Genomic DNA, 57477 nt, shown 5'->3' on the forward strand with positions numbered 1-57477 from the left:
CTGGGGCAAGACCACCCAGCTCGGCTACGGCCTCGGCATCGCCATGGGCGCCAAGCTTGCATGCCCGGACAAGCTCTGCATCAATGTCTGGGGCGACGCGGCGATCGGCTTTACCGGCATGGATATCGAAACCGCAGCGCGCGAGGGGATCCCGATCCTCTCGATCCTGCTCAATAACGGCGGCATGGCCACCGAGCTAAATAGCATCCCTAATGCGATCCGCCTCTACGCGGCCAACCGCATCACCGGCAATTACTGCGACATGGCGCGCGCCTTCGGCGCCTATGCCGAGCGCATCACCGACCCGGCCGAGATCCGCGGCGCGATTGAGCGCGGCATCGCCAAAACCAAGGAAGGCCAGCCGGTCCTGCTCGAATTCATCACGGCGCAGGAAACGGCGATGTCCAAGGCCTGAGGCCATGGCGCTCTCGCGCTGCTTCAACATCGAGGACGTGCGGCGCGTTGCGGCGCGCCGCCTCCCGAAGGGCCTGTTCAACTTCGTCGACCGGGCGACCGAGGACGATCTGGCGCGCGACCGGAACCGCCAGGCCTTTCGCGACCTGACCTTCCTGCCGCGCACGCTCGTCGATGTCGCCGCGCGCTCGACCGAGACCGAGCTGTTCGGCAAGCGCCACGCCATGCCGCTCGCGGTTGCGCCGGCAGGGCCTGCCGGCCTGTTCTGGTATCGTGGCGAGCTGGAGCTGGCGAAGGCCGCAGCGCGCGCTAACGTGCCCTTCACGCTCTCGACCTACTCGACCACCACCATGGCCGATATCGCCGCCACCGGCGCGACCGTGTGGCAGCAGCTCTATTTCTGGAAGGATCGCGCGCTGACCTACGGCATCGTCGATCGAGCGCGCGAACTCGGCTTCGGCGTGCTCGTCGTCACGGTCGACACGGCCGTGCTCGGCCAGCGCGAATATCTCCAGCGCGACCGGCTGATGCCGCCCTGGGGACCGACGCTGGCCTCCTGCGCTGAGATGCTGCTGCATCCGCAATGGCTGGCCGGCGTGGCACTGCGCTATCTCGCGACAGGTGGGCTGCCGCGCGTCGTCAACATGCCGCAGCCGGGCCAGGACCTCACCGCGGAGGAGATCGCCTCGCGCACCTCGCTCTGCCAGTCCGTCACATGGGACGACATCGCCCGATTGCGTGAGCGCTGGCCCCACAAGCTGCTGCTGAAGGGCATCATGCGCGAGGAGGAGGCCGAGCGCGCCTTCGCGCTCGGCTGCGACGGTGTCGTCGTCTCGAACCATGGCGGGCGCAATCTCGACAGCGCAGCCAGCACGCTCGACGCTCTGCCCCGCATTGTCGCCGCCGCGGGCGGCAAGGGCTCCGTCCTGCTCGACAGCGGCATCCGCCGCGGCAGCGACATCGCCAAGGCGCTCGCGCTCGGTGCTCATGCGGTTCTGGCCGGCCGCGCGCCGCTCTATGGCGTCGCCGCCGGAGGCGAAGCCGGCGCCTATCACGTGCTGAGCCTGCTGCAATCCGAACTCGACCGCACCATGGCGCTGACCGGCTGCCGCTCCGTGGCCGAATTGACACGGGACTTGATCGCCGAAGGGCGAACGGAGACAGACCATGGCGCGTGAGAAAGATGCCGACGTCATTGTCGTCGGCGGTGGCGCGGCGGGCGCTTGCGCCTTCCTCGAAGCCGCGACGGCGGGAGCCAGGGTCATTGGCCTCGACGCGGCCGATGGCTTCGGCGGGACGGCCCGGCTTGCCGGCGGCGGCATGTGCGTGCCGGGCACGGCCTTGCAGGCCGAACGCGGCATCTCCGATTCACCCGAACTCGCCTTCGCCGATCTGGCGGCCGGCGGGCATGATTTCGACCGCGACTGGGCCCGAACCTATTTCGAGCGCGGCCACACCGACCTGATCGACTGGCTCACCGGGCTCGGCATGACCTTCCCCGACATCAGGCATTTCGAAGGCGAGAGCGTCCCGCGTTTCCATCGCCCGCTGAACGGCGGCGCGGGCCTGATGGCGATCCTGTGGGAGCGCTTCAAGGAACGGAACCTCCAATCAGCCTGGCGTTTTGGCTGGCGGCTCACCGATCTCATCGTCGAGGACGGCAAGGTCGGCGGTGTCGTCTGCCGCGACGCCGAGGGCCGCGAGCAACGGCTCTATGCCCCGGCGGTGGTGATCGCCATCGGCGGCTTCGCCGGCAGCCTGGAGATGATCCGCCGCCATGCCCGCCGCCTCGAAGGCGTGCCGCAGATTTTGGCGGGCGGCGGCCCCGGCGCCAAGGGCGAGGCCATCGCGCTCCTGCAGCGCCACCGCGTGCGCTTCGGCTATCTCGATGATCTCTATTGCTACGCCACCGGCGTGCCCGATTATCGCGATCCGACCGGCGAGCGCGGCATCGTCTTCCGCGGCAAGACGGGCTGGCTCTGGCTCAACCGCAACGGCGAGCGCTTCCACGACGAAAGCCAGTCGACCAGCGGCAATCTCTCGGTTCCGCGCCTGCTCGCACAGCCTGAGGCAACGGGCTGGGCGATCTTCGACGAGGCGATGTTGCCTGGCATAGGGGTCGACGACCACCACGTCCCGCCGGGCTCGGAAACCGGCAACGAGGCGGCCAGGCGCCATATCGCCCACTCCTCCTGGGTCTCACGAGCCGACACGCTCGACGAGCTCTTCCGTAGCGCCGGCATCGACGCAGAGGGCGCCGCACGCACCGTCGCGCAATGGAACGGCTGGCTTGCCAGCGGGCTGGCGCGCGACCCCGTCACCGACCGCCCCCTCGCCGGTCTTCCGCCATTAGCCAAACCACCCTTCTACGCGGTCCGCTTCGTCCCGATCGGCCGCAAGTCGATGGGCGGCGTGCAGACCGACCGGGACTGCCGCGTCCTGCTGGAAACGGGCGATACCCTGCCCGGCCTCTACGCGGCCGGCGAGGTCGCGGGCATGGCCGGCGGCCATATCGGCGGCATCAAGCCGCTCGAGGGCATGATGGTCGGGCCGAGCTGCTTCAGCGGCCGCATTGCCGGACGCGAAGCAGCGGGTTTCGCCGTGACTGCCTGACGGTCCACTCTTCCCCGGTAATCGTCGCCTTTCGCCCGCGGCGAACCCTTCCTCCGCCTCCGGAGACCAGCATGACCGGCCATCGCTTCATTGAGCTCTACAGCGACACCAAATCGCTCCCGACCGAGGCGATGCGCCGCTTCATGATGGCGGCGCCCCTCGGCGACGAGCAAAAGGACGAGGACAAGACCACGCTTTCCCTGTGCGAGCGCGTCGCCGCGATGCTCGGCCAGGAGGCCGCCGTCTTCCTGCCTTCCGGCACGATGTGCAACGAGATCGCGATCGCCGTGCATTGCCGCCCCGGCGAGGAGGTGATCTGCGACGCCACCGCGCATATCGTGAATTTCGAAACGGGCGGGCCCAGCGCACTCTCCGGCGTGATGATCCGCACGCTCGACGGCGAGCGCGGCATCTTCACGGCCGATGCGTTGCGCCAGGCCATCCGCCCGGAGAGTCGTTACGCGCCGCGCTCGCGCCTCGTCTGCGTCGAGCAGACCGCCAATCTCGGTGGCGGCGCGGTCTGGCCGCTCTCCGTCATTCGCGAAGTGGCGGAGACCGCCCGGCAGGCCGGCCTCTCGCTCCATCTCGACGGCGCACGCCTGCTCAACGCGGTGGTGGAGAGCAAGGTGTCAGCGGCGGCCCATGCCAGCCCCTTCGACTCCGCCTGGCTGGACCTGACCAAGGGGCTGGGCTGCCCGGTCGGTGCGGTGCTGGCCGGATCGCGTGACTTCATCCGTGAGGCCTGGCGCCTGAAGCAGCGCTGGGGCGGGGCTATGCGTCAGTCGGGCATCCTCGCTGCCGCCGGTCTCTACGCCCTCGACCACCATGTCGAGAGGCTGGCAGAGGACCATGCCAATGCCCACCGGCTCGGCGCCGGGCTTGCCGCGATTCCGGGCATCCGCCTCGAACACGAACGCATCGAGACGAACATCCTCTATTTCGACATCGCCGGAACCGGCGTCACTGCCGAGGCCCTGGTCGGGGCACTGAAGGTGGCCGGTGTCGGCATGGGCGCCTTCGGCACGCATCGTATCCGGGCGGTGACGCATATCGGGGTCACGACGGCCGACATCGATGCGTGCCTCAACATCTTTCGCAATGTGCTGTCCGAGCTGTCCATGAAGCGCGCCGGCTGACATCCCGACCCGAAACGTGCAGAGCGGTTTCCGGAACGAACTGACGCAAACTCGAAAAGTCGTCGCCTGATGCCTGCAAAGCCTTCCACCCCCGCGACGGCGCCGATCCCGGCTCCTGCGGACCCGCGCTCACTGCGTCGCTTCGAGGATGAGCGCTTCCTGACGGGGCAGGGCCGCTATCTGGGTGATGACGAGGTCCGTGGCGCGCTGCATGCCATGGTGCTGCGCTCACCCCATGCCCATGCCGAGATCCTGTCGATCGATGCCGCGGCCGCACGAAACCTGCCGGGCGTTCACGCCGTCTATGCCGCAGCCGATATTGCCGAGCTCGGCCCCCTGCCCTGCTCGCTGGCGGTGATCGGCGAGGCGCCGCTGATCGTGCCGCCCCGCTTGCCGCTCGCCGATGAGCGCGTGCGCCATGTCGGCGACCCCGTCGCCTTCGTCGTGGCCGACAGCGTCGATCTTGCCCGCGAGGCCTGCGAGCTGATCGCCGTCGACTACGACATCCTGCCCTCGGTCACCGAGCTCGCCGCAGCAGTGGAACCCGGCGCGCCGGAAATCTGGTCGCAGGCGCCCGGTAACCTCGCCCTGCGCTATCGGCTCGGCGACGAGGCGGCCGTTGCCGCGGCCTTCGAGCAGGCCGCCCATATCGTGAGCTGCCGGGTCGTCAACAACCGAATCGTGGCGGCCGCGCTCGAGCCGCGGGTGGCGCTCGGGCGTTTCGACAAGGCGAGCGGCCGCTACCGCCTGTCCTTGAGCGGAGCCTCGGTGCACGACATCCGCCGCGAACTGGCGGCAGTGCTGCATATCGCCTCCGAGCGGATCGACGTCGCCTGTCCCGATGTCGGCGGCGGCTTCGGCATGAAGAACGTCACCTATCCGGAATATGCGCTGGTGCTCGTCGCCGCCCAGCGCCTCGGCCGGCCAGTGCGTTGGCTCGCCGAGCGCATCGAGGATTTTTCCAGCGGCGTCCACGCCCGCGACAACCTGACGACCGGCCGGCTCGCGCTGGATGCGAAGGGCCGTTTCCTGGCTCTAAAGGTCGAAACCGTCGCCAATCTCGGCGCCTATGTCTCCTCGCTGGGACCGGGCAGTGCCACCACGGCGCCGACGCCCGCTTTCGGGGGCCTCTACGACATCCCCACGATGACGGTCGATGTCCGTTGCGTCTTCACCAATACCGTGCCGATCGACGCCTATCGCGGCGCCGGCAAGCCGGAGGCGAACTACCTGATCGAGAGGCTGGTGGACGAAGCCGCTCATCGCCTGCGGATTGACCCCGCGACCCTGCGCAAGCGCAATTTCATCCGCCGCTTTCCCTATCAGAAGCCCTTCGGGGCCGTGCTCGATTGTGGGACCTTCGGTCCCAACCTCGACCGTGTCCTGGCCGAGGTCGACCGTGCCGGATTCCGCCAGCGGCGGGCGCAGTCGCGCCGGCGCGGCAAGCTGCGCGGCTTCGGCATCGGCTGCTTCCTGGAAACCTCTCGCGGGTCTCCGAACGAGGACGCGTGGCTGACGGCTCACGCTGATGGCGCCATCGCCATGGCGGTGGGCACCCAGTCGAACGGACAAGGTCACGAAACGAGCTTCGCGCAGCTCCTGTCGAGCGAGCTCGGGCTGCCCGTGGAGCGCTTCCGCCTGGTCCAGGGCGATACGGCGCTCGTCCCCAGCGGCGGCGGCCATGGCGGCGCCCGCTCGCTGCATCTGGGCGGCGGCGCTCTCGTCCTGGCGGCGCGGGCGCTGGTCGCGACTGCCAAGCCGGTCGCGGCCGAGCTCCTTCAAAGCCAGCCGGAGGCCGTCACGTTCCGTGACGGTCGCTTCCACGCTCCCGGCGCGGGCGAGGTCGACCTCGCGACCGTCGCGCGCCATGTCGCGGACACGACCGGCAAGCCGCTCGCGAGCCATGGCGCCCGTCGGAACGTGCCCTACACCTTCCCGAACGGTGCGCAGGCCGCCGAGGTCGAGGTCGATCCGGAAACCGGCGAAGTAAGCCTGCTGCGCTACGTCGCCGTCGACGACTACGGCTCGCTGGTGAACCCGTTGCTGACCGAGGCGCAGGTCCATGGCGGGCTGGCGCAAGGCATCGGCCAGGCGCTGATGGAGGAAGCCCGCTACGACCCCGATGGCGGCCAGCTGCTGAGCGCGACCTTCATGGACTACGCGATGCCGCGCGCCATGGATCTGCCGACCTTCGAGATCTCGATGGTCGAGCTGCCGACGCAGGCCAACCCGCTCGGTGCCAAGGGCGTGGGCCAGGCCGGCTGTATCGGCGCGCCCCAGACCGTGATCCACGCCATCCTCGATGCGCTACGCCCGCTCGGCGTCACGCATCTCGACATGCCCGCCACACCCTCCCGCGTCTGGCATGCGATCCGGGAGGCACAGAAGGCTCAGAGGAAGGATTGAGGGGCCAGCGCTAGAACGCGCCGGCTTTCAGGACATCAGAGCGACGCCAGCTATGCCTGCGGCTGGCTCATCAGCGCATCGCGGAGCCGAAGCAATTCCTCGCAGACCGCTTCGAGCGGCATTGTCACGGGAACCGCGACGAGCCAGGATTTGGCCCTGAGCAAAGCCGACTTACGCGGCGGCCGTCGCGTTTTGCCACTGCTGCGCGGCCGCGGCTCGAAAGAGGCGCAGCGTTGCTCGGGAGATCAGATGGCGCTCGAGGTTGAAGAGATTGTGGACGGCGCATGGACGGGCTGCGCCGACATCGGCGACTTGAAGCGCTGCATCTTGCGCTCTTGTCGTAGGATCACCTGGTGTGAGTTCTCAGCCCGACTGTTGCGGCGCAGGCCCTGCTCTTGGCGCGCCGAGAGCCCCAGCTCGCGCCGTGCCGCGCCGTAGGATCGCAACTTGTCCGTCACCAGAACCTTGGGAGCAAAGCCATGCTTTTTGAGCAGTTTGCGCATCAGCCGTAAGGCAGCACCCTTGTCCCGTCTCGATTGCACCAGCATGTCGAGGATCTCGCCCTCGCTGTCGACGCTCGCCATAGATACAGGTGCCGGACCTGAATGCGGATCACCATCTCGTCGAGGTGCCAGGTGTCTGCCGGCCGCGGCCGCAGCCGGCGCAGGTTGCGGGCATAGCTGCAGCCAAATTTGAGGACCCATCGCCGGATCGTCTTGTACGAAATGTCGAGGCCGCGCTCCGCCAGCAACTCCTCGACATCGCGGTATGAACCGCAGATGGAGCCCCACGGCGTGCCGATAATCTCAGGCGGGAACTGTGACGGGCGTAAGAAATCGGCTGCATGCCCCCTGCCCTAATTGGCCAGGTTCAAATCGCCCATTCCCGTGACAATGCCCTCCGAGCGCCCGCAGGCCCGGGCAACAGGTCTCTCTCTGTCGGGAGAATTGCCTTCAATGCCGGATCAAGACAAGTATCTGGGTAAAGGGCAAGCCCATGCGGGAGGCAAAGATGGGTCGGGGCGGCGAATGGCCACGGTGAAATTCGCCGCACGGTACCGATGCCCCGAAGCTAGCGGTGGCAGCGCCGACCAAACAAGTCGGCTCTCGCCTCGAACCCTTCTAGTTGGGGAAACCCGCTTCCACCTCTTTGGGTCTTCGTGACCGGGTTGATGACGTAAAGTCAACAACTGTGCCCGAACCTGAAGACGTTCGAGGGACCCGAGTGGTCACAACGACCCGCTAACCGCGAAATCCTTGGGGTAGAAGATGAGAAAGCCCGATATTGCCGCCCCTACACCGACATTGCTCTTGCGGCGGGCCGTATCTTGGTGGCTTACACAGGTGAAGCACGCGCTTCCGCCGACGATATTCTTCCTCTTCGGCTTCAATCTGATCCTATGGACCAAACGTCTAATCCTGCAGGAGCACGGCGTCGAGTTCAGTGGCTTCTTCACCGCGATATTTGCGGCGTTGCTGGTCGGAAAAGCCGTTTTGGTAACCGACAACCTGCCGTTTATGCGCCGTTTCGACGGTGCGCCAATGATCCAGCCCATCTTGTTCAAGAGCGCGATATACTGGGTGTGCGTACTGATCGTGCGACTGGCCGAGGAGGTCGTCCATTTCGTCGCTGCAGGGGGCGCAATCACCGCTTTCGGTGACCATTTCGTGAATCACTTTTCGCTGCCGCGCTTTTTGTCAATTCAGATATGGCTGATGGTCCTTTTCCTCGCCTACGTCACGATTCACGAACTTAACCAGCTCATCGGCGACGGTGAACTATATCGCCTGTTCTTCCGCTGGCGCTCGTCCGAAGCCAAACTCACCCGCCGTCAACGCATTCGCCTGCTTACACGTCTCAACCGGCTCACTGAAGCAAATCCAATCGAGGCGTTCAGTGATCGGACTTCGCCTGTTCACACTGAGCTAGTCACCATACTCCACGAACTCGCTTCGCCGCCCGCTCCTTCGGCGAGGCACGCGTGACTGCGGCACGGCTGGCGGGCAAAACAGAACCGGCTTCGGCATTGTCACGGGAACCTCGACGAGCCGGATTTCGCCCTGTGCTACGCCGTGCTTACGCAGGGGCGGTCGTGTTTTGCCACTGCTGCGACCGCAACTCGAAAGAGGAGCAGCGTCGCTCGAAAGATCAGATTGCGCTCGAGGTTGAAGAGATTGTGGACGGCGGCATGTACGGAGAGAAAGCGCTGCGCCGACATCGGCGACTTGAAGCGCTGCATCTTGCGCTCTCGTCGTCGGATCACCTGGTGTGAGTTCTCAGCCCGATTGTTGCGACGCATGCCCTGCTCATGGCGCGCCGAGAGCCCCAGCTCTCGCCGGGCCGCGCCGTAGGATCGCAGCTTGTCTGTCACCAGAACCTTGGGAGCAAAGCCAAGCTTTTTGAGCAGTTTGCGCATCAGCCGTAAGGCAGCACCCTTATCCCGTCGCGATTGTACCAGCATGTCGAGGATCTCGCCCTCGCTGTCGACGGCTCGCCATAGATACAGGTGCCGGCCCTGAATGCGGATCACCATTTCGTCGAGGTGCCAGGTGTCTGCCGGTTGCGGCCGCAGCCGGCGCAGGTTGCGGGCATAGCTGCAGCCAAATTTGAGCACCCATCGCCGGATCGTCTCGTACGAGATGTCGAGGCCGCGCTTCGCCAGAAGCTCCTCGACATCGCGATAGCTTAAGGTGAACCGCAGGTAGAGCCACACGGCGTGCCCGATCATCTCGGGCGGGAACTGGTGACGGGCGTAGGAAATCGGCTGCATGCCACTATCCTACCGTGGCAGGCTCAGATCGCCATTCCCGTGACAATGCCCATCGCGCTCCTTGTCAGCGCGTCCGACCCGCCCCGGTGTTCAAGCCCCAAGCACGCCTGAAATTGTCGCGCTGCGCTTCAGCTTCACGCCCCGTCGGCCTCTGGCGCACAATTCCCCCGACTAGTCGGACTGCTGGGCGATCACTGACATTCTCCGCTCCATGATTAACCAGTGTCCCAGCGCCTTGGTTAGAAGATCCTCGCAGCGGGCGACCGTGTGCGGGGTGGTCGTCTGGAAGGGAAACTGGCCATCCTCGTCAAAGCGGTAGACCAAGATGCAGGAGTGCGCCCGGGCAATCATATCGTCGCCGATTTCGACTTGCAGGTTAGTCAGCAAATGGAGAGTCGTGCGGTTGCTTGGTCGGGCCGCAAGGCGCTCGCGGATTTCCGCATGACCACGCGCCACTCCCTTGCTCGACCAACAACAATCCGGAGTCGTCAGAGCTATCAGGTCATCGTAGCGGCGCTGATCGAGATAGGTGGCGAATGACGTCAAGACACGGCTGCACTCGATCTCCTCTCGCATAGTATTACCGTCGCGCATCGCTCGCTCTCAACCCGAGTTCAAACCAGCCGGCCTGCCGCCGATTCCAGCTAACCTCGTCGCCTCCAACCTCCGGCAGCATCACGCTTCACCACGAGTCGAACCGCACCGGGCGCTCGGACAGCTTACTACAAGCGCCGCACCACCGCGTCAGTCGATACGGATGTCGCCGCGCTTGGCGACGTCGGCCATAACGGCGTAGTCCACCTTCATGCGCTCGATTAGCGCCTCCGGCGTACCCGGGGTGGTGAAGAGCCCGCTAGCGGCGAGACCGGACACAACCTCGGGCTTGGCCAGCGCAACTTGCAGAACCTGGCTGAGCTGCTGCACGATCTCGGCAGGCATCCCCTTAGGCCCATGCAGAGCCACCCAGTTCGTGATGTTCTGCATGCCTGGGATGCCGAGTTCGACCGATGTGGGCAGATCGGGAAAGAGCGCATCGCGCTTTTCGCTCGCGACAAACAGGCCGTTCAGCATGCCGGAGCGGATGTGCTGCCCGAGAACAGCGCCTCCGCCGATACCGAGTTGGGTTTGATTGGAGAGAAGTTCGTTGGCTCGCATTCCGGCATTCGCATATTGGACCGCAACCATCCGCGTCCCCGTGTTCAGGCAGAATAATGCACCGGAGAGATGAATGTTGCCCCCGATTCCCGTCGCCCCATACCGGAATTTTCCGGGCTGCTGCTGCAGGAGCGCGACGAACTCGGCATAGTTCTTCGCCGGCACGTCCTTGTGGATAGCGTAGATAAAGCCGCCATCGCAGGCCATGCCGACATGGGTCAAGTCGTTGATGAGATGGGTAGGCTTGGTCGCGCTGGCGACATGGACCGCGAGCGCAGCCGAGCTCGAAACCAGTAGCGTATGGCCGTCCGGTTTGGCGTTCGCGACGAGCCCGGCGGCAAGCGTCGTTGCTGCGCCGGGTCGGTTTTCGACGAGGACGGGCTGGCCCAGCATGTCCCTGAAGGTGGGCGAGAGCAGCCGCGCGACCAGATCGACCGTACCAGCCGCAGCCGTCCCGACGAAGAGACGCACGGGCTGCGTCGCATAGCTTGCCGCCTTGGCCAGGTTTGGCTTGGCCAGTAGCCCAAGCGCTCCACCGGCTGACGCCCCCAGCAGGCTGCGTCGGGTCACCGTGAATTTGGTCATGAAAGCCCTCCCCTCGGCTGGTTTTTTCTCTGCAGCGCACCGGTCGAGCCAAGCGCCGGAGCCAGCAAACTAGCGAAGGGCTGAAGGGAGCGAAAAGACCGCTTTCCTACTGGAGATCAAACGAAAGCTTCTCGCCGACGGGCAAGCGCTGCTTCGCGACAAGCCATAGTCGGCCAACATCTCAAGCAGTCGCAGTTCATCTTGGACGGAAACAAAATCCGGCTGCTATCGAGAAGGCCAAGCAGCCGCCGGGATATCCGATGTCGGCACGAAACGGCGCGCTTCACAATGATGCGCCAACAGCTATCGGGAGGCGGCCATGAACTGGGGTTTCGTTCCAGTGGAAGACGAGCGCCATATCCTGCGGCTTTATGCGCTGTATTGCCATTACTTCAATCATGGCGAGGCCGAGAACTGGGCAGCGCTATTTGCCGAAGATGGCGCGTTTACGAGGCTCAATACGGGCGCAAAGCAACACGGCAACTTCGGCAATCCGGCAGGCACGGTGTCGGGTCGCGGTAATCTCGTTGCGATGGCGGAGGGCCGTCGCGATATGTTCAAGGGCCTCGTTCGGCATCAACAGACGGACATGGTGATCGAGCCCGGGCGGGACCGTGATCACGCCATTGGGAAATCCTTCATCCTTGTCACCGACTGGCGCGAAGGGCCGGGCCGGCTAGCTGCCGTCGGCGATTGCGCCACCGAATTCGTCCGCACCGAGGCAGGTTGGCGCTTCCTCTCTATCACGCTGGCGACACTGCCGCGCATGGCGCCGACGCCGGCGCACGACGAGCCGGCTGCAGCTACGCGCTGATGCCTGTCGCACAACCCATTTCGCAGGAGGATCAACCCCATGAAATTTGCAGTCTTCGGATCGCTTGGATGGGCAGGCTCGCGCCATGTCGAAGCCCTCACGAAAATGGGGCATGAGATCGTCGCCCTCGTCGACCCCGGCGCCGGCTGCGCCGCACAAGCAGCGGCAATCGGCGCCCTCGCCCTCGCCTCCATAGATGATCTCGATCTAGACAGCATCGAGGCCGCCACTCTGGCCTTGCCGCCACATCTGCACCCGGCCTTGACCGAACGCCTCGCCAAGGCCGGAAAACATGTCATGTGCGAGAAGCCGATGGCTTCCGACAGCACGGAGGCTCGGCGGTTGGCCGATTTTGCGGCTTCGGTTCCGGTGACAATCATGCCGGGGTATCTGCTGCGCTGTAACCCCCATATCCGTGGGTTTCTCGACGCTCTGCGCGACCTCGGCAACATCCGCCGGGTGCATCTCTCCACCAATGTCCGCAAGCCCTCCATGGCAGGCTGGCGCAGCGAACCCGTGATCGGCGGCGCCCTTCTGGTCAACGCCATCCACCAACTCGATCTCGCGACCTGGTTCGTCGGGGAGAGTCTGACCCCGCGCATGGCTCAGCTCGACAACGTCCATTTCGACGCCCCGACCGAGGACACCTTCTTCACCTCGCTGGTGTCGCCATCCGGCGTGACGGCCAGCGTGTTCAGCTCCTGGTCGCCCTACCCCCCCGTCTGCGACGACGGCCTGATGATCACCGATGCCGGCCGGCTGCGGATCGAGGCGGAAACCGATCGTGGCGCGATCATCCTGACCGCGACGGGCTACCGTGTGAACGGCGAGGATGTCGCCTTGCTCGATGTCGTCGGTGTCAACCAATTCGTTCGGGAACTCGAGCATTTTGTCGATGCGATCGAAACCGGTACGCCGCTGTGGGTCACGCCAGAGGATAATTTCAACGTCCAGAAGCTGATCGAGGACTGTCGGGCAGTCGCAATCCCGCCCGCCGGGCGTGTCCAGTCGCGGCAGGCTGCCTGACCACGCGCCATGTCCAAGCGGAACCAGCCCGAACTGCCGGAGGAGGCCGATGTCGTCGTCGTCGGCTCCGGTGCAGCAGCGCTAGCGGCCGCGGCGGCGCTTAGTATCAAGGGACTTGACGTCATCATTCTGGAGAAGGCCGACTGCTTTGGCGGCACCACGGCCTTCTCCGGCGCGGCGATGTATCTGCCACTCACGAAGAAAGCAGCCGCCGCCGGTGTGCACGACTCCCGTGAAGATGTGCTGCGCTATCTCGACAACGTCGTCGGGACTGCGGCGCCAGCCGATCTGCGGGTCGCTTTCGTTGACCATGCCGACGAGGCGCTCCGCTTCTTCGAGGACAACACCCATCTGCGCTACACGCTGCGCGGCCTGGCGCCGGATTACCATCCCGAGAAGGACGGCGCCGTCGAGGCGAGCCGGGTTCTCGATGTCTGCGAGTTCGACGGCCGGCGCCTTGGGCTGCACTTCAAGGAGCTGCGCGCGCCTCTCGCAACCCATCTCGTCTTTGGCGGGATGATGGTCAACCGCCAGGATGTGCAGACGCTGCTGCAGTTCGGCCGCAACGCCGCTGCGACCTGGCGCGGCACCAAGCTGATTGCGCGCTATGCCCGCGACCGGCTGCGCTGGCCGCGCGGCACGCGCCTCGTCGTCGGCAGTGCTCTGGTGGCGCGTCTCGCCGCGACAGTGCTCGAGCGCGGCGTCTCGCTGTTCCTGAATTCGCCCGTCACCGGTCTTGTGCGAGATCCCGCGTCGGGACGCGTCGACGGCGTTGTCGTGACGCAGCCGGATGGCAGCCACCGCCGCATCGTCGCGCGCCAGGCCGTGGTAATGGCGACCGGCGGCTTCGCGCGCAACGAGGCGATGAGCGCGGCCGAGCGCCGATCCGGCAGCTCGCCGCACCAGAGCATGCTGCCTGCGACCAATCGCGGCGACGGCATCGCTGTTGCGCGATCAATCGGTGGAGCATTCGGGCCCGAGGCGGCCGGCTCGTTCTTCTGGACACCCGTCTCGCTACGCCACGACCGTGACGGCGACATCACTCCGTTTGCGCATCTGACGCTGGATCGGGCAAAGCCCGGCATCATCGCCATCGATCGCGAGGGGAAGCGCTTCACCAACGAGGCGGATTCCTATCATCGCTTCGGACAGGCGCTTCAAAGCCTGAAACCCCTGCTGCAGAATGGCCCGCTTGCCTGGCTGATCTGCGACGCCCTCGCATTGCGCCGCTATGGGCTCGGCTTGGCCCGGCCTTTTCCGGCGCATCGCGCCAATCGCGCGCTGATCGCATCCGGTTACCTGTTCCAGGCTCCGACCCTGGAGGCACTCGCAGAACGCCTCGGCATCTCGCCCAGTGCGCTGGCCGATACGGTCGCACGCTGTAATCGCTTCGCCGCGACCGGCCGCGACGAGGATTTCGGCAAGGGAAGTTCGCGCCACAATACCGCGTTGGGCGATCCCGGCGTGGCCCCGAACCCGTGCCTTGCCCCACTCAGTGCCGGCCCATTCTATGCCGTGGCGCTCTATAGTGGCGATCTCGGCACCGCCCGCGGCCTCTGCTCCGATACCAGCGCACGCGTGTTAGACGATGCCGGTCAACCGATCGCCGGCCTCTATGCCGTCGGCAACGACATGCAGTCGATCATGGGCGGCACCTATCCGGGCCCCGGCATCACCCTCGGCCCGGCTTTGGTCTTTGCCTATCTCGCCGCCAGCGACATCGCGGAGCGCGCGGCGGCCGCGAATGCACGCCAACAAGGATAAGCCGATGAATCGTCGCGACATCTCGCTCGCCCAGCTCGGCATGAACGATGCCGGGCCGGTCGCCCTGATCGAAGCGGCAGCGTCTGCCGGGTTCGGCTCCGTCGGTCTGCCGCTGCGCTCGGGCGCGCTCAGGCCGCTGAAGTTCGAGATCGTTGACGATCCGGCGATGGTCACCGCGATCGAACGCGCCTGCAAAGCCACCGGCGTCGGAATCTTCGACGTGGAATCGCTCGTGCTCGGCCATGAGCCGCCCGATGATGCGCTGCGCCGCACATTCGAGATCGCGGCGAGGATCGGCGCGTCGCGCATGTCATGCCTCGGCTACGAACCGGCGATCGGCCCGGGCCGAATGCAGGACGGTGAGACGGCTGAAAGGTTTGCCGCGCTTTGCGCCGTGGCCGCAGAGTTCGATCTGCTGATCGGGATCGAATTCATGCTGTTCCGCTCGATCCGCACTCTTGGTGACGCAGTCTCAGTAATCGAGGCAGCCGGTGCGCCGAATGCCCGCATCATCCTGGACGCACTGCATGTCCATCGCTCGGGCGCGACGGTAGCCGATGTGGCCGCCCTACCTGCAGGAATCGTCTCTCACCTTCAGCTATGCGACGCCGCCGCATCCGCGCCGCTGCCGGAACAGCTCGTCGACGAGGCGCGCAGCGAACGTCTGCTTCCTGGCGACGGCGTGATTCCGCTCTTAGGTCTCATCGCGGCGTTGCCTGCCGGCACGCCGCTCTCCCTCGAAATCCCCGTAGCGGCGAATGCCCACCTGCCGGTGGCCGAGCGCGCCCGGCGCGGCATGGCATCGCTCGGGTGGCTGATCGCAGAACACACCCTCTGACAAGGCCTGCGAGGCTGCGGGGCTTTCCGAGTCGTGACGATGAGAGGCAGAAGCCGCGCCTTGGCACCACCCTGTGCGGAGCGATCCTTGTTGCGGCTCTGCACCCGGCGCAATCGGCATGAGCGCCTCCCCAATCACGCGCGGGCTGCTGATAGCGCTCACGGCGCAGGCGATCTTCACTATCAACGACACATGCGCCAAGCTGCTGACGGTGAAATATTTAGTTTTCCAGATCATTTCGATGCAGGCGCTCGTTGCGGGCGTCATCGTCATCAGTGCACTGCTTGCGACCGGACAGTTCAAGCTATCCAGCATCAACAGCCCGCGCCGCCTGGCAACACGCGGGCTGCTTGCGGGCGTGGGCGCACTGACCAACATCTATGCCTTCTCCGTGCTGCCGTTGGCGGATGTCTACGCAATCATCTTCTGCACACCGCTGATCGTGACGGCGGTCTCGGCGCCCCTTCTGGGCGAACGCATCGACCGCGCCCGCTGGATCGCGGTGATCATAGGTTTCTGCGGCATGGTCATCATGGTCCGGCCCGGCGGCTCACCCTTGTCGCTGGGGCATGCCGCCGCGCTTTTGAGCGCCTGCATCAGCGCCTGCGTCGTACTGCTTTTGCGCACCATCGCCGGGCAGGAGCCGCGCCTCATGATGGTCGCGGCGGTCGTGGCGGCCCATTTCATCGTCGGCCTGCCCGTCGCGCTGTTCATCGGACGGCTGCCGGATCTGGTGGACCTCGCGATCATCCTATTGTCGGGAGCGTCGATGGCTGCCGGCCAATTCCTGATGGTCGAGGCGCTGAGGCTCGCGCCTGCGGCTACTGTCGCACCAATCCAGTACACCAAACTGGTCTGGGGTCTCATCGTCGGCGCGCTGCTCTTCGGCGACCAGCCCAAACCGCATGTCTTGCTGGGAACCGCGATCGTCGTCGCCACCGTTCTCTATCTCCTGCGACGTGCGCCGCCGCGCCGCAGGGATCTGTGACGCCCTTCGCAAGCCGGCGTGCAGGTCTCGAACAAAATGCGTCTGACAGGCAGACGAAGGTGATTTTGGACGATTCCGGAAGGAGCGCCTAAGCCGCCTGACATAGCAATCTTCTCCGGGAGGGGCTCCGCCTTGGCCAGCAGCACACCAGTCAAACTCTCCAGCGCGGCAAGCGAGAGCCTGCCGACAGCCGCGACGCTGCCGGCGCAGCGTGGGATTTTCCATGGCGGCGCGTGGCATCGGCCCGCCTCCGGCCGGACCTTCGAGGTGACGAGCCCGGGCAGCGGTGAATCGCTTGGACATTGCGCCGATGCCGATACGAACGACGTGGATGCCGCCGTCCGCTCGGCACGCGAGGCCTTTCCGGGCTGGCGCGACACCCCTCCGCTCGCACGGGCCAAGCTGTTGCGCCGGTTTGCCCAGATCGTCCGTGACAACGCCAGGGAACTCGCTTTGCTGGATGCAGTCGATTGCGGCAACCCGGCTCGCGCAATGGTCGGCGATGCCGACATCGCCTCGGCCCAGATCGATTTTTTCGCGGGCCTGGTGACGGAGATGAAGGGAGCCTCAATCCCGATGGGGCCGGATCGCTTCAACGTCTCGATCCGGCAGCCGCTCGGCGTGGTCGGCCGCATCATCCCCTTCAACCATCCCTTCATGTTCGCGGCCGGCAAATCCGCCGCACCGCTAGCGGCGGGAAATACGATCGTGGTCAAGCCGCCAGAGCAGGCACCGCTCTCGGCGCTGAGATTGGCGGAACTCGTCGAAAACCTGTTTCCGCCCGGCGTGTTCAACGTCGTCACCGGCGGACGCGACGCCGGGGCGGCGCTGGTGGCCCATCCTGATGTCGCCAAGATCGCGCTGATCGGCAGTGTCGGGGCCGGACGGGCCGTGATGCGGGGCGCAGCCGAACGCGTGAAGCCCGTCCTGCTCGAACTCGGGGGCAAGAACGCGCTGATCGCCTTCGCCGATGCCGACCCCGCCCAGGTCGCGGATGCGATGATCGCAGGGATGAACTTCGCCTGGTGCGGTCAGTCCTGCGGTTCGACCAGCCGGGCCTTCCTGCATGAGAGCCTGCATGACGCCGTGCTGGCCGAGCTGATCGAGCGGATTGTCGCCTTCAAGCCTGGCAGGCCCGATGACTGGAGCACGACCATGGGGGCGATCGCCAGCAGAGCTCAATACGAGCGTATCCTCGGCTTCATTGAGACCGCCAAAGCCGAAGGGGCCAGGCTGGTTTATGGCGGAGGCCGCCCCGATTCGAGTGAGCTCGCCGCCGGGCTTTTCATCGAACCGACCGTTTTCGCCGATGTCACGCCAGAGATGACGATCGCACGCGAGGAGATCTTCGGACCGGTACTCTCTGTGCTCCGCTGGAGCGACGAGGCCAGAATGATGGCGGAGGTCAACGCGGTCGAGGTCGGCCTGACCTGTTCGATCTGGACCAACGATCTCAATGCCGCAATGCGGACAGCAACCGCCACGGAGGCCGGTTTCGTTTGGGTGAACGAGGTCAGCCGGCACTTTCTCGGCGCGCCGTTCGGCGGCGTGAAGCAATCCGGCCTCGGGCGCGAGGAGTGTCTGGAGGAACTCATGTCATTCACCCAGGAAAAGAACATCCACATCCGCTTTTCGACGCAAAGCTGAAACTCCGTTGGGGATGCGGGGGGACATTGCGGGTTTCGCCCCCCGCTCCGGCGGCCGCTGCGCGCGCCGGCGTCCCGCCCAAACAAAATCTGACTTGAGACCAAGAACAACGGTCTTTGATCGCAACGACCATTCGCTTCGATATGCCTCGAGCAGCGAACTCTCCTGGCTCCGGCCTTCGCGCGACAGTTCTTAAACGTAAAGGATGCGGTCCCGACATGACCCAAACCCAGGGCAAACGCGATAACACCGCGCTATCGATCGCGGTCGATCCTGCCGCGGTCGAGCAGCCCGCAGGCCTGACGAAGGCGGCCGTCGCTTTCGGGAGCGACGTCATGGCGGAGGCGATCCGCTCGCTCGACATCCCGTATATCGCCATCAATCCGGGCGCGAGCTTTCGCGGACTGCATGACAGTCTGGTCAACCATCTCGGGAATACCAAGCCGCAGCTGCTGCTCTGCCTCCACGAGGAGCATGCCGTGGCGATTGCCCATGGCTATGCCAAGGTGACTGGCAAGGCGATGGCGGCGGCGGCGCATTCGAATGTCGGCCTGTTCCACGCGACCATGGCGGTATTCAACGCCTGGTGCGACAGGATGCCTGTCATTCTCTTCGGTGCCACCGGGCCCGTTGACGCCTCCCATCGCCGACCATGGATCGAGTGGATCCACACGGCGCGCGATCAGGGCGCTATCGTCAGGCAATACACAAAGTGGGACGACCAGCCTGCCTCCGCCGCCTCTGCGCGCGAATCCATCCTTCGCGCCGCGTGGATCGCAGAGACCGCGCCCAAGGGGCCGGTCTATGTGAATCTCGACGCCGGATTGCAGGAAGAGGTCTTGTCGGCACCGCTGCCGCCGCTGAGTGCGTCGCGCTATCGTCCGCCGGTGACGGTGAGCGCCTCGCAAGCGCAGATCGACGAGATCGTTACGCGTCTGGCCCGCGCCAAGCGCATCGTCATGCTGGCGGGGCGGGTTTCTCGCGATCTCGGCGCCTGGCGGCAGCGGATCGATCTGGCCGAGCGCCTCGGCGCGCTTGTCCTCACCGATCTGAAGATCGGCGCGGCCTTCCCGACCGACCACCCGCTCCATGCCGGCGCCCCCGGCATCTACGCAGTGCCCGAGGCCCGCAGGGTTTTGAGCGAGGCCGACGTCGTGATCAGTCTCGATTGGGTCGATCTTGCCGGGACGCTTTCGGCGGCCTTCCCGGACCAGGCGCCCACACCCACGATCATCCAGATCTCGCAGGATCACGTTCTTCACAACGGCTGGAGCATGGATCATCAAGCCTTGCCGCCGATCGACCTGATGCTGGCCTGCGACCCCGACGAGGCTGTCGCCCGGCTACTCGAGCGCCTGCCGGCGGCATCGGCCCCTTCAGTCCCGCATGCGGGCAAGTCCAAGGCGGTCGAGTTGCCTGTCTTGACCGGCGGCCCGGTCACGATGGCCCATCTCGCTTCCGGCCTGGAATCGGCGGTGGAAGGGCGCGACGTGTCTTTCGTCCACCTGCCCCTGGGTTGGGACGGGGCCTTCTGGCCCTTCCGCCACCCGCTCGACTTCCTCGGCTCCGACGGCGGCGGCGGCATCGGCGGCGGTCCGGGCATTTCCGTGGGCGCGGCATTGGCACTGCGCGACAGCGGCCGCCTGCCGATCTGCATCGGCGGTGACGGCGATTTCCTGATGGGTGCGACGGCCGTCTGGACCGCGGTGCACTACCGCATTCCGCTGCTGATCATCGTTGCCAATAACCAGTCCTTTTTCAACGACGAGGTCCATCAGGAGCGCGTCGCCCGGATGCGCGGACGGCCGGTCGAGAACAAATGGATCGGTCAGCGCATTTCCGATCCGGAGGTCGACATCGCTGGGGTCGCGACGGCGCAAGGTGCTCTCGGCATTGGGCCGATCAAGGACAATGCGGAACTCGAAGCAGTCTTTCGCCGCGCCATCGTGCATGTCGATCAGGGCGGGGTAGCCGTCGTCGATGTTCGCACCGAGCCCGGTTACACGCCGGCAATGGTCGCCTCGCTCACTCGCGCCACCGGACCCGAGAAGTCATGACCCAGCTTCGCCTCTCCCTCGCGATCGGCGACTATGACCGCAACCGCCCCTTGATCGACGGCGCCGTTAAGATCGACGGAGTCGACCCCGTTGTCATGACGCTTTCGCCAGAGGAAATGTTCTTCCGGGCGATGCGCCACGAAGCGTTCGACATCTGCGAATTGTCGTTGAGCAGTTTCGTGCTTCGCACATCGCGCGGCGACTGCCCCTATGTGGGTGTCCCCGCCTTCGTCTCGCGTGCGTTCCGCCACACCTCGATCATCGTCCGCCGGGATGCCGGAATCAAACGGCCGCAGGATCTTGTCGGCAAGCGCGTCGGCCTGCCCGAATGGCAGCTCTCCGCCAATGTCTGGACCCGTGCATTGCTTGAGGAATACGGCGTCAAACTGTCGGACATTCGCTGGGTACGCGGCGGGCTGGAAGAGCCAGGCCGTTTGGAAAAGGTCAAGATCGCGCTGCCGCCCGGTGTCACGGTGGCGGATATCGGGCCGACCCAGACATTGAGGGACATGCTCGCATCGGGCGAGATCGACGCCTTCATGGGACCGCGAGCGCCGACGAGCTTCACGCCCGACAATCCCGACCTTTGCTGGCTGTTCGAGGACCCCACCGCGGAGGCCATGGCCTATTATGGGCGCACGAAGATCTTTCCAATCATGCATCTGATCGGCGTTCGCCGAGAGATCGCCGAACAGCACCCATGGCTGCCCATGGCCGTCTTGAAGGCGTTCGAACAGTCGAAGCAGCAGGCGCTCGATCATCTCGCCGATACCTCCGCCACCAAGGTGACACTGCCCTTCATTGAGGAGCAGATCAGGCGCGCCAAGAGCTTCATGGGCCAGGATTTCTGGAGCTATGGCCTGCCGGCTAACCGGCACGTGCTGGAGGCCTTCGTGGGCTATCACCACGCTCAGGGAATCTCGAGCAGGCTTGTCGATGTGGACGAACTCTTTCATCCCGGCACGACCGAAGCCTACAAGATTTAAAGCAACAGAGGCCAGCGCGTCAGAGCGGTGGCTTCACTTGCTCGCACCCGGCTCGACGGGATGCGAGCTTTCGAGGCCGGCGAGCTTCTTTCCCAGCGGACCCAGGTCGAGAGCGAAGCGAGTCGTGATCCTGCGTATGAAATCGAGGATGTCACGCTCGGCGCGAAAGGGCGAACGCCGGCTGGAACGCACCAGATAGAGCGTACGGATGATGAGTGGATCCCGGATCCGCCGGGCGGAAAGTTCGCCCCTGCGAATCTCGTCCGCGGCGCTGCCGAACGGCATGATCCCGACGGCCTTTCCACTTGCGATCAAGCTCTTCATCATGCCGATGGAGGACGCCTCAAACGCAATCTTCAGCGGAAGGGCGTGCTTCTCCGCCGCCGCCGCCACCATACGCCGCGCCGGATCACGTTCGCCGGCCAGAACCAGCGGATGAGACAGCGCCTCGGCGAATCCAATGCTGTCCTGCGCGAAATCCGTCGGTCCGGCAGCGTTGACGAACAGCATCTCCTCCTCGATCAACGGAATGCGGATGAACCCGGGGCGCTCTGCCACCTCATAGGCCAGGGCCATGTCGATCTCGTCGCGCTCCAGCGCCTCGACCAGCACATAGCTCATCTCCTCGGTGATGCTGAGATGCACGTTGGGCAGATCTAATTGTGCTTCGACCAGAATCTCGGCGCCAACCAGATTGGTGATGCCAGGTGTCAGGCCCAGCAGCACGCTCTCGTTAATCGAACCGGCGAACCGCTTGATCTCCTGTTTCGCATCCTCGACGGCGCGCAGGATCTCGCAGGCCCGATCATACAGCACCTTGCCGGCCGCGGTGGCTGAGACACCGCGCGAGTGCCGCATGAGCAAGGGCACGCCGAGTTCATCCTCAAGCTGGCGGATTTGTAGGCCGAGCGCCGGCTGAGCCACGTTAAGCTGCTCGGCAGCGCGCGTGATGTTGGCGACCTCGATCGTCTTGGCGAGATATCGCAATTGGCGAAGATTGATGGCGTCCACCCCTGGTTTTGTAGTCTTCTGCCGTCGATCATACCGCCGCCAGCGGCTGCGAACAGTCTCCTTTTGCGCAAGGCGGAATCGTCACGCGTACATTGCGATATGATTGAAACGTCGCGCCTCGCGATAGACGATCTCGCGGTCGACCCCGCCGCGGATGCGTTCCATCATTCGGTTTTCCTCGCTCAGGGTCTGGCCGGCGTCGGCAAGCACGCGCCGCGCCAGATGTCGGGGAATGACGATGACGCCGTCACCATCACCATGAACGATATCGCCCGGCGCGATCGTCACCCATTCCGTCGTCTGGCCAGGCAACCTGACGGGCACCATAAGCGCGTGATACGCCCAGCGTCCCTTGGTGTTGGGCAGAGTGCGCCCGGCCGCGTGGACGGTCAGACCGGTCATGGCGTCGAGATCGCGCACGAGACCGTCTGTCACGACAGCCCTGCAGCCATGCTCGGCCCAGCTTGCCGTCGTATTGCCGCCTGTCGCAGCCCCAACGCGGTGCCGGTCGGTCGCCAGCACGGCGACGCAGCCCGCAAACATCGCCCGGTCGGCCTCGAAGACGATGGCCGCGGAGCGTCCGGCATCCGGCGGCGCGGCACTGCTGCCCGACAGACAGACCGCAGGGCCGGCAAATGTATCCCCACGCAGCCGGAGCAGCTCGTACGACAGAACCTGATCGCGCAGGCCGCCCGCCTCGAGCACGTCGGACAGGACGGCGCTGGGAATCAACGCCAACGCGCGGCACAGCTCCTCGATCGCTCCGGCCTCGATCATGTCCTCGCCCTCCCCGTTCGATCGATCAGCTTCGGCCCGCTCGGGCGGCCGCCACAAAAGCGAGCGTGGTGCGCCCGGCAAGCGCAAGGCGCTCGCGCGCCGGCAATCGACCATGATCGCGGTGGGGCGCCTCGATGCTGAGGGGCATGTCGACCGGCAGAACCGCCAGGAGCGCGGCCAAGGGCAGCTCGCCCTCACCAGGAAACAAGCGGCCTTCGCGACTCTCAGGCGTCAACCCGTCAGGGCCCGGATGCGCTGCCGGCGCATCACAGAGATGGACATACCCGATCTGGGCGAGATCGAGCGCCGCGACCTGGGCGACGGTGCCGCCGGACCGGGCGAGGTGAAGCGTGTCGATGAGCAGCTTCAGATTGGGATGCGCCGCTCGCGCCAGCACGCGCAGCGCGTCTTCGAGCGAGCGCATCGGCCGGGAGGGCATGAACTCGATCACCACTCCGATGTCGAAGCGCTGCGCATGCTCCGCGAGCTCGGCATAGCGCGCCGCCAGCCGCGACTCGTCGGGATCGATTCCCCCTGACACCACGAAACGCGCGCCGAGCGCGGACGCAGCCTCGAGCGCGGGCAGCAAGTCGCCAGGATTGGTATCGACATCGATGCCGAAGGATTCGGCCTCGAAAATCCGGATGCCTGCATCGTCAGCCATTCGACGCAGCAGAGCGATCCGCGCCGCGTCTCCAACGACCGGATACCGCCCCGGCGCATGCTTCGGTGGCATGATGCGCAGACCGACGCCGGTGAATCCCGCCGCGGCCGCACCCATGATGAAATCCTCCGGAGGGGCGTCGAGCGCGGTCAAATGCGAAACGGAGATCATGGGCGTTCCTCTTGAGGCCGGCTGTGATGTCTGACAGAGCCGGCCGCCCGCGCAAAATACGGTTTGGCTTCTCCTGTCAGATGGTTTCGTTGCGGCGGGGATCCTGCACATTCGTTCTGGCAGCGAGAACGAAGCGCTTCTGGAAGCGCAATGGCGAAGGGCCTAATCCTCGTTCGCCCGCCGAAATCGCTCGGCCGGCCCTTCATTGTCGTGTCTGGAGACGCTCCGCCATGTCGTTGTCCACCGTGCTCTGCCTCAACGGCCCCAATCTGAACATGCTCGGAGTGAGGGAGCCGGAGATCTATGGTCGCGCCACCCTCGCCGAGGTCGAAGCCGCCGTACGCGAAAAGGCCGACGCGCTCGAACTGGCCGTCGACTTTCGCCAGTCCAACTCCGAGACGCAGCTGATCGACTGGATCCAGCAGGCGGTCGGCAAGGTCGACGGAGTTATCATCAATCCGGCCGCATTCACGCACACCTCGATCGCCATCGCCGATGCCCTGCGCATTCTGAGCTGCCCGATCATCGAGCTGCACTTCAACAATTCGTATCGCTATGCCGACCGAGCCTTCCGGCATCTCTCGCATGTCCGGCCCGTCGCGACCGGCGTCATCTTCGGGTTCGGCGCCAGCGGATATCTCGTCGCGATGGAAGCGATCAAGCTGTTGATCTCGCCGCACGCGCTTGCTCGCAAATAGCGCTCCGGTCATAGGCCGTTGAAACGAAATCGGCGCCCGCAAGGGCGCCGGTTTTTTGTCCATTCACGCGGGCATCAATCGCTGTCCTGCGCGTCCTTCTGCTGGCGGATGGCGGGTATCAGGACCGACAGCAGCATGACCACCGTCAGCAAGATCAACCCCAGCGTGATCGGGCGGTAGAGCAGCGAGACAAAACTGCCATCGGAGATCACCAGCGCACGGCGCAGGTTCTCCTCGGCCAAGGGGCCAAGAATGAAGCCCAGAAGCATCGGGACCGGCTGAAGACCGAAGGCCATCAGGAAGATCCCGAGGAATGCGAAGCCCGACATGACCACGAGGTCGGTCATGCTGTTTGAGAGCGACAAGGTCCCGATGCAGCAGAAGATCAGGATTGCCGGGAACAGGATCGCATAGGGGATCTTGAGGAGCCTGACCCAGAGCCCGATCATGGGGAGGTTGATGATGACGAGCATCGCATTGCCGATGAACATGCTCGCCACCAGCCCCCAGAACAGATCGGGCTTCTCCGTCAGGATCTGGGGGCCCGGCTGGACACCCTGGATCAGCATCGCGCCCAGCAGCAGGGCTATCGTCGGCGTCGAGGGAATGCCCAGCGTCAGCAAGGGGATGAACGAGGTCTGCGCTGCCGCATTGTTCGCGGCTTCGGGCGATGCCACGCCCTGGATCGCGCCCTTGCCGAAACGCTCTGGCGTCCGGCTGACCTTCTTTTCGAGGATATAGGCCGCGAAGGTGCTGAGCAGCACCCCTCCCCCGGGCAGCAGACCGAGCGTCGATCCGATGGCCGTGCCTCTGACAGCTGCCGGCGCAGCCTGCTTGAACTCGTCGCCGGTCAGCCAGAGTCGGTCGACGGTTTCGATCACGGCGATGTCCTCGCCGCGATGGTGCCGGCTGAGATTGGAGATGATCTCTCCGAGGCCAAACAACCCCATGCCGACCGCCACGAGGTTCAGCCCTTCCGAGAGCTCGGTCACGCCAAAGGTGAAACGGGAGGTTCCGGTCTCGATATCGCTGCCGACCAGCCCGAGCATCACGCCGACACAAGCCATCGCAAGCGCATTGAGCAGCGAGCCTTGGCTAAAGACGACGACGGAGATCAGACCGAGCAGCATCAGTGCGAAATATTCGGGCGCATTGAAGGACACCGCGACCTTCGCGAGTACAGGAGAGAACATGGTGATGACGAGCGTGCCGACGATGCCGGCAAACAGCGAAGCCAGCGCGGCGGTGGCAAGCGCTGCGCCGCCGCGCCCCTGCTTGGCCATCTCATAGCCGTCGAGGCAGGTGATGATGGAGGAGGATTCACCTGGAATGCGGCAGAGAATCGCCGTCGTTGAGCCACCGTACTGAGCGCCGTAATAAATGCCCGACAGCATGATCAGCGAGGTCAGCGGCGGGAAATAGACGGTGATCGAGAGCAGCATCGATATCGTCGCCAGCGGCCCGATGCCGGGGAGCACGCCGATCAGCGTCCCGAGCAGGCAGCCCAGGAAGCAGAAGAGCAGGTTCTGCCAGGTCAGCGCGAGCGAGAAACCAAAGATCAGGTTGTCGAACTGGAAATCCATGATGCGCTCTCAAGGCCAAAGCTTGATCGGAAGCTTCAGCAGGTAGACGAAGACCACGCAGCTGAAGAGCGAGAGAAGGATGGGGTTCAAGAGCGTGGACCAGCGCCAGGGCAGATTCTGCGCCAGGCGGGCGAACAGGGCGGTGGCGACGACGGCGATTGCCATGCCAATCGTCGGCACGAGCACACCGAAGACGATCGGGCTGAGCACGATCACGAAGGTCGCGCGCCAGCTCGGCCACTCAGACGGCTCGGCCTGGTTCAGCAGGCCGCGGATCAGGATCGCGATGCCGAGAACCAGCATGAGAAAGCTCAGGATGCGCGGCAGATAGCCGGGCCCCATGGCGCTGGCCTGGCCGTAACGCAGGCTCAGTCCGAAATAGAAGAATGCGAGCGCCATCGCGATGACGATGAGGCCGGCCGCGATGTCGCGGTTCTTGACGATCCTTTCCATGATCAATCCACACGGATGTTGGCCGAGGCTGCTGCCTCGCGGAAAATCTTCTCGTCACCCTGCAGGCGCGCCAGGAAGTCGGCTGGCTTGTCGCCGATCGGTCGCAGCCCTCCGGCAACCAGTTTCTCGGTAACGCCGGGATCGGCGACTGCTTTGGTGACCGCAGCATGAAGGGCCTGGAGAACCGTTGCAGGCGTGCCTTTAGGGGCGTGCAGTCCGAACCAGTTGGACACCTTGTCGACATCGGGAATGCCGAGCTCGACCGAAGTCGGAATATCGGGGAAGCCGGGCTCGCGCACCGTGCTGGCGACAAAAAGCGCCTTCAGATCACCCGTCTTAATGTGCGGCCCCGTGACCTGGATGGCGTTGATGCTCATCTGGATCTGGTTGGCGAGGAGATCCGTGACACGCTGTCCCGCGGACACATACTGAACCGCGACCAGCTTGATGCCAGTGCGCTGGGCGAAGACCTCCCCGGCGAGATGGATGGCGCTGCCGGAACCGCTCGCCCCGAATTTCAGCTTGCCCGGCTCGCTCTTCGCCAGCGCGACGAACTCCTTCACATTCTTCGCCGGGACCTGCGAGTTGACCGTGAAGGTGAACGACCCATCGGCGATCATGCTGATATGCTCGAGATCCTTGATCGGATCGGCAGGCATGGAGGCATGCGTCACCGCCGTCGCCAACACGGCCGAGCTCGACACGAGCAGCGTGTAGCCATCGGGCCGGGCCTTGGCGACGAGCCCAAGCGCGAGCTTGTTGGCTGCACCCGGGCGGTTGTCGACGACGACTGGCTGTCCGAGTTCCCGCTCCATGATCGGCGCGACCAGCCTGGCCACGAAATCGTTGAGGCCGGCGGCGGCCGTGCCGACCACCAGCCGGATCGGCTGGTTCGGATAATCCGCGGCTTGCACCGGCCCCGCGAGCAGCACGCTGCCGGCGAGTCCGGCGAGCACAAGACGGCGGGAAGGCTGTGCGATCGTCATTTGGGTGGTTCCTCCTGCTAGCCCGGGCTTGGCCCGTGTTTTCGTGGTTTGGTGTCGCGTGGGCTGTCAGCCCTCCAGCATCTCCGCGAGGGAAACGGCGCGGCCAAGCTTGGCCGATCGGGATACCGCCAACGTGGCCGCGAGCGTATGCGCGGCATCGTCGACGCCGACCAGCGGCGGCTCCTCCCGGCGCACGACGCGCGCGAAATGCGCCATCTGCTCGGTCATCGAATCTGCGGCGACGTAATAGAGACGCTGTCGCGAAAACGCCGCCTCGCGGCCGCCATTTGGGGCGTTCGACCAGCTCTCCAGCGTCGGCACCGCCAACGAGCCCGTTGAACCGCAGACGAGATAGGAATTCTCGGGCACATGCGCGAAGCGGGGGTCCTCCTGGGAGGTCATTTCCCAGCACCAAGGTGCCACCGTCGCATCTGACACGGTGATCGTGCCAAGTGCCCCGCCAACGAAGCGCAGGCAGATCGCGGCAGTGTCTTCCACGTCGTAACCGCGCGTGGCGTTTGACGTCATCGCCTGGACGCTTTCGATTTCGCCGCAGATCATCCGCAGGCAATCGAAATCGTGGATCGTGTTGATCAGGAGCACGCCGCCGCCCGCGCTCTGCATTTTCCAGCTTTCGCGGAAATACTCGTCGGGCTTGCGCCTCAGCCAGAGTCCCACTGTGGCCACGAGCTTGCCGATACCGCCCGCTGCGACATGGTTCGCCGCGGCCCTGAGGAGCGGGTTGTGGCGCCGGTGATGCCCGACGAGCACCGGCACCGCGCTTCCCGCAACGGCTGCGCTCAGTGTCCGGACCGCCACCATGGTGTCGCCGACCGGCTTCTCCACGAGAGCGGCGACGCCGCGCTCGATGCAGTCGACCGCGGCGGGGACGTGGTACGCATTGGGGGTGGCGATGACGGCGCAATCGGGTCTCAGCTCGTCCAGCATCCGACGGTGGTCCTCGAAGACGGCCAAACCCTTGCTTCGATGAACCTCCAGCGCGGCGGCAGTCGGATCGGCGACACCGACGACCTCGAACTCCGGATTGGCCATGGCCACGGCCAGATGATGACGGCCCATGATACCGGCACCGATCAAGGCGAGGCGGGAACGGCGTGGCATGGATCACAATCCTCGATCAGCGGAAAACTCTTCCAGCATGCCCGGTCCGATAGGGCTCAATGCAGGAGCAACTTGCCGGGAGCAATCCAGCAGGAGCAAACTGCCGCAGAGTGGATGCGCCATCTCCAGAGCGGCCCTCAACGGTGCCAACTTGTCCGATTATACAGGGCTGCACAAAAGCAAAGAGAGTTCGGCAGCGAGAGCACTTCGTTTGCACAGATCGGCGTCCCTACGCCCTGCGACGCACTTCGCGCATGCCATAGGCTTCCATCAGCCTACGGCCGGACTCGAAGGCCAAATCCGCTCGACTCGCTATGGGCAAGCCGGCATGCTCGGCCTTAGGCGCCTCGATCTCGAGCCAAGCATCGGGACCGGCGCATTCCAGCAGATCGAACAATGGCAGTTCGCCTTCACCCGGATAAAGTCGGTTTCGCACTTCCGCGGCAGCCAGATCGCGCGATGGCGCCACGAGGCTCGCATCGCAGATCTGCACGCCGTACACCGAACCCGACATCAGCTTTGCAAGATCGCTTGGTTCATGGCCGCAGCGGCACAAATGCAAGGCATCGATGATGTGGCCGATATTGCTGGCGCCGACATCGCGACGGAGGGCCTCAGCCGCGTCGAGGCTGCGCAGCGCGCTGGTTTTGAGGAATTCCAGCCCTAGCCGGAGCCCGTAGTCCTGGGCGAGCATGGCCAGTGCCGCGATCATGTCGAAGGCCCTCTCCTTGTCGTTGATGAAGCAGGTTATCAGAACGGTCTGCGCGCCGATTTCGCGGCACGCCTCGAAAACGGCGGTGTAGTCCGCAACAGCCCGCTCGGGCACGAGCCGGTAGGTGCAGATGGAGGTGATCGAAAGCCCGCCATCGGAGAGGATGCCACGAAGATTCCGGATGCGATCACGTCGGCCGACGAGGTCGGGACCGACGCCTTCCGGCGTGAAGCCGGTTATTCTCAATCCCACGGCGCCGAACCCCGCTCCGGCCGCGGCGAGTGCGAGCTCTGACGGCGTTGCATCGGCGATCGTGAGATGTGCGAGTGAGAGCGGTTTCACGGCAGGCCTCTAATCGTGAGGGAGGACAGAAGCGAGGTCAGGCGGGGCCGCTGCCGTGGCCGGCGCAGTGCCGAAAGTCGCCTCGTACCGCCGGCTGAACAGCGGCCAGGCTGCGGGATTGACCAATCGTGTTGGCTTGCGGCCGGCGAAAACATCGAGCCATTGACGCGCTGCGTATTCCGACATGCTGGCCAGCGATTCCGCGGTCATCCCGGCGATATGCGGATTGGCGATAACGTTGGCGAAGGCCATTAGCGGATGGTCCGGTGCAGGCGGTTCATGCAGAAAAACGTCTAATCCGGCCCCGGCCAGTTCACCTGTCCTCAACGCTGCGGCCAGCTCGTCCTCGCGGTGGATGCCCCCGCGCGCGGTATTGATGAAGAAGGCACTGCGCTTCATGAGTGCGAACTCGCGCTGGCCGATGCTGCCGAAAGTGTCGTCTGCCCGCGGGCAGTGCACCGAGACGAAATCAGCCTGGCTGAAGACATCGTCTCGGGATACCGGCCTTGCGCCACGTGCAACGATCTCTGAAGCCGCGAGCAGCGGATCGTGGGCGATAACATTCATGTCGAAGCCTGCACGGCAGATTTGCGCGGTGATTCGACCGATATTGCCAAGGCCAAGAATGCCTACGGTCTTGCCGTGGAGATTGTTGCCCGTGAAATGGAAGCGGTCCGTGTCCGGCGCGTCGCGCACGGCCTTGTCCGTCATCACGATGCGTTTCGACAGCGCCAGCATCAGGCCGACCGCATGCTCGGCAACGGCGCGGGCATTCGAGCCAGTCTGGTTGCAGACGATCACGCCGGCCTTCGTACAGGCGTCGACGTCGATGACATCGTAGCCCGCGCCCGTCGAGCTGATGACGAGCAGGTTCGGGCAGCGGCGAACCAGCTCGGCAGTGCCGAACCAGGGTTGCCTGAGTTCGACGCGTGCCGCGATCTGATAGCCGTGAGCGCAGGCCAGTGCCGCCCAGTTCTCATCCTCGCGCGTCGCGTAACTCAACCGACGCAGCGCAATCCCTGGCGCATCGCGCAGGATAGGCAAGGCTGCGCCATCGTCTGACCACTGTTCGAAATAGACGAGATTGGCAGGCTTGGAAGTCATGAGGGCCGTTTCCGGAGGCTGGGACAATCGGTGTCGACGATCGATTCCAATTGGTCCTTGGCGGGCGATTTTCCCCATAGTGAGAGGGGTTGGTCCTGGCGCGAAATAGTTTGTCGCTCTGCGAGCAAGACCGGGACGTTGCAGACGGCCAGTCCGGATGAATGAGGTTTGGAAGACAGATCGTCTTGATATTGGACGCTCCGGACTGCGCCGAGGGAAAACGGGCTGCCTTCCTCATCGGCGCGGCGCCCGCCTTGGCAACGGGCCGCAGCAGAGCGCAAAGCGAGATGCTCTATGTCTGTGGGTGACATCATCGAGGTCGACTATTGCGTCATCGGTGGCGGCTCCGCCGGTTGCGTCGTCGCGGCGCGGCTTAGCGAGGATGCGCGCAACTCAGTGCTCGTGCTGGAAGCAGGGCCGCGCGACTGGCATCCGTTCATCCACATCCCCGCGACCTGTCTGAAGCTACAGCAGGATGGTCGGTTCAACTGGCTCGACCAGACCGAGCCGCAGATGCACGCCGACGGACGCTCCTTAAAGATCTCCCAGGGCCGCGTGCTCGGCGGCAGTGGGTCGATCAACGGCATGTTGCATGTGCGTCTGCAGCGCGCCGACGCAGAGGGCTGGAACACCACCGGCTGGTCCTATGAGGAGCTGTTGCCTTTTCTGACAAAGGCCGAGGATTTCGAGGGGGAGAGCGCCGAGCCGCGTGGTCGCGGCGGGCCGCAGCCTGTGGCCGACTTCCGTGTCGTCCATCCGCTGACGCGATCCTTCGTCGAGGCGGCGCAGGCCCTGGGCATTCCGCACAATCCCGACATGAACGGCGGCGAACGCGAAGGCGCGGCGTTGTTCCAGCAGAACCGGCGTGGCCGGTTTCGCGCGCAACCCGCTCAGACCTATCTGCGTGAAGCGCGCGCGCGCCCCAATCTCTCCGTGCTGACAGGCGCGCGCGCAGCGCGCATCCTGTTCACCGGCAAGCGCGCTTCGGGCGTGGTTTTCCTGCGTGACGGGCGCGAGCGTCGCGTCAGCGTGCGCAGGGAAATCATCGTCAGCGCCGGATCCCTGCGCTCGCCACAGATCCTGCAATTGTCGGGCGTAGGCGATCCGGAGCATCTGCTGCAGGCCGGCATCGCACCCCTGCATGCCGCGACTGGAGTCGGGCGCAATCTGCGGGATCACTTCATGACGCGGGTCGGGCATCGCGTTCATGGCATCGGCACGATCAACGAGCGCACGCGTGGCCTGTCCATCGTCAAGGAGGCCCTGGCCTATGCAATGAAAGGCACCGGCATGCTGACGATGGGTGCAGGCGCCGCCGCTGTCTTCCTCCGAACCCGGCCTGACGCGCCGGCGCCCGACGCGCAGCTAAGCTTCGCACCGGGCAGCTTCGCCTCTGCGGGAGTCCTCGAGCGCGAGCCGGGCATGACGATCGGCGGCTGGCCTTCGCCGGCAGCGAGTCAGGGCACGGTGATGTTGCGCAGCCCAGACCCCCATGCCGCTCCGGCGATCGACCCGAACTATCTGTCTGCCGAGGGCGACCGCGCGGCTACCATCGCCTGTGTCCGCACCATCCGCTCCCTCTTCGCCCAGACACCGCTGTCGCGCTGGAGCAAAGGCGAGACCTTTCCCGGATCGGCGGTTTCCACGGACGACGAGATTCTGGCATTTGCGCGCGAGCGCGGCACATCTGGCCTGCATTTCACCGGGACCTGCCGCATGGGCGATGACGATATGTCCGTGGTCGATTCCCGGCTCCGTGTCCGCGGCGTGCGTGGCCTACGCGTGATCGATGCCTCCGTGATGCCGAACACGCCGATCGGCAATGCCCATTCCAGCGTCGTCATGGTCGCGGAAAAAGGCGCCGCGATGGTCCTGGAAGATGCGGCGACCCAATGACAAGGAACGAATCGATGAGAAGCGAGATAGCAAAGCCGCTGGTGGTGGTGACAGGCGGCGGCGGCGGGATCGGCCGCGCCATTTGCGAGGTCGTGGTCGAGCAGGGCTGGCGCGTCGTGGTGGCCGATGTCAACGAGGCGGCGGCACGCAGCGTCGCCGAGGCCTGCGGCGGCGAGGTCCAACTCATCGACATCCTCGATAAGGACAATGTCGAGGCCGCTGCTAGCGCGATCGAAGCTGCGCATGGCCCGGTGCGCGCCGTCATTCATTCAGCCGCCACCTTCCAGGAGCTCCGCCCGGTCGAGGATATGCCGATCGCCGATTGGGACCGCATCACGCAACTCGTGCATCGCGGCACCTTTCTCGTGCAGGTCGCTTTCGCACGACGGATGGCGGCGCGCGGGCGCGGCGCGTTCGTGACGCTGTCGTCCTGGAACGCCTACCGCTCGGCCCGGATGCACGCTTACTGCACCGCAAAGGCGGCTGTGAACTTGTTGAACGAAAGCATGGCGGCCGAATGGGGGCGCAGCGGCATCCGCTTCAATGCCGTATCGCCCGGCGTGGTGATGACCGAGCGGGTGGCCGAACGCATCGCTACCGGGCAGCGCTATTCCATCTCACCGCCGGAGCTGACCGCGCTCGGCCGGTTGGTCTCTGCGCGCGAGGTCGCGGAGGCCACCGCCTTCCTGATCTCCGACAAGGCATCGGGCATCACCGGCGCGAACCTCGCCGTGGACGCCGGCACCATGGTCACGCAGGCCTGGTCGATGTTCGGCGGTGTTCCTGCGGCGCGTCCGCGCGAGGATGCTTAGCGCCATGATCCATCTGACCTGTGGCTATCTCAATTTGGCCGAGCTCGATCCCGCCGCCTCCATTCGGGCTGCAGCCGCCGGCGGCTTCGCGGCAGTCGGCCTGCGCATCACCGGGCACCGTCCGGGCGATGCCGGGCCAGATATAGTCGGCAATCGGCGCGCGACCGATGAGTTGCGCAAGGTTCTCGACGATTCCGGCATCGCGCTGGCGAACATCTCGACCTATCGCTTCGTGCCGGAAACAACCCCGAGCGACTATGAGCCCGTGCTCGAAGCAGCGGCCGCGCTGGGGGCTGGCGTGATGGTGGCAAACTGCTTCACCCCCGATGAAGGTCTGGCCACTGAAAACCTGGCCACAGTCTGTCAACTCGCCGGCCGGTTTGGGATAAGGGTCGGGCTGGAGTTCATACCCGTCAGCAATGTCCCGACGCTGGAACGAGCCGCAGCGATCATGAGCGCGACGCGCAGCCCCGCCGCCGGCCTCGTGATCGACGCACTGCATTTGGCCCGTTCCGGAGGCTCCCCTGCCGATGTTGCAGCCATCGACCCGGCTCTGATCCTGGCGGTGCAGCTCTGTGACGCTCCACTTGCGGCTCCCGCCGATCTCTATGCCGAGATGCGAGCGGGGCGCCTGTATCCGGGCGAAGGCGAATTGCCGCTGGCGGCACTGCTCGACGCGATTCCGGCGGAGGGCGTCGAGTTCGAGGTCGAAGTGCCCCATTTGCGGGTCCAGGGCCTGTCCGGTGACGAACGGGCACGCCGCGCCCATCAGGCAACGACGGCATTTCTCGCGAGCCTCGGGCGATAGTTCAGCCTCGGCGCAGGCTCGCCTGCAGTGCGGAGAGGCCGCCCGCCTCTTCGACGCGCTTCTGCATGGTCTCCACCCAGGATTCGCCCGCAAGCGACCAAGGCGGCAGGCGGCAGGGGAAATCGACGTTCCCGGCATCCCAGATCAGTTGCGCCCGCTCGCCGTCGAGGAGGAGCTGCGCCACCTCCCCTGTGAACGGCCGGCGCGGGAGTTTCGCCTGTAAAGGCAGGACGGCACCGCCGTTCAAGCTGTGCTCGAAGAACAATGGCGAGAGTTCCCCCGCGATTACCGCCTCGATGCCGGCCGCCCGCATCGCCATCGGCACCGGTGGACGAACGAGTCCTATCCCGAAAAGACCGCTCACAATGACGATCGGATACTGCCCGGCCTTAAAGGACGGTGTCGCGCCGAGATCGGCGAAGCAATTGCGGGCCATTGCCGCAGGATCGGTTTCGGCAAGGTGACGCGCCGCCAGAATGATATCGGTATCGACATCCCCATCGATGACGAAGACGCGGCCATGGATGCCTCGAGGCGCCATCAGCCGAGAGTTCCGGTCAGCGCGATCGTAGCGGCCGTCGCTGCCGAACCGAGATAGATCTGCGCACCTTGCGCGCCGGAGCGCCCGGCATAGTTGCGATTGGCCGTGGACATTCTGACCGCGGACTGCCCGGCCAAATAGCCGTGGATACCCGCACAGGCATTGCAGCCAGGTTGTTCCGCAACCGACTGCGCATGTGCCCAGCGAGCCCTTGCCGGATCTGCGAAGATCCAGTCCCGCGTCTTCCGGGTGGCTGGAACGAGCATGACGGCGACGCCTTCGGCAGGTCCATCGCCGGCAAGGACGATCTCGAAGAAGCGCTCCATGTCGTAGCGCTTCGCCCCCGTACAGGAGCCGACGAAGACCTCGTTGAAACGTGTTGTGGGCAGTTCGGCGATGGGAATCGCTCGTTCCGGCCCGCCCGGAAGCGCGACCATCGCCACGAAATCCTCGGCGCCGTATCGCAGGACGCGGTCGTACTCGGCGTGCCCATCCGGGAGAACGGCTGCGAAATCGCGCGCGCCCAGCGCCTCAACCCATGCACACACCTCGCCATTGGCCGGCACCACGATCCAGCGCGCGCCCATCTCCTGCGCCATATTGGCCAGTGTCAGCTTCTCCTCGGGATGGAGCGCCTGGATCGCTTCACCGTCGAGCTCAATCCCGGCACCGAAAGTAAGCGGTTCGCCCGCCAGATCGGCGCAGAGCTGCAAAATGACGTCCTTCGCCGTGACACCCTCTCCAAAACGCCCCGTAATTTCGATCCGGATTTCGTGCGGCACCGCCATCCAGTGTTCGCCGAGGGCGATGATGCCTTCCAGCGCATCGAGCCCGATGTTCAACCCAAGCGCGCCGAAGCCGCCATAGGTCGACGAGTGACTATCCGTCCCCGCAATCAATTCGCCGGGCCTGACCAGGCCTTCCTCCGGGAGCAGCGCATGGCAGACGCCATAATTCGCAGCACCGACCGGATAGTAGTGGGCGATGCCGAACTGTCTGGCGAGCAGATCGAGATCGGCCTGCTTCTGGGCATGGACGGGATTGGCAAGGTCCATGAAATGGTCCGCGACGAGGATCAGGCGATCAGGGGCGAAGATGCGCGCCTGCTCTCCCCAATGCTTGCTCCAGCGCTGGCGCAACGGTCCCGCCTGGGGGTCGTAGGTCATCGTCCAGTCCGGCCGCACGACGACATGATCGCCGGACGCGACATGGCGCAGCCCCGCTGCTCGCGCGATGATGGTGCGGGCGGCGCTCATGGCCATTGCGATGTCAACCGACCTGGATGTGGGCCGCTTTCGCGACCTCCGCGAAGACCCGGTCGAATGCGTCGATCCTTGCCCGAAACGAGGCCGGCGTATCGCCTATCGGCTTGAAGCCGCCACTGGTGAGCTTCTCGCGGTTTGCATCGATACCCTTGATGCCTGCCTTGTAGACCTGATCGAGAATGGCGGGCGGAGTATTCTTTGCCGCATGCAGGCCGAAGCAGGTGGTGATGATGTTCATATCCTTGAGACCGAGTTCGGTCGAGGTCGGTACGTTCGGCAGCTGGGGCTCGCGATCGTTGCTGGCGACGAAAAGCGGGCGCAACTTGCCAGCCTTGATGTGCGGCGCAACCAGTCTCACGGCGTTCAGCGCGAGCTGGATCTGATTGGTCAGCACGTCATTGAGGAGCGAACCCACCTGACTATAATGGACGGTGCTCATCTCGATGCCGGCACGCATCTTGAACAATTCACCTTGCAGATGGATGTCGCCGCCCTGCCCCGGCGATCCGATCTTGAGCTTTCCCGGATTAGCCTTCGCATAGGCAATGAATTCCTGGAGGTTGTTGGCAGGCACGTCCGCATTGATGGTGAAGACGAAATCGCCGGTCGCTATCGTGGTGAGATGTTCGAGATCGGTGACTGGATCTGCGACTGGCTTGGCATAGGTATGCCGCGTCGCCACGATCGCCATGCTCGAGCAGAACAGGGTGTGGCCGTCCGGCGGCGCGTTGATGACCGTGGACAGGCCGAGCCCCCCGGCCGCGCCCGGCCGGTTCTCGACCGTCACCGGCTGGCCCAGCTCTTCGGCCATGACCGGAGCGATCATGCGCGCCATGATGTCGTTGCTGCCGCCGGCGGAGTTGCCGACGATCATGCGGATCGGCTTGGTGGCATAGGATTGCGCTCGTAGCACCGCGGGCGCCATCACGGCTGCACCGGCAAGACCCGCGCCGATGAGGACGCGCCGGCGGCTGATGTGTAGTTTCGTCATGCGTTCTTCCCTCTTTGCCTCCCGCGGTTGATCCGCGGTTTGGATGATGGTTGCGCTATTCCCTGAAAGCGGCCGGATCGGGCTTGGGAAAATCGGTGATCGCCCTGCCCTCGGCGAGAAAGCGCATGCTGTCCTCGTCGGTTTCCAGCCGCCGCAGCACGCGTCGGACCACCTCCTCCGCATGAATGCGGGGAATAAAGCAGACGGCGCTGTCATCGGCGCAGACGATATCGCCCGGATAGACGGTGATGCCGCCGATATTGACCGGACCGTTGATTTCGATGGTCTCCTGTCGCCAACGCCCCGTCTTCGCCGTCACATCGGTCGACCAGATCGGATGGCCAATGCTGCGCGAATGGCGGACATCGCGAATGCCTCCCCAGATGATTGTGCCCGGGCTGCCCTGCCGCTTGGCCATCGTCGCGGAGATGCCGCCCATGTTGGAGACATAGCGACCACCTTCGACGACGAGAACGTCACCAGGTTGGGTGAGATTGTGCGCCTCGAAATCGGCCTGGCGGTTCAGGTGATTGGCGATGATCGTCGCATGGGGCGATTGCGGAAGCGGAATATTGCGAAGCGTCAATGCCGGGCCCACGATCATGCTGCCCGGGATCGTCGGCTTCACAATCGAGGCGCTCAAAACGCCATCGATCCCAAGATCATCCAGAGCGTCGGAGACAAGTTCGGTCGGCACGTCGATGGCCTTCAGCGCGGCAACAATATCGCCCGGCGCGCGCGGGACGGCGTAGAGCCTGACCCGCTCAGCTGCGATGCGACCCGTAAGCCTGATATCCGACATGTCACGACCTCCTGCAGGTTCGTAAACTGACGGCAACGACACACGGCATCCAAGATTTTCGCTGTCCGGCAGCCCAATGCAAAATCAGCTACCGGCATTTAGGTATCGCGTCCGGTGGGGCTGGAGCAGACGCTGAGGAGGACGGCTACGAGTCAGGATTCTCGAGAGTTAAACCAGCCAAGTGCGCCACTTTCGGACCTTGGTGTGTCGCCAAGAACCGGACGTAGCCATTTTGACATCGCCGGGGTGACTTTCACGCGGGTGAGCTAGATTTCAGCGTCGCAGTTAAAACGGGTCGTCTTACGGACATCCTGAATGATCTTGTCGGCAAAATTTTGCGCTGCGGGCGAGAGACTCTGCTTTCGCAATGTGATCAGGGCCATGCTGCGCGTGATGCACGGCTCCGTCAGATTCAGAACGGCCGTTGCCTTGAGACTGGCTTTGGCCAGTCGGGAGGCTGGCTGAACGGCGACACCCAAGCCGGCCTCTGCCATCGCTATGACAGTCTCCGACTGGATGAACTGGTACCGGGTGGGCACCTCCAGCCCCTGCTCTTGCATCGCACCCTCCACGAGCCTGCGCACCGCCGTCGCCTGGATCTGCACGAGCATCGGAAAGCGCGACAATTCAGCCAGGGTGATGCTATCGCGCGGTGAAATGAGAAAATGATGCGGCACAAGAGCCTGGAGAGGCTCGACCATGATCGTTGTGCAGTCAAACGCCGGGTCGTCGGTCTGGGGCCCTACCGCGAAGTCGACCTCTTTCTGCCGCAACGCCTCGTATAGATCCTGCGAGGTCAGTTCCCGGACTGTGACGGCGATGCCCGGATAGGTCCGCACGAACTCGGTCAGCACAGGCGGCAGGTGAATTGAGGCCATGTGGGACGAGCAGGCCAGAGCGAGCTGGCCGCGCCTGGCGTCGCTCTGCTCGCGGATGCGGCGCAGGCCCAGATTGATCTCGTAGAACGCTTTTCGCGCGCTGTCGCGAAGATGATGTCCCTCCACGGTCAGCTTCACACTCCGCGTGGTCCGCTCGAACAACACGACACCGAGTTGCCCCTCGATCTGCATGATCTGGGCGCAGACCGCCGAATGCGACCGGTTGAGCGTCTCCGCGGCGGCCCGGAAGCTGCCCTTTTCCGCAACTGCCAGGAAGGTCTGAAGCACCTTCATGTTGATGCTACCGATGACGTCCATCGCGACACTCCCACTGGTCGATTAATCCAACCAATCTGTAGGATTTTGCGAATTGTTTTACCAGCCGAGAGAGCTACGCTCCTGAGATCGCAAGGCGATGTTCGGACGAAGCCGGCCTGGAAAAACGGCCCGGCGCGTTCGCAGGGAGGACATGATGGTTTCCAACGAGGACGACATGGATCGCCGGCGCTTGCTGCGTTCGTAGCCTTGCGCGCTTGGCAATCGGCTTCTGCCGCCGGATGAGCACTGCTAGCCGGACACGTCCGAACAGCGCCTCCAGGCTCACATCGAAGGCCGGCTCCTGACCGCTGTCCGGATCGCGCCCACCTGCTCTCACCCACGCGGACACTGCTCTATGGTCTATCATCACCTCTATGCGAAATACGCCAAGCAGAGCCATGTTCGGGCTGGCGTGATTGGGGCTGGCGCCTATGGCACCGCTATCGTCACACAGGATCCCCATACGCCGCTTCTCACCGTCGTTGCGGTGGCCGACATTTCGCTCGACGCAGCCAGGGGCGCCTATCTGAAGGCCGGCTTCGAGCCATCGATGATCGCTTATGCCGACACGGTGGAGGCAGCGCAGCGTGAGATCGAAGCCGGCAAGCGGGTCTACACCGACAATCCTCTGATCGTGCCTGACCTGCCCTCAGTCGATATCGTGTGCGAAAGCACTGGGATTCCCGAGGCGAGCGCCGTCTATGCGTTGAGGGCGATCGAAAATCGCAAGCACGTCGCCATGATTACCAAGGATTGCGACGTCACAGTCGGTCCCATTCTCAAGAAGCTCGCCCGCGAGGCCGGGGTCGTCTACACGCCCGTGGACGGCGACCAGCACGGCCTGTTCATCCAGATGTTCGAATGGGCAAAATCCGTCGGCCTGACGGTGATAAGCGGCGGCAAGGCCACGGATGGCGAATTCATCTATGACGATGCAACGGGCGTCGCGCGCATCGTTACCGACAAGCCGATCCATGCACCCTATCAAGCCTCGATCGAGATCGCGCCTGAAGACCGGACATATCTCCAGATGATTCCCGAGGGTCGCGCCGAGGAGTACGTTGCCCGACGGGCCGCAATTCTGGGGCGACTTCCGCAGCCGGGCTCCTACGATCTTTGCGAGATGACGATCGCGGCAAACTACACGGGCCTGACGCCTGCGGTCGATACGCTGATCCATGCTCCGCTGCGCATCACCGAAATTCCCGTCGCCTATTGCGAGCAGTCGCATGGCGGTCTGTTCGATCGCGCCGGCAAGATCGACCTCGCCACCTGCCTCCGGGCGCCCGACGAGTCGGGGCTCGGCGGTGGCGTCTTTCTGGTTGTGCGCTGCGACAACGCCTATTCGAATCATGTCCTGACGACGAAAGGGCAGATCGGCAATTACGACAACACGGCCGCGGTGATCTATCGACCCTATCATCTGTGCGGAGTCGAGACCTCGACGTCGATCCTAATGGCCGGGTTGCTCGGCATCGACACCGGTTCGGACGACTACCTGCCGCGCTACGATCTGGTGAAGATCGCCGCGCGCGACATTCAGGCGGGCGAAACCTTCGGCAATGACCACAGCCCGCAGCTCGTGGCCCGCATCGTGCCCGCACGGCCGATCGCGCCCGGCAATCTTGCCTGTTCACATCTGCTCGTCGGCAACCGCGCTTCGGTGAATATCCCGGCGGGAACCTTGATAACCTACGACATGGTGGAGGAACCCGCAGGCTCGCAGCTCTGGAGCCTGAGACGGCGACAGGACGAAATCTTCCTGACGCCGGAACAATCCCCTGTCACCCGCAAGCTGGAAGAGGCGTGACGGTGGCAGCGCCCCGCATCGTCTTGTATCACGCGACGCCTGTTGCAATCGAACCCGTGATGGGAGCGATGGCGCGGCTGTGGCCTGAGGCGGAGGCTGTGAATCTGCTCGACGACAGCTTGACGACCGACCGTGCGAAGGATGGGGAATATCTGTCCGAGGGCCTGATGGAGCGTTTCGTCGCGCTCGGTCGCTATGCCCATCGCATCGGTGCCGACGGCATCCTCGTCACCTGCTCGGCCTACGGCCCGGCGATCGAGCGCATGGCGGAGACGCTTCCCGTTCCGGTGCTGAAGCCCAACGAGGCCATGTTTCGCCAGGCCATCGCTGCCGGTGGTCGCATTGGGATGCTGGCGACCTTCGCGCCAGCCGTCTCGACGATGACCCGCGAGTTCGATGACTTCGTGTCGGAGGCACAGTCCGCGACGACGCTCGATACGATCGTCGTGGACGACGCCATCGATCTTTTGAAGGCGGGCGACGCCGACAGCCATAATCGATTGATCGCCGAGCGCGCGCATGAGTTGGGCGGCCATGATGCGATCATGTTGGCGCATTTCTCGACGTCGCGCGCAGCCGCCGCGGTGCGGGCCCGCGTCGATATTCCGGTGCTTTCGGCTCCGGATGCGGCAGTGGCCCGAATGCGCGAGCTGGTTACTGGGGGCTGATCCGGCGCTGGGCGGCACTTGCCGATCGACGCAGCAGCAGGGGACGGCAACTCTAAACCAAGGCCTGATATCCGATCAGATCAACCAGGAAGCCCCGGAACAATGAGGGCTTCGGAACAGGGAGGAATGAAGATGTTGAGCTTCTTGAAGGCGAATTGTGCCGCGATGGCATTCGCCGCGCTTTCGGCCACGGCCGCGCTCGCCCAGACGGCAGCCACGACCTATCCGGCGGGCTATGCCGATATTGTGGCTGCGGCGAAGAAAGAGGGAAAGGTCGTCGTGTATTCGCCGACCGATTCCGCACAGGCCAACGCCCTGATCGGAGCGTTCCAGAAGAAGTATCCGGGCGTCACGGTCGACTATAACGACCTCTCGAACACTGCGATCTACAATCGCGTGGTCAGCGAGTTCGCGGCCCGTCAAGTCGGCGGCGACGTGGTCTGGTCGGTCGGACTGGATCTGCAGGTCCGCCTGGTCGCGGACGGGCTGGCGGAAACTTACGCCTCGCCCGAGGCGGGAAACCTGCCTAGCTTCGCGAAATACAAGGATTCGGCCTACCTGACCTCGATCGAGCCCGGCGTGATCCTCTACAACAAGCGTCTCGTGCCCGCAGCGCTGGTGCCGAAGAACCTCAGCGAGCTGACCAAATTCCTGAAGGACCACAAGGAGGTGTTTCAGGGAAAGGTCGCAAGCTGGGACCCCGAGAAGTCCGGACAGGGTTACGTCGCCATGCAGGACGACATGCGCAACAATCCCGGTTTCTGGCCCCTGATGGCCGCCTTCGGCGAGGCCGGCGGCAAGATTTACTCGAATTCAGGGCAGATGCGCGAGAAGGTCGTTTCCGGCGAGGAGATCATCGCGTTTTACGTCAACGGCGCTTATGCGACCGAATGGGTCAAAGCCAATCCGACGTTGGGAATCGTCTACTCCGATGACCGCACCAGCGCCGTCTCGCGCGCGGCCCTGATCGCAAAGAACGCCCCGCACCCCAACGCGGCCAAGCTTCTAATTGACTTCATGCTGTCCTTGGAAGGGCAGAGGGTGATGGGCGAGGCTGGCCTTCCCTCGGTTCGAAGCGATGTCGATGGCGTGCCCAACTTCAAGAGCCTGAACGTGCTCGCCAACGGCAAGCTGCAGCCGATCGCACTGGACGCTTCGCTGCTCGACAATCTCGACAAGACCAAGCGTGCGGACTTCTTCTCTCGCTGGAAGCAGGCGATGCGCCGCTGAGCGCCCGCCACACACGCCAAAGCGGAGAAGGACAATCCTATGCGTGCCGATGGTGATGCCTCGGGGTTTCGCGGAACCACGATCGGCCTGCTCGGATTGATGGTCCTCGCCCCTGTCGGGCTGATCATCTACCAGAGCTTTCTGGATGGGCCGTTCTTCTACCCCACGGCCGAATTCAGCTTCTCGTCGTTTGCCTATGTCTTCTTAGACCCGGATTTCTATCGGGCGCTCTGGACGACGCTGGTCTTCGCCATCGGCCTTGTCGTCATCGCGGTGCCGATGGGGGCGGCGCTGGCCTTCCTGCTGACGCGAACCGACATCAAGGGGCGCGCCTGGATCGAGCCTATAGTGTTGGTGCCGATGTTCCTGTCCGCGCTGGTCCTCGGCTTTGGCTATACCGTCTCCGTCGGGCCGTCAGGCTTCGTCTCGCTCGCCGTGCAGGATGTCCTGGGCTTCGTGCCATGGAACATTTACGGGCTGCCTTCGCTCATCGTCATCGGCGGGCTGAGCCATGTCCCTTACGTCTATCTCTACGTCTCCTCGGCGATGCGGAATCTGCCCGCCGATCTCGAGGAGGCCGCGCGCACCATGGGCGCCAGCCTGCCCCGGATCGCGATGGAGGTGACGCTGCCGCTGGTCCTGCCGGCGCTGGTCTACAGCGCGGCGCTCAATTTCCTGCTCGCCTTCGAGAGCTTCGGACTGCCGCTCATTCTCGCCGATCCCAGCGGAGTCCTGGTCCTGACCACCTATCTCTACAAGCTCACGACCCTCCTCGGCGTGCCCTCCTACCATCTCATGGCAGCGGTCGCCGTGCTGCTTTTGATCATCACTCTGCCGCTCGTCGCGATCCAGCGGCGCCTGCTCGACCGCTCGCGCCGCTATGCCACGGTCGGTGGAAAGGGTGGCCGGCCGACACGGGTCAAGCTCGGGAACACCGGACAGATCGTTGCGCTCTCTCTCATCGGGCTGTGGCTGCTGATCTCGGTCGTCCTGCCGATCAGCGGGATCGCCGTTCGTGCCTTCGTCGATTCCTGGGGCCAGGGCGTCAATTTGGCCGAGCATCTGACCCTTGCGAATTTCCAGCAGCTGTTCAAAATCTCGAGCCTGTCACGCGGCCTCGTCAACACCGGGCTGATCGCGGTGGTCGGAGGCGCGATCGCGGTCGTCGTCTATCTCGTCATAGCCCTGGCTGGTCATCGCAATACGAGCCTTGCGGCCGTGGCGCTCGACTACATGATCCTCCTGCCAAGGGCTCTGCCGGGGCTCGTCATCGGCCTCGCCTTCTTCTGGCTGTTCCTGTTCGTGCCGTTCCTCTCGCCGCTGCGCGCGACGCTGGTGAGCCTGCTTGTCGCCTATGTCGTGGTCGGTCTGTCCTATGGGCTGCGGCTGATCCAGAGCACGCTGCTTCAGGTCTCCCCCGAACTGGAAGAGTCGGCCCGCACCAGCGGCGCGACCCTGCGGCGGACCTGGACCGACATCGTCATCCCGATCGTCCGGCCGGGCCTCTTCGGCGCCTGGGCGATGATCATGATCATCTTCCTGCGTGAATATGCGACGGGCGTCTATCTCATGACCAGCGGCACCGAGGTCATCGGCTCGCTGATCGTCTCCCTGCTGGCCAGCGGCGACCTTGCCACGATCGCGGCCCTGTCCCTTATCAGCGTCACCTTCACGGCCCTCGGGCTGGCGGTGGCCTTCCGCTTCGGAGCCTATGCCAAATGACCGACCTGCGTGTCGAGAACGTCGAGTTAAGTCTCGGTGCCGTCCCCGTCCTCAGGGGCGCGAGCTTCGAAGGGAGCCGCGGCGAGGTCGTCGCACTGCTCGGCGCATCCGGCAGCGGCAAGACCACCTTGCTGCGCTCGATCGCAGGGCTGGAGCGCCCCTCGAAGGGCCGGATCGTGATCGGCGGAAAGACCGTACTCGACGTCGAGCGCCGTCTCAGCCTGCCGCCCGAGCAGCGCGACATCGGGCTCGTGTTCCAGTCCTATGCGCTCTGGCCACATCGCACGGTGGCGGAGAATGTTGCCTTCGGCTTGAAGCTGCGCGGCGTTGCGCCGGCGGAGATCGGGCGGCGCGTCACCGAGATGCTCGGGCGGCTCGGGCTGGGACATTTGGGCGAGCGATACCCGTTCCAGTTGTCGGGCGGCCAGCAGCAGCGCGTCGCGATCTGCCGCGCACTTGTCTATGAGCCGCGCGCCATTCTGCTCGACGAGCCACTCTCCAACCTTGATGCGAAGCTGCGCGACGAAGCCCGCTATTTCATTCGCAAGCTCATCCTCGATCTCGAACTCTGTGCGGTGATTGTCACGCACGACCAGAGCGAAGCGCTAGCGATGTCCGACCGTGTAATCCTGCTCAAGGACGGCGCAATCCTCCAGGAGGGGACGCCGATGGAGATCTATGAGAACCCGCGCAACCGCTATGTCGCGGAGTTCCTCGGTTCGAATAACCTGCTGCATGGGCAAGCCCGTGCCGAAGCGGATGGGTCGACCTCCATCCACGGTGCGGACTGGCAGCTGACCGGGCAGGCGCAGGATGGGGTGTCGTCCGAGGCTGCGGTCGCTGTGGTCCGCGTCGACAAGGTGCGGATCGTCGATGGCCCCGGCCAGAACCGTGTCCCCGTCGAGATCGAAGCCAGCATCTATCTGGGCCAGCATTGGGAATACCGGATGGCGCTGGGTGGCGCGCCTCTGCGCGCCTTCGGGCCGCAATCTATCACCGCCGGGCCTGCCTGGTGCGAGGTCCCGCCCGAGAGCGTGTGGATCTTTGCCGACCGGCAGCCGTAATACACGCCATCAATCCTGCGGTTATCTACGCCGGACGAACCTCGCCAGCGTAGCCAGCATGGTCAGCTCCTCCGCTTCGAAAATTTCATGACAGCCATCGCATCAAAGACATCCACTGGCTGAAGCTCGTGCCCTTGAACGGACGTTTTCCGTTTGCTGCGCCACTAGCGAAGGTTTCCAAGTCATCGCGCGGAATCCAATCGGCCTGCCCAAAATCGGCTCCCGCGTCCACAAGGGGCCTTCGAACGTGGCACTGCCGCGCCGACTGGATCGCCGGAAAACGGACGTTCCAGAAGTCAGCTAGGGGCCACTTTTGCCCGTTCTACGGCTTGGCCTGGCAACCAAATCGCTTTCTGCGCCACGCGACATTCGACTGGACTTCGTTCGCACGGCACGCATTGGTGTCGAAGGCGCGGAGATACGCGTCGATCTTCTAAGCTAACCCTGCCGGCGTCGCGCCGAGGCGGGGTCGCGGTGGTGCGGGGATGGCCCCGCTGCAACCGCGAGGAGATCGCCATGACACGCCGAAGCCGCAAGGCCGACACCACTCCTGCGATCGACACATCGTCCGCTTCTGAGAGCGAAGCCATCTCAGCGGTGGTCTACGGATCGCCTTTGCCGCCCCGTCCCGGCAGTAAGCTCGGCATTGTCTTGGGCCTGCTGCAGGCCGCCGAGGGGGTGAGTCTCGCCAAGCTCGCAGCCGTGACGGACTGGCAGCCACACACGACGCGCGCCGCCCTGACCGGCCTGCGAAAGCGCGGCTACGTCATCTCGCATGAGAATGTCGGCGCTGCCGATGGAGCGAAGTGCTCGGTCTACCGCATCACCGCGGGCCAGGCACAATGAGCAGGGCCTCACGCGATAACATGGCCCAGCCCTCAGCGTCGGGCCTGGCCGACGAGGTGGCCACCTTGGCGAGCCTCGGCTTCGATGAGCTGCGGGCCCGCTTTCGCCGGCTGTATCGCACGGCCGCTCCGGCCGGCCTGTCGCGCGATCTGATCGCGCGGCTGGTCGCCCATCGGCTGCAGGAGCAGCAGCTCGGCAAGCTTGATGATGAACTGGCGCGACACCTGGCGAAGCTGGCGCGGGGCCAGGAAACCCGACGACGCATCAAGACCGGCTCAGTCCTGGTCCGTGAGCACGACGGCGTCAACCATGAGGTTGTGATCGTGCCCGGTGGCTTCCTCTGGAATGGCGAGACACATCGCAGCCTCTCGACGCTGGCCAGGCGCATCACCGGCACGACCTGGAATGGGCCGCGGTTCTTCGGATTGCGGCAAGGGCAACAGGCCACGAGGGTGGCGCCATGATCCGCGAGCCGGCAACAAGGCCGCAGCGCTGCGCGATCTACACGCGCAAGTCGACCGAGCATAATCTCGATCTCGCCTTTAACTCGCTCGATGCCCAAAGAGAGGCCTGCGAGGCCTATATCAAGAGCCAGGCCCATGAAGGCTGGAGCCTCATCGGTGATCGCTATGACGATGGCGGCTTGTCTGGCGCATCCTTGCAGCGCCCTGCCCTGCAGCAGCTGCTCGATGCGGTCCGCGCAAGGCGCATCGACATCATCGTCGTCTACAAGGTCGATCGCCTGACGCCCTCTCTCGCTGACTTCGCCAAGCTGGTCGAGCTCTTCGATGAGCACGGCGTCTCCTTCGTCTCGGTCACCCAGTCCTTCAACACGACAACGAGCATGGGCAGGCTGACGCTCAACGTCCTGCTCTCCTTCGCCCAGTTCGAACGCGAGGTCATCGGCGAGCGCGTTCGCGACAAGATCGCGGCGTCCAAGACCAAAGGGCTTTGGGTCGGCGGACCGGTCCCGCTGGGCTATCGCAGCGAGAAGAAGCAACTCGTCATCGTCGAGCAGGAGGCTGCGCTGGTGCGTCGCATCTTCCAGCTTTATCTCGATCTCGGCTCGGTCGGAGCGGTGGCCGAGACCCTGGGTCGTGAGGGGATCGTCACCAGACTGGGTCATCGCTTCCGTGTCGGCATGCTCGCCCATCTGCTCAAGAACCGCTTCTATCTCGGCGAGATCGTCTGGCACGGCGTCTCACATCGTGGTGCCCATGTACCGATTGTCACGGTCGAGATCTTCGACGCCGTTCAACGGCACCTCGCTGCGGCCGCCATCGAGCGCAAGGGACGATCGGCGAACTCAGCCTTTACGCTTGCGGGTCTGCTGCATGACGATGCGGGCAACCGGATGAGCCCGAGCCATGCCCGCAAGAACGGGGCGCGGTATCGCTACTATGTCTCGCAGGCGCTGATCCAGCATCGCAAGGCTCAAGCCGGATCCATTGCCCGGATCTCGGCTCCCGAGATCGAAGCCGCTGTGTTGGCCGCAACTCCCAATCCTGCTCAGATCGCGCGCGTCACCCTGCACCGAGATTGTCTGATCATCGCGCTCCAGTCTCCCGATGATGCTGGCGAGCCCAGCACGACAAAGATTCCCTTCGCCTGGCAGCCTCAGGGTCGGCGCAAGGGCGTCGCGCATGAGCCCACGCAGAAGCCCCGGCTCGATCATGATTCCGCGGAGGCGATCCTGACCATGATTGCCCAGGCGAGACGCTGGATGGCGCAGCTGATCGATGGCTCGATGGCCTCGACCGATGCGATCGCGATCCGCGAAGGTGTGGGCGAACGCAATATCCGCAAGCTGCTGCCGCTGGCTTGTCTCTCGCCGAATATCATCCGCGCCATCGCCGATGGCACTGCGCCCGCCAATCTGACGATCAGTCGGCTCTCCGCAGCCCTGCCTCACGACTGGGCGAGCCAGGAGCACCGCATCCTCGTTCACTGAGCACCGCGATCAGCGATCGATTTGAGCCCGCCTCCAAGGCGGGTTTTTTCTCGTCCAGCGAATCTGTCGAACCAGTCTCGCCAAAAGCTGCCGCGAACCGGTCTCAGCCAAAATCCCGCGGAACACAAAAACCGGCCTGCCCAGACCGCGCCCTAGAAACCGGCCCGATAGCATGGGTTCTGGAGCTTGGATGGCGCGGCGAGACCGCCTCCGCCTGCTAACCCCCCACACCGTCGCAGTAACTGCTCACCCGTCCAAATCTGGCGGTTGGACAATATGCGTGGCTGACGACGCAGTCAGAGGCTAACCAGTCTGGTCGAGGGCGACCGATTTTACTGCTCTGAGGGAAATCTACAGGGTAAATGCGTGCTGCGAGGGGGCTTCCATAAGGCCGCCGAAGCGGAGTGGCGCGCGAGCCAAGTACACTGTCATTGTCAAGCCATTTATACTTGCGGCGGGTGCGACGATGCTGTATAGGTGATTCTGTCTAGCGGCAATTTCCCATTTCTTCGGGAGCATTCGCGGACAGCCCACGGCCCATCGGGCCGTACCACTGCCGATCTCCTGATCGCGGTGAACGTTGCCGGGATTCCCTCGGCGCGCGGGCTGACCTCTTGCTCCGAAGGACCACCGCCATGAGCGCCCCGCTCTCCCCCAAGGTTGCCGCCTCCCCCCAGTGCCTTGATGCCGTGCCCGTGCCGAAGCGGCGCGCGATCAAGGCCGGCCTGCCCCCGGGCCAGGCGACCGACGCCCTCTATCGCGATCTGCAGCTCACGGTCGAGCACGTCCCCATCGCAAGCCTCAAGGCCTACAAGCGCGCCTTGCGCCGCCACCCGGCGGCGCACATCGAGCAGCTGCTGGCTTCGATCAGGGCCTTTGGCCTGGTGCAGCCGATCCTGATCGATCGGGATGGCGAGATCGTCGGTGGCCATGGCCTGCTCGAGGCGGCCCGCAAGGCCGGTTACCTGACCGTCCCGGTCATCCGCCTCGGGCACCTCGACGAGGTGCAGCAGCGCACCCTGCGCATCGCCCTGAACGGCCTGGCCGAGAAGTCCGCGTGGGACCGGGAACTGCTGGCGCTCGAGTTCGGAGAACTGCTCGAAATCGAGCACGCGCTCGACCTGAACTTCGGGCTGGAGATCACGGGCTTCGCCTCGGCCGAGATCGATCAGCTGATCGAGAGCGCGGCGACGGCCAGCTGCGACGCGGCTGATGACGTCTTGCCGGACGAGGTGGCCGGCGACCCGGTCAGCCGGCCCGGCGATCTCTGGCTGCTCGGCGACCACCGCCTGATCTGCGGCGATGCCCGAGATAGGGCGACCTACGCAGTCCTGCTGGGGGGCGAACGCGCGGCGATGGGCATCCACGATGCGCCCTATGACGTCCCGATCTCGGGTCATGTCGCCAAGCCCGGCAAGCACCGCGAGTTCGTGATGGGCTCCGGCGAGCTGGGGTCCAACTTCATCCCGTTCCTCACCGCCTTCCTGACCGCGAGCACGGCCTTCCTCGTGCCGGGCGGTTATCAGTACTGCTTCATGGACTGGCGCCACATCGGCGAGATGCTCGCAGCCGGGCACGGGGCTGGGCTGGAGTTGAAAAACCTTTGCGTCTGGAACAAGGGCTCGGGCGCGATGGGCTCGCTCTACCGCTCCCAGCACGAACTCGTCTTCGTGTTCAAGGACCCAGGCGAGCCCGGCACGAACAACGTGCAGCTCGGCAAGTTCGGGCGGAACCGCACCAATGTCTGGGACTATCCGGGGGCAACGAGCCTGCGTCAGGAGCTCAAGTTGCATCCGACGCCGAAGAATGTCGCGATGATCGCCGATGCCCTGCGCGACGTCACGCAGCGCAACGAGATCGTGCTCGACGCCTTCTCCGGTTCCGGCACCACGATCATCGCCTGCGCCAAGGTCGGGCGCCGTGCCCACGCGATCGAACTCGATCCGCACTATGTCGATGTCGGCGTTCGCCGCTGGGAGACCTGGTCTGGCGGTTGCGCTCGCCACGCCGCCACCGGCCTGACCTTCGCTGAGATCGCCGACCTCCGTCTGCGCCAGGTCGCGGACACGACCTCCGAAGCCCAGCCGATCTTCAAGGTGCGGCAGCGGTCGCGGCAGGTTGCGTGAGGTGACGTGCCATGACCCGCAAGACCCCGAAGAATCCCGCGACCGACTATGAGGTCGGTCGCGGCAAACCCCCGAAGGCCTCCCGCTTCAAGCCGGGGCAGTCCGGCAATCCCGGTGGACGCAAGAAAGGCAGCCGCAACTTCAAGACGATGTTCCTCGAAGTGCTCGAGGCCGACACAGAAATCACGGAGAAGGGCCGTGGGCGGACAGTGCCTGCGATCCAGGCTCTCATTCTCAGCCAGGTTCAGGAAGGCTTGCGCGGGAAGCTGCGCGCCATCGATAGCATATTCGCTCGTTATGAGCGCTACGCTGACGTCGATGCCGAACAGGTCGAGGAGCTGCCGGAAGAGGATCGGGCCCTGCTGCAGCATGTCCTCGCCGGGTACGCGGGCCAGAAGACGCCGCTTGCCACGAAATCCCAGGCCCCGCCGCAGCAGGCCGAGGATGAGGAGCATGATCATGAGTGATCGCGCTCGTCTCCTGCGGGCCTTCCTGCGCGAAGACCTGTCGACCTTCAGCCAGAAGGTCTTCGGCACGCTTGAGCCCGGTACACGCTACTTGCACAACTGGCACATCGATCACCTGTGCTGGCAGCTGATGCGGGTCGCACGCGGCGAGGTTCGCCGCCTCATCATCAATGTCCCGCCGCGGTCGATGAAGTCGATCACCGTCTCGGTCGGCTTCCCCGCCTGGGTGATGGGTCAGGACCCCACCAAGCGGATCATCTGCGTGTCCTATGCCGATGATCTCGCGCGCAAGCTCTCGGTCGACACGCGCACGGTGCTCGACAGCCCCTGGTACCGGGCGCTGTTCCCCAGGCTTCAGCTGGCGTCCAAACGCCCGCGCAACATGGAGTTGATCACGACGGAGCAGGGCTATCGCTTTGCCGCGGGCATCAATGGCTCGATCCTCGGCCGCGGGGCGGATCTCATTATCGTCGACGATCCGATCAAGGCGACCGATGCGATGTCGGAGAAGGAGCGGCGGCGGGTCAATGAGGCCTTCGACAACACCCTGCAGACCCGCCTGAATGACAAGCAGACCGGCGCGATCGTGATCATCATGCAGCGCCTGCACGAGGACGATCTCGTCGGGCACGTGGTTGGCCGAGAAGACTGGGAGGTCGTCTCGATCCCGGCCATCGAGACCGATGCCAGGACCTACCAGCTCAGCCACAGGCCGGGGCATATTTATGCGCGGCCCGCGGGCGAGGTCCTTCACGCGCGTGAACCCCTCAGTGTTCTCGAGCAGATGCGGCGCGCACAGGGGTCGCTCACCTTTTCCGCCCAGTATCAGCAGGCTCCGATCCCGCCCGAGGGGAACATCGTCAAACGCGAGTGGCTGCGCTCCTACAGCAAGCCGCCGCAATCCTTCGACTTCATCGTGGCCAGCTGGGATACCGCCTCGACCTTGTCGGAGAGCGCGGATTACTCCGTTGGCACGGTCTGGGGCGCAAAGGGTCTCGACTTCTATCTGCTTGATCTGGTGCGCCAGCGTCTGGAAGTGCCGGAGTTGAAGCGGGAGATCCTCCGCCTCTCCAAGGCCTGGAATGCCGATCAGACGATCATCGAGAATACCGACATCGGCCGAGCGATCACGCAGGATCTGCGACGGTTTGGCGAATGGCACGCCATCCTGCGCAAGCCGCGCTACGACAAGCAGACGCGCTTTATCATGCAGTCGGCCCGATTCGAGTCAGGTCAGGTCCATGTCCCGCAGGAGGCGCCGTGGCTGGCCACCTGGCTCAGCGAGCTCCTCGCTTTCCCGAATGGGCGCCACGACGACCAGGTCGACTCCACCAGCCAGGCGCTAAGCTATCTCACCGGCCGTACCCACCCGCCCCACGCGGCTCAGACCCCGCGCGAGCGCCCTCAGCACATCCGCCGTCCTGCTGGGTTTTCGCGGCCGGCCCGCTTCCAGAGAGGCGGCGCCGAAGAGTAGCGCGGTTGCGTCGCTGGGCGAGGAACCAAGAGCCCCTCAAGCGCCATATGATCTCCCGAGCGACGCTGAGACTCTTTGAGCCGAGGTCGCGCAACAGTGGCAAATTGCGACGGCCGCCGCGTAAGTCGGCTTTGCTCAGGGCAAAATCCTGGCTCGGCGACATTTCCGTGACAATGCTGGTGCGCCCAATCCATTGCTTGCGCTGCTGACGATGCAGCGGCGCCCGTCGAGGTCGGGAAGGATCGTATATGACATGCAGCCGGCTCAGCCCCCCGGGACCAGAGCGCGCACCGCCCTGCCGATCGCTGCGCCGTCGCCCGCTCGCAATCCCGCAGGATCGACAAAGAGAATATTATTAGAGGCCCAGCGTTCGCTGAGATGAATCGGCTTGGCTAGCCGCTGGAGTTCGGACGATACGGTCAAGGCGTCCGGGCCGCCGCAGGTGGTGCCGAATGATAGCTTCAGCCCGGGATAATGGCGCCCGGTGACGACCTCGCAGCTCACATGCTGCGACCCTGCCAGCGCCTCCGAGACCGCGGTCAGCTCGCGAATCATAGCCTCGGTTTCGCTGGCGAGGTCGCGTGTCTCGAAAAGCTCCAATGCTGTGAGCAATCCTACGATCGATTCCTTGTCGACCTTGAATCCGCGGCCAATACCGTGGTGGGGCGGACGACGCCGCAGTTCGTCGGGTATCAGGCCTTCCGCGGGAGACCAGGTGGCCGGCGAGATGTCCATGTCCAACTGCTGAATCAGTGCCGAAGCGACGAGGTCGCGGCGACCGCACAGCAGGCCGGTGCCCTGCGGACCACGAAGCGCCTTGCCGCCGCTGATGGCCACGAGCGCGGCGCCCTCATCAATGAAACGGCGGAGATTCTCCTTCGGAGGCAACTGTGCAGCGGCGTCGACGATCACCGGCAAGCCATGCTGAGCGGCCGTCCTGCAGACCATGGCCAGAGACGCCTGTCCCGGCGGCCCCGCCGTGAAGGCGACGGCGACCGTGCGAGACGTGATCGCGCTTTCGATTTCCCAGGCTTCGAGACCCCTCACCCCCGAGCCGATCGCGATATCGTTGAAGCCGACATCGACGATGCGGGCACCTGCGGCACGTATGGCGTGGTCATAGGCGTTGCGGTGCGCGCGGAACATGATGACTTCGTTGGGTTCGTCATCGATCGCGGGTAATCGCTCCATGATGCGGACGTCGAATCGCGCGAGGCAGGCGGCGGTGGCGAGCGTGAGCGCCGCAGCGGCCCCCCCGGTGACGATGCCGGCCTCCGCTCCGGTATGACGCGCGATGATCGCGCTGGCCCGTGTCTGCAATTCCGTCATGTCGACGAAATGGCCGGCCGCCTCGCGCATGGCGTCGAGCACGGCGGGTGCCATAAGGCTCCCACCCAGTCGCGTCAGCAGACCCGCTCCGTTGATTCGCGTGGCGACGCCGAGACGTTCATAGATATCGGTCACAGTCCGCCTCCGGGGACGACGTCGGTATTCGGCCGCAAACTATCCTACCGTGGCAGGCTCAGATCGCCATTCCCGTGACAATGCCTCTGAACAACATGAGGGCGGCGAATCCCTACGCAAATGAGAGGGCTCAGCGCGCGTACGCCGCACCAGGCCACATATTGGGTGCAGCGCGAGCGTATTGCGGCGGCCGCGGCAGGTCGATTCCAAGCCGGTCTGCGGCATGCCAACCCCATCGTGGATTGTTGAGAACTGCCCGCGCTACCGCAATCTGGTCTGCCTGCCCTCCACTGATAATTGCGTCAGCGTGAGTTGGGTCAACAATCATACCAACAGCACGGACGACGATAGACGGGACGGCCTTTTTCACCTCGTCGGCGAACGGAACCTGATATCCTGGCGCTACGGTCACCCGCACTTTTGGCGTAATCGCGCCGCTCGTTACGTCGACGTAGCTGGCCCCGCTCGATGCGAGAGCGTGTGCAAGTGCAATCGCGTGTTGCGGCGTGATGCCGCCCTCAACCCAATCGGAGCCCGTAATGCGCGCGCCCCAAGCGGCGCTGTCCGGAACCTCCGCGGCAACCGCTTCCGCAACGCACAGCGGAAAGCTCATGAGATCGGCCCAGCGATCCAGGCGCTGGTTCGCCAGCGGCGATAGGAACTGGTGCAGCAAATAGCCATGAGCCATATGCAATTCGATCACATCGAAGCCGATGTTGATGGCGCGCCGTGTGGCAACGGCGAAACCGGCCCGGATTCGATCGAGCTGCGCGTCACTGGCTTCGGCCGGAGCCGGCCAACCGTCGTCGAAGGGTATCGGCGACGCGGAAACGGTCGGCCAAGAGTCGTCGTCGGCTGCCCGCGCGGAACCGCCGTTCCACGGTGCGTGCGCGGAGCCTTTACGGCCCGCATGCCCGATCTGGATGCCGAAGCGTGTTCCAGGCAGCGCCACCGCCTTTGCTGCCGCGAGCACTCTCGCGAGTGCGCGTTCGTTGTCGTCCGAATACAGTCCAAGGCACCCATGCGTGATCCGGCCGGCACGCTCGATGCCGGTCATCTCCACCATGACAAGGCCGGCGCCCGACATCGCCAGCATGGGCAAATGCTGGAGATGCCAGTCCGAAGCGCATCCGTCAGAAGCGGAATACTGACACATCGGCGCAATCGCGATGCGATTGGGGACGCGGACTGGACCGATGTCCAGCGGATCGAACAAGTGTGACATTGAAACCCTCATAAACAGAGCCGAGCGCTCCCGCCGGAACTTCGGCAGACCACTGTCCAGCCCCTCGGTCAGGCCGCTAGATCGGTCAGGTTGCGAACTGCGAAGTCGCGCAATCCGTTTTCGATCTCGGTGATCGAGCGGACGAGTCGCGTGGTCAAAGGCATCGACAAACCATGGCGCTCACCGATACGGATGACCGGTTCGAGCAGGGCCGACACCTCGGTCGGGCGCTTGCGCACCGCCAGATCTCGCCACACGCCTGTGCGATTTTTCTCGGAATGGCGATAGTGATCGGCCATTTTCTGGAAACTCGCATTCATGCGATTCAGATCGCCGGCCAGAAATGCTTCTGCGTCAAAACCGTCGACGCCAACCGGACGCACGCCCTCCGCTGCCGCCGCCTGCATGAGCTCGCGGCCAATCCCGGCAAGGATCGGGCGCAATGCCGGATTGTCGAGAAGCACGGGAATGGTCTCTGAGGTCAGCGCCGTGCCGATCAGAAGCGAGCCATATCCAAGTTTGCCCCAAAGAAATCCTAGGACATTTTCGCTACCGGATACCGCAGGATCGAAGGCGTGCAGCATGTCGACCAAAGCTTGAAGCCGCGCGGTAATCGTGCCGTCAAGCTCCCCGAGGACGGCTCTCCCCCGACCGCCATAATGGATGACGCCCGGGGAGGTCACATCGGATGCGAAATTGACCAGCGCCAGCATCGTCCGCTCACGTCCGACGGCGGCTGCGATGGCTTCGCCGTTCAGGCCGTTCTGCAATGAAACGACGACTCCGCCCGGGGCGAGATGTGGCGCGATAGCTGCCGCGGCCCCGGTGGTATGATGGCCTTTGACGGCAAGAAAAACGTGGTCGAAGGTGCCGGTCACGGCCGAAGGCGTCACGGCCTTGGCCCCCACCGTGAAGTCCGCGATCGGCCCGGTCAGGCGCAGGCCGTTCCCATTGATCGCGGCGACATGCGCCTCATCACTATCGACCAGCAGCACATCCGTTCCTGCGCGGATGAGATGCGCTGCGATAGAGCCCCCGATGGCACCTGCGCCCCACATTACAAGGGATTCTTGTCCGGCCATGATTCTACTCCGCGAGAAGGACGACGTCGTCTGGACGCCAACTGGCAACGACGTGGTCGCCGATATCGATGGGCGCGGCGTCGAAGTCGCGCGGGGAAGTATAGGCGACCAAGGTAGGACCGCCTGAAATTGAGATCTGATAGGCATGCGAACTGCCACGGAACACATGGCCCGTTACCGTTCCAGCGATGGCGTTTTCCGCCCCGCTCCCCTGCCCCCGTTCGAGACGCACCTTTTCCGGGCGGATCGACAAAAGCCCTGGTTGCGCTGATGGCGCCCGGCTCGCGCGCACGGCGATCCCTTCGCTCGTACGGCCCGTCCAAACATCGCCGGATTGCTCCCCGCCATCCAGATTAAAGATGGTGGAGGCGCCGAGGAATTCTGCGACGAAGCGGCATGTCGGACGTCCATAGACTTCCGTCGGCGTACCGATCTGCAGGACGGCGCCGTCCTTCATCACCGCCACGAGGTCGCTCATAGTCAAAGCCTCCTCCTGGTCGTGTGTGACAAGCACGGCCGTAATCCCCAGCGACTGTTGCAGCTGGCGCAATTCGAACTGCATATTTTCGCGCAGGTTCTTGTCGAGAGCGCCAAGAGGCTCGTCCAGAAGCAGGACGATCGGATCCGTCACGATCGAGCGGGCGAGCGCAACGCGCTGCTGCTGCCCCCCCGACAGCTGATGCACGAACCGATCGCCATATCCGGAGAGCCGAACCATATCGAGCGCTTCGGCAACACGCGTCGCGATGGCCGCCCCATTTTGCCCGGCCATCTTCAGTCCGAAGCCGATATTGTCCGCGACGCTCATATGCGGAAACAGGCTGTAGTTCTGAAAGACCATTCCGAGCTTCCGCTTATTGGGCGGAAGGTCCGTGATCTCGCGCCCGCTCACCCGCACAGAGCCAGTGTCGGGCCGTTCGAAGCCCGCGATGATGCGCAGCGTCGTTGTCTTGCCGCATCCGGAGGGGCCAAGAAGTGAGATAAGCGAGCCGCCCGGAACGGTCAGTTCCAGGGGCGCCAGGGCCACAACGGAACCGAAGCGCTTCGAAATTCCGGCTAGCTCGAGCTCGGCGCCGGCCCGGGCTTTGTCGGCGATGACATTCATCTCTTGCGATCCTAGCTCAGCTTCATGCGGCGCGGGATAGCGCCGCCGCCGTCGACGGATAGGGTCGCTCCTGTCGTGAACGATGCCGCGCTCGACGCCAGAAAGGCGAC

The 57477-nt window shown here is 64.5% G+C and carries 51 protein-coding genes and 1 pseudogene (2 of these 52 only partly in view); 29 read left to right on the plus strand and 23 right to left on the minus strand.

Annotated features, from left to right (window positions below; all coding sequences use genetic code 11):
- From NWE53_RS12400 to NWE53_RS12420, 5 genes are all read left to right on the plus strand, one after another.
- Window positions 1-415: the end of a thiamine pyrophosphate-requiring protein gene (locus tag NWE53_RS12400; protein WP_265054569.1), read on the plus strand. It extends 1214 nt beyond the left edge of the window; the window shows 415 of its 1629 coding nt (coding positions 1215-1629); its start codon lies beyond the left edge, outside the window; its stop codon occupies window positions 413-415.
- 4 nt (window positions 416-419) lie between these two features.
- Complete coding sequence (locus NWE53_RS12405; protein WP_265054570.1) at window positions 420-1592, plus strand: alpha-hydroxy acid oxidase; 1173 nt, start codon at window positions 420-422, stop codon at window positions 1590-1592.
- Window positions 1582-3027 (plus strand): FAD-dependent oxidoreductase, encoded by a 1446-nt coding sequence (locus NWE53_RS12410; protein ID WP_265054571.1) that lies wholly within the window; start codon window positions 1582-1584, stop codon window positions 3025-3027. The genes NWE53_RS12405 and NWE53_RS12410 overlap by 11 nt, the downstream gene beginning before the upstream one ends.
- A gap of 71 nt (window positions 3028-3098) precedes the next feature.
- A complete protein-coding gene (locus NWE53_RS12415; protein ID WP_265054572.1) occupies window positions 3099-4163 on the plus strand; it encodes a threonine aldolase family protein in 1065 nt (354 codons plus the stop codon).
- Between the two features lie 69 nt (window positions 4164-4232).
- Window positions 4233-6569, plus strand: coding sequence for a xanthine dehydrogenase family protein molybdopterin-binding subunit (locus tag NWE53_RS12420; protein ID WP_265054573.1), 2337 nt, complete (start codon window positions 4233-4235; stop codon window positions 6567-6569).
- 171 nt (window positions 6570-6740) lie between these two features.
- On the opposite strand, the pseudogene NWE53_RS12425 reads toward NWE53_RS12420, so the two are convergent.
- Window positions 6741-7415 (minus strand): annotated as a pseudogene (locus tag NWE53_RS12425) (IS6 family transposase).
- 422 nt (window positions 7416-7837) lie between these two features.
- Here NWE53_RS12425 and NWE53_RS12430 point away from each other — a divergent pair.
- Window positions 7838-8554 (plus strand): hypothetical protein, encoded by a 717-nt coding sequence (locus tag NWE53_RS12430; protein ID WP_265054574.1) that lies wholly within the window; start codon window positions 7838-7840, stop codon window positions 8552-8554.
- 80 nt (window positions 8555-8634) lie between these two features.
- Here the strand turns inward: NWE53_RS12430 and NWE53_RS12435 are convergent, their stop codons facing one another.
- From NWE53_RS12435 to NWE53_RS12445, 3 genes are all read right to left on the minus strand, one after another.
- Window positions 8635-9339 (minus strand): IS6 family transposase, encoded by a 705-nt coding sequence (locus tag NWE53_RS12435; RefSeq protein WP_265054575.1) that lies wholly within the window; start codon window positions 9337-9339, stop codon window positions 8635-8637.
- A gap of 171 nt (window positions 9340-9510) precedes the next feature.
- Window positions 9511-9933 carry a nuclear transport factor 2 family protein gene (locus NWE53_RS12440; RefSeq protein WP_265054576.1) on the minus strand — a complete coding sequence of 141 codons (423 nt, stop codon included), beginning with the start codon at window positions 9931-9933 and terminating at the stop codon, window positions 9511-9513.
- A gap of 150 nt (window positions 9934-10083) precedes the next feature.
- Window positions 10084-11079, minus strand: coding sequence for a Bug family tripartite tricarboxylate transporter substrate binding protein (locus NWE53_RS12445; RefSeq protein WP_265054577.1), 996 nt, complete (start codon window positions 11077-11079; stop codon window positions 10084-10086).
- 319 nt (window positions 11080-11398) lie between these two features.
- Here NWE53_RS12445 and NWE53_RS12450 point away from each other — a divergent pair, with 319 nt between their 5' ends.
- The 8 genes from NWE53_RS12450 to NWE53_RS12485 all read left to right on the plus strand — a co-directional run bounded on the left by NWE53_RS12450 (window position 11399) and on the right by NWE53_RS12485 (window position 21199).
- Window positions 11399-11893: a nuclear transport factor 2 family protein gene (locus NWE53_RS12450; RefSeq protein ID WP_265054578.1), complete on the plus strand. Its 495-nt coding sequence runs from the start codon at window positions 11399-11401 to the stop codon at window positions 11891-11893.
- Between the two features lie 39 nt (window positions 11894-11932).
- Complete coding sequence (locus NWE53_RS12455; RefSeq protein ID WP_265054579.1) at window positions 11933-12919, plus strand: Gfo/Idh/MocA family protein; 987 nt, start codon at window positions 11933-11935, stop codon at window positions 12917-12919.
- Window positions 12920-12928: 9 nt separating this feature from the next.
- Entirely contained in the window at window positions 12929-14683 is a 1755-nt protein-coding gene (locus NWE53_RS12460) for an FAD-dependent oxidoreductase (RefSeq protein ID WP_265054580.1), read from the plus strand.
- Window positions 14664-15521, plus strand: coding sequence for a sugar phosphate isomerase/epimerase family protein (locus NWE53_RS12465; protein ID WP_265054581.1), 858 nt, complete (start codon window positions 14664-14666; stop codon window positions 15519-15521). The genes NWE53_RS12460 and NWE53_RS12465 overlap by 20 nt, the downstream gene beginning before the upstream one ends.
- A 118-nt stretch (window positions 15522-15639) precedes the next feature.
- On the plus strand, window positions 15640-16509 hold the full coding sequence (locus NWE53_RS12470; protein WP_265054582.1) for a DMT family transporter: 870 nt from the start codon (window positions 15640-15642) through the stop codon (window positions 16507-16509).
- A gap of 132 nt (window positions 16510-16641) precedes the next feature.
- Window positions 16642-18156, plus strand: a complete 1515-nt coding sequence (locus NWE53_RS12475; RefSeq protein WP_442865008.1) for an aldehyde dehydrogenase family protein — start codon at window positions 16642-16644, stop codon at window positions 18154-18156.
- Window positions 18157-18374: 218 nt separating this feature from the next.
- Window positions 18375-20213, plus strand: a complete 1839-nt coding sequence (locus NWE53_RS12480) for a thiamine pyrophosphate-binding protein (protein WP_265054583.1) — start codon at window positions 18375-18377, stop codon at window positions 20211-20213.
- Entirely contained in the window at window positions 20210-21199 is a 990-nt protein-coding gene (locus NWE53_RS12485) for an ABC transporter substrate-binding protein (protein ID WP_265054584.1), read from the plus strand. The genes NWE53_RS12480 and NWE53_RS12485 overlap by 4 nt, the downstream gene beginning before the upstream one ends.
- A 33-nt stretch (window positions 21200-21232) precedes the next feature.
- Here NWE53_RS12485 and NWE53_RS12490 read toward each other — a convergent pair whose 3' ends face one another.
- The 3 genes from NWE53_RS12490 to NWE53_RS12500 all read right to left on the minus strand — a co-directional run bounded on the left by NWE53_RS12490 (window position 21233) and on the right by NWE53_RS12500 (window position 23933).
- Window positions 21233-22210, minus strand: a complete 978-nt coding sequence (locus NWE53_RS12490; protein ID WP_265054585.1) for a LysR family transcriptional regulator — start codon at window positions 22208-22210, stop codon at window positions 21233-21235.
- An 81-nt stretch (window positions 22211-22291) separates the two neighbouring features.
- Complete coding sequence (locus tag NWE53_RS12495; protein WP_265054586.1) at window positions 22292-22987, minus strand: RraA family protein; 696 nt, start codon at window positions 22985-22987, stop codon at window positions 22292-22294.
- Window positions 22988-23012: 25 nt separating this feature from the next.
- Entirely contained in the window at window positions 23013-23933 is a 921-nt protein-coding gene (locus NWE53_RS12500; RefSeq protein WP_265054587.1) for a sugar phosphate isomerase/epimerase family protein, read from the minus strand.
- 119 nt (window positions 23934-24052) lie between these two features.
- Between NWE53_RS12500 and aroQ the strand changes: the two genes are divergently transcribed.
- Window positions 24053-24520, plus strand: a complete 468-nt coding sequence (gene aroQ, locus NWE53_RS12505; protein WP_265054588.1) for a type II 3-dehydroquinate dehydratase — start codon at window positions 24053-24055, stop codon at window positions 24518-24520.
- 74 nt (window positions 24521-24594) lie between these two features.
- On the opposite strand, the gene NWE53_RS12510 is transcribed toward aroQ, so the two are convergent.
- The 6 genes from NWE53_RS12510 to NWE53_RS12535 form a co-directional block, all read right to left on the minus strand.
- On the minus strand, window positions 24595-26103 hold the full coding sequence (locus NWE53_RS12510) for a tripartite tricarboxylate transporter permease (protein ID WP_265054589.1): 1509 nt from the start codon (window positions 26101-26103) through the stop codon (window positions 24595-24597).
- Between the two features lie 9 nt (window positions 26104-26112).
- Window positions 26113-26556 (minus strand): tripartite tricarboxylate transporter TctB family protein, encoded by a 444-nt coding sequence (locus tag NWE53_RS12515; protein WP_265054590.1) that lies wholly within the window; start codon window positions 26554-26556, stop codon window positions 26113-26115.
- A gap of 2 nt (window positions 26557-26558) precedes the next feature.
- Window positions 26559-27542 (minus strand): Bug family tripartite tricarboxylate transporter substrate binding protein, encoded by a 984-nt coding sequence (locus NWE53_RS12520; RefSeq protein ID WP_265054591.1) that lies wholly within the window; start codon window positions 27540-27542, stop codon window positions 26559-26561.
- 66 nt (window positions 27543-27608) lie between these two features.
- A complete protein-coding gene (locus NWE53_RS12525; protein ID WP_265054592.1) occupies window positions 27609-28664 on the minus strand; it encodes a Gfo/Idh/MocA family protein in 1056 nt (351 codons plus the stop codon).
- 229 nt (window positions 28665-28893) lie between these two features.
- Entirely contained in the window at window positions 28894-29718 is an 825-nt protein-coding gene (locus tag NWE53_RS12530; protein ID WP_265054593.1) for a sugar phosphate isomerase/epimerase family protein, read from the minus strand.
- A gap of 9 nt (window positions 29719-29727) precedes the next feature.
- Window positions 29728-30822 (minus strand): hydroxyacid dehydrogenase, encoded by a 1095-nt coding sequence (locus tag NWE53_RS12535; RefSeq protein WP_265054594.1) that lies wholly within the window; start codon window positions 30820-30822, stop codon window positions 29728-29730.
- Window positions 30823-31116: 294 nt separating this feature from the next.
- Here NWE53_RS12535 and NWE53_RS12540 point away from each other — a divergent pair, with 294 nt between their 5' ends.
- The 3 genes from NWE53_RS12540 to NWE53_RS12550 are packed head-to-tail and all read left to right on the plus strand — an operon-like array spanning window position 31117 to window position 34338.
- Window positions 31117-32718 (plus strand): GMC family oxidoreductase, encoded by a 1602-nt coding sequence (locus NWE53_RS12540; protein ID WP_265054595.1) that lies wholly within the window; start codon window positions 31117-31119, stop codon window positions 32716-32718.
- Window positions 32719-32732: 14 nt separating this feature from the next.
- Window positions 32733-33530, plus strand: a complete 798-nt coding sequence (locus tag NWE53_RS12545; RefSeq protein WP_265054596.1) for an SDR family NAD(P)-dependent oxidoreductase — start codon at window positions 32733-32735, stop codon at window positions 33528-33530.
- A gap of 4 nt (window positions 33531-33534) precedes the next feature.
- A complete protein-coding gene (locus NWE53_RS12550; RefSeq protein ID WP_265054597.1) occupies window positions 33535-34338 on the plus strand; it encodes a sugar phosphate isomerase/epimerase family protein in 804 nt (267 codons plus the stop codon).
- 1 nt (window position 34339) lies between these two features.
- Here NWE53_RS12550 and NWE53_RS12555 read toward each other — a convergent pair whose 3' ends face one another.
- The 5 genes from NWE53_RS12555 to NWE53_RS12575 form a co-directional block, all read right to left on the minus strand.
- Window positions 34340-34879: a 3-isopropylmalate dehydratase small subunit gene (locus tag NWE53_RS12555; protein WP_265054598.1), complete on the minus strand. Its 540-nt coding sequence runs from the start codon at window positions 34877-34879 to the stop codon at window positions 34340-34342.
- A complete protein-coding gene (locus tag NWE53_RS12560; protein ID WP_265054599.1) occupies window positions 34879-36135 on the minus strand; it encodes an aconitase family protein in 1257 nt (418 codons plus the stop codon). The genes NWE53_RS12555 and NWE53_RS12560 overlap by 1 nt, the downstream gene beginning before the upstream one ends.
- 13 nt (window positions 36136-36148) lie before the next feature.
- Complete coding sequence (locus NWE53_RS12565; protein ID WP_265054600.1) at window positions 36149-37135, minus strand: Bug family tripartite tricarboxylate transporter substrate binding protein; 987 nt, start codon at window positions 37133-37135, stop codon at window positions 36149-36151.
- 55 nt (window positions 37136-37190) lie between these two features.
- Window positions 37191-37937, minus strand: a complete 747-nt coding sequence (locus NWE53_RS12570) for an RraA family protein (RefSeq protein WP_265054601.1) — start codon at window positions 37935-37937, stop codon at window positions 37191-37193.
- Window positions 37938-38203: 266 nt separating this feature from the next.
- Window positions 38204-39133 carry a LysR family transcriptional regulator gene (locus NWE53_RS12575; RefSeq protein ID WP_265054602.1) on the minus strand — a complete coding sequence of 310 codons (930 nt, stop codon included), beginning with the start codon at window positions 39131-39133 and terminating at the stop codon, window positions 38204-38206.
- A gap of 355 nt (window positions 39134-39488) precedes the next feature.
- Here NWE53_RS12575 and NWE53_RS12580 point away from each other — a divergent pair, with 355 nt between their 5' ends.
- The 11 genes from NWE53_RS12580 (at window position 39489) to terL (ending at window position 52491) form a co-directional block, all read left to right on the plus strand.
- Entirely contained in the window at window positions 39489-40943 is a 1455-nt protein-coding gene (locus NWE53_RS12580; protein WP_265054603.1) for an NAD(P)H-dependent oxidoreductase, read from the plus strand.
- A gap of 59 nt (window positions 40944-41002) precedes the next feature.
- A complete protein-coding gene (locus NWE53_RS12585; RefSeq protein ID WP_265054899.1) occupies window positions 41003-41611 on the plus strand; it encodes an aspartate/glutamate racemase family protein in 609 nt (202 codons plus the stop codon).
- Window positions 41612-41743: 132 nt separating this feature from the next.
- Complete coding sequence (locus NWE53_RS12590; RefSeq protein ID WP_265054604.1) at window positions 41744-42841, plus strand: ABC transporter substrate-binding protein; 1098 nt, start codon at window positions 41744-41746, stop codon at window positions 42839-42841.
- A 39-nt stretch (window positions 42842-42880) separates the two neighbouring features.
- A complete protein-coding gene (locus NWE53_RS12595) occupies window positions 42881-44563 on the plus strand; it encodes an ABC transporter permease (protein WP_265054605.1) in 1683 nt (560 codons plus the stop codon).
- Entirely contained in the window at window positions 44560-45627 is a 1068-nt protein-coding gene (locus tag NWE53_RS12600; RefSeq protein WP_265054606.1) for an ABC transporter ATP-binding protein, read from the plus strand. Before NWE53_RS12595 ends, NWE53_RS12600 begins: the two co-directional genes overlap by 4 nt.
- Window positions 45628-46143: 516 nt before the next feature.
- Window positions 46144-46473: a DUF3489 domain-containing protein gene (locus NWE53_RS12605; RefSeq protein WP_265054607.1), complete on the plus strand. Its 330-nt coding sequence runs from the start codon at window positions 46144-46146 to the stop codon at window positions 46471-46473.
- Between the two features lie 20 nt (window positions 46474-46493).
- Window positions 46494-46937: a DUF2924 domain-containing protein gene (locus NWE53_RS12610; protein WP_265054608.1), complete on the plus strand. Its 444-nt coding sequence runs from the start codon at window positions 46494-46496 to the stop codon at window positions 46935-46937.
- A complete protein-coding gene (locus NWE53_RS12615; protein WP_265054609.1) occupies window positions 46934-48424 on the plus strand; it encodes a recombinase family protein in 1491 nt (496 codons plus the stop codon). Before NWE53_RS12610 ends, NWE53_RS12615 begins: the two co-directional genes overlap by 4 nt.
- Before the next feature lie 635 nt (window positions 48425-49059).
- The gene (locus tag NWE53_RS12620) at window positions 49060-50550 is read left to right on the plus strand and encodes a site-specific DNA-methyltransferase (RefSeq protein ID WP_265054610.1); all 1491 of its coding nucleotides are present in this window, start codon (window positions 49060-49062) and stop codon (window positions 50548-50550) included.
- Between the two features lie 11 nt (window positions 50551-50561).
- Window positions 50562-51017 (plus strand): DUF5681 domain-containing protein, encoded by a 456-nt coding sequence (locus NWE53_RS12625; RefSeq protein ID WP_265054611.1) that lies wholly within the window; start codon window positions 50562-50564, stop codon window positions 51015-51017.
- The gene (gene terL / locus NWE53_RS12630) at window positions 51004-52491 is read left to right on the plus strand and encodes a phage terminase large subunit (protein WP_265054612.1); all 1488 of its coding nucleotides are present in this window, start codon (window positions 51004-51006) and stop codon (window positions 52489-52491) included. The genes NWE53_RS12625 and terL overlap by 14 nt, the downstream gene beginning before the upstream one ends.
- A gap of 264 nt (window positions 52492-52755) precedes the next feature.
- Here terL and NWE53_RS12635 read toward each other — a convergent pair whose 3' ends face one another.
- From NWE53_RS12635 to NWE53_RS12655, 5 genes are all read right to left on the minus strand, one after another.
- Window positions 52756-53862 carry a DegT/DnrJ/EryC1/StrS family aminotransferase gene (locus NWE53_RS12635; RefSeq protein WP_265054613.1) on the minus strand — a complete coding sequence of 369 codons (1107 nt, stop codon included), beginning with the start codon at window positions 53860-53862 and terminating at the stop codon, window positions 52756-52758.
- A gap of 223 nt (window positions 53863-54085) precedes the next feature.
- Window positions 54086-55180 carry an oxidoreductase gene (locus tag NWE53_RS12640; protein ID WP_265054614.1) on the minus strand — a complete coding sequence of 365 codons (1095 nt, stop codon included), beginning with the start codon at window positions 55178-55180 and terminating at the stop codon, window positions 54086-54088.
- A 68-nt stretch (window positions 55181-55248) separates the two neighbouring features.
- Window positions 55249-56262 (minus strand): ketopantoate reductase family protein, encoded by a 1014-nt coding sequence (locus NWE53_RS12645; protein WP_265054615.1) that lies wholly within the window; start codon window positions 56260-56262, stop codon window positions 55249-55251.
- Window positions 56263-56266: 4 nt separating this feature from the next.
- Complete coding sequence (locus NWE53_RS12650) at window positions 56267-57367, minus strand: ABC transporter ATP-binding protein (protein WP_265054616.1); 1101 nt, start codon at window positions 57365-57367, stop codon at window positions 56267-56269.
- Between the two features lie 11 nt (window positions 57368-57378).
- Window positions 57379-57477, minus strand: partial view of an SDR family NAD(P)-dependent oxidoreductase gene (locus tag NWE53_RS12655; protein ID WP_265054617.1) — the final stretch only. 657 nt of this gene lie beyond the right edge of the window; the window shows 99 of its 756 coding nt (coding positions 658-756); its start codon lies off the right edge, out of view; the stop codon is at window positions 57379-57381.

The sequence above is a fragment of the Bosea sp. NBC_00550 genome (assembly GCF_026020075.1).
Lineage (GTDB): Bacteria > Pseudomonadota > Alphaproteobacteria > Rhizobiales > Beijerinckiaceae > Allobosea.

Coding starts and splice junctions, on each gene's coding strand:
- NWE53_RS12570 (WP_265054601.1), bottom strand. CDS start 37,937: ATGTCGGATATCAGGCTTACGGGTCGCATCGCAGCTGAGCGGGTCAGG.
- NWE53_RS12625 (WP_265054611.1), top strand. CDS start 50,562: ATGACCCGCAAGACCCCGAAGAATCCCGCGACCGACTATGAGGTCGGT.
- NWE53_RS12440 (WP_265054576.1), bottom strand. CDS start 9,933: ATGCGCGACGGTAATACTATGCGAGAGGAGATCGAGTGCAGCCGTGTC.
- NWE53_RS12460 (WP_265054580.1), top strand. CDS start 12,929: ATGTCCAAGCGGAACCAGCCCGAACTGCCGGAGGAGGCCGATGTCGTC.
- NWE53_RS12485 (WP_265054584.1), top strand. CDS start 20,210: ATGACCCAGCTTCGCCTCTCCCTCGCGATCGGCGACTATGACCGCAAC.
- NWE53_RS12620 (WP_265054610.1), top strand. CDS start 49,060: ATGAGCGCCCCGCTCTCCCCCAAGGTTGCCGCCTCCCCCCAGTGCCTT.
- aroQ (WP_265054588.1), top strand. CDS start 24,053: ATGTCGTTGTCCACCGTGCTCTGCCTCAACGGCCCCAATCTGAACATG.
- NWE53_RS12560 (WP_265054599.1), bottom strand. CDS start 36,135: ATGAGCGCCGCCCGCACCATCATCGCGCGAGCAGCGGGGCTGCGCCAT.
- NWE53_RS12595 (WP_265054605.1), top strand. CDS start 42,881: ATGCGTGCCGATGGTGATGCCTCGGGGTTTCGCGGAACCACGATCGGC.
- NWE53_RS12610 (WP_265054608.1), top strand. CDS start 46,494: ATGGCCCAGCCCTCAGCGTCGGGCCTGGCCGACGAGGTGGCCACCTTG.
- NWE53_RS12525 (WP_265054592.1), bottom strand. CDS start 28,664: ATGCCACGCCGTTCCCGCCTCGCCTTGATCGGTGCCGGTATCATGGGC.
- NWE53_RS12455 (WP_265054579.1), top strand. CDS start 11,933: ATGAAATTTGCAGTCTTCGGATCGCTTGGATGGGCAGGCTCGCGCCAT.
- NWE53_RS12435 (WP_265054575.1), bottom strand. CDS start 9,339: ATGCAGCCGATTTCCTACGCCCGTCACCAGTTCCCGCCCGAGATGATC.
- NWE53_RS12585 (WP_265054899.1), top strand. CDS start 41,003: ATGGGAGCGATGGCGCGGCTGTGGCCTGAGGCGGAGGCTGTGAATCTG.
- NWE53_RS12580 (WP_265054603.1), top strand. CDS start 39,489: ATGGTCTATCATCACCTCTATGCGAAATACGCCAAGCAGAGCCATGTT.
- NWE53_RS12450 (WP_265054578.1), top strand. CDS start 11,399: ATGAACTGGGGTTTCGTTCCAGTGGAAGACGAGCGCCATATCCTGCGG.
- NWE53_RS12645 (WP_265054615.1), bottom strand. CDS start 56,262: ATGGCCGGACAAGAATCCCTTGTAATGTGGGGCGCAGGTGCCATCGGG.
- NWE53_RS12420 (WP_265054573.1), top strand. CDS start 4,233: ATGCCTGCAAAGCCTTCCACCCCCGCGACGGCGCCGATCCCGGCTCCT.
- NWE53_RS12410 (WP_265054571.1), top strand. CDS start 1,582: ATGGCGCGTGAGAAAGATGCCGACGTCATTGTCGTCGGCGGTGGCGCG.
- NWE53_RS12565 (WP_265054600.1), bottom strand. CDS start 37,135: ATGACGAAACTACACATCAGCCGCCGGCGCGTCCTCATCGGCGCGGGT.
- NWE53_RS12545 (WP_265054596.1), top strand. CDS start 32,733: ATGAGAAGCGAGATAGCAAAGCCGCTGGTGGTGGTGACAGGCGGCGGC.
- NWE53_RS12535 (WP_265054594.1), bottom strand. CDS start 30,822: ATGACTTCCAAGCCTGCCAATCTCGTCTATTTCGAACAGTGGTCAGAC.
- terL (WP_265054612.1), top strand. CDS start 51,004: ATGATCATGAGTGATCGCGCTCGTCTCCTGCGGGCCTTCCTGCGCGAA.
- NWE53_RS12510 (WP_265054589.1), bottom strand. CDS start 26,103: ATGGATTTCCAGTTCGACAACCTGATCTTTGGTTTCTCGCTCGCGCTG.
- NWE53_RS12515 (WP_265054590.1), bottom strand. CDS start 26,556: ATGGAAAGGATCGTCAAGAACCGCGACATCGCGGCCGGCCTCATCGTC.
- NWE53_RS12465 (WP_265054581.1), top strand. CDS start 14,664: ATGCACGCCAACAAGGATAAGCCGATGAATCGTCGCGACATCTCGCTC.
- NWE53_RS12605 (WP_265054607.1), top strand. CDS start 46,144: ATGACACGCCGAAGCCGCAAGGCCGACACCACTCCTGCGATCGACACA.
- NWE53_RS12650 (WP_265054616.1), bottom strand. CDS start 57,367: ATGAATGTCATCGCCGACAAAGCCCGGGCCGGCGCCGAGCTCGAGCTA.
- NWE53_RS12415 (WP_265054572.1), top strand. CDS start 3,099: ATGACCGGCCATCGCTTCATTGAGCTCTACAGCGACACCAAATCGCTC.
- NWE53_RS12480 (WP_265054583.1), top strand. CDS start 18,375: ATGACCCAAACCCAGGGCAAACGCGATAACACCGCGCTATCGATCGCG.
- NWE53_RS12405 (WP_265054570.1), top strand. CDS start 420: ATGGCGCTCTCGCGCTGCTTCAACATCGAGGACGTGCGGCGCGTTGCG.
- NWE53_RS12590 (WP_265054604.1), top strand. CDS start 41,744: ATGTTGAGCTTCTTGAAGGCGAATTGTGCCGCGATGGCATTCGCCGCG.
- NWE53_RS12540 (WP_265054595.1), top strand. CDS start 31,117: ATGTCTGTGGGTGACATCATCGAGGTCGACTATTGCGTCATCGGTGGC.
- NWE53_RS12470 (WP_265054582.1), top strand. CDS start 15,640: ATGAGCGCCTCCCCAATCACGCGCGGGCTGCTGATAGCGCTCACGGCG.
- NWE53_RS12575 (WP_265054602.1), bottom strand. CDS start 39,133: ATGGACGTCATCGGTAGCATCAACATGAAGGTGCTTCAGACCTTCCTG.
- NWE53_RS12550 (WP_265054597.1), top strand. CDS start 33,535: ATGATCCATCTGACCTGTGGCTATCTCAATTTGGCCGAGCTCGATCCC.
- NWE53_RS12615 (WP_265054609.1), top strand. CDS start 46,934: ATGATCCGCGAGCCGGCAACAAGGCCGCAGCGCTGCGCGATCTACACG.
- NWE53_RS12520 (WP_265054591.1), bottom strand. CDS start 27,542: ATGACGATCGCACAGCCTTCCCGCCGTCTTGTGCTCGCCGGACTCGCC.
- NWE53_RS12600 (WP_265054606.1), top strand. CDS start 44,560: ATGACCGACCTGCGTGTCGAGAACGTCGAGTTAAGTCTCGGTGCCGTC.
- NWE53_RS12640 (WP_265054614.1), bottom strand. CDS start 55,180: ATGTCACACTTGTTCGATCCGCTGGACATCGGTCCAGTCCGCGTCCCC.
- NWE53_RS12445 (WP_265054577.1), bottom strand. CDS start 11,079: ATGACCAAATTCACGGTGACCCGACGCAGCCTGCTGGGGGCGTCAGCC.
- NWE53_RS12500 (WP_265054587.1), bottom strand. CDS start 23,933: ATGTGCAGGATCCCCGCCGCAACGAAACCATCTGACAGGAGAAGCCAA.
- NWE53_RS12495 (WP_265054586.1), bottom strand. CDS start 22,987: ATGATCGAGGCCGGAGCGATCGAGGAGCTGTGCCGCGCGTTGGCGTTG.
- NWE53_RS12555 (WP_265054598.1), bottom strand. CDS start 34,879: ATGGCGCCTCGAGGCATCCATGGCCGCGTCTTCGTCATCGATGGGGAT.
- NWE53_RS12430 (WP_265054574.1), top strand. CDS start 7,838: ATGAGAAAGCCCGATATTGCCGCCCCTACACCGACATTGCTCTTGCGG.